This is a genomic window from Chryseobacterium sp. BGARF1, assembly GCF_001677955.1.
Taxonomy (GTDB): domain Bacteria; phylum Bacteroidota; class Bacteroidia; order Flavobacteriales; family Weeksellaceae; genus Chryseobacterium.
On record NZ_LELA01000003.1, the window covers coordinates 1 to 57,671 of the forward strand.

56 protein-coding genes and 1 pseudogene (1 of these 57 running past the window's edge) are annotated in these 57,671 nt (G+C 32.7%); 20 read left to right on the forward strand and 37 right to left on the reverse strand.

Annotated elements, in window-relative coordinates:
* Positions 1-1,355: 1,355 nt before the first annotated feature.
* Both AB671_RS00815 and AB671_RS00820 read left to right on the forward strand, forming a co-directional pair.
* Entirely contained in the window at positions 1,356-2,477 is a 1,122-nt protein-coding gene (locus AB671_RS00815) for a lactonase family protein (RefSeq protein ID WP_185114120.1), read from the forward strand.
* Positions 2,478-2,529: 52 nt separating this feature from the next.
* On the forward strand, positions 2,530-3,156 hold the full coding sequence (locus tag AB671_RS00820; RefSeq protein ID WP_066680719.1) for a hypothetical protein: 627 nt from the start codon (positions 2,530-2,532) through the stop codon (positions 3,154-3,156).
* Between the two features lie 6 nt (positions 3,157-3,162).
* On the opposite strand, the gene AB671_RS00825 is transcribed toward AB671_RS00820, so the two are convergent.
* The 9 genes from AB671_RS00825 to AB671_RS00865 form a co-directional block, all read right to left on the reverse strand.
* On the reverse strand, positions 3,163-3,792 hold the full coding sequence (locus AB671_RS00825) for a peptide deformylase (protein WP_066680723.1): 630 nt from the start codon (positions 3,790-3,792) through the stop codon (positions 3,163-3,165).
* 333 nt (positions 3,793-4,125) lie between these two features.
* Positions 4,126-4,998, reverse strand: a complete 873-nt coding sequence (locus tag AB671_RS00830) for a ChaN family lipoprotein (RefSeq protein WP_066680724.1) — start codon at positions 4,996-4,998, stop codon at positions 4,126-4,128.
* A gap of 370 nt (positions 4,999-5,368) precedes the next feature.
* On the reverse strand, positions 5,369-6,397 hold the full coding sequence (locus AB671_RS00835) for a hemin-degrading factor (RefSeq protein WP_066680725.1): 1,029 nt from the start codon (positions 6,395-6,397) through the stop codon (positions 5,369-5,371).
* A 5-nt stretch (positions 6,398-6,402) separates the two neighbouring features.
* A complete protein-coding gene (locus AB671_RS00840; protein ID WP_066680726.1) occupies positions 6,403-7,053 on the reverse strand; it encodes a class I SAM-dependent methyltransferase in 651 nt (216 codons plus the stop codon).
* A gap of 1 nt (position 7,054) precedes the next feature.
* A complete protein-coding gene (locus tag AB671_RS00845) occupies positions 7,055-7,825 on the reverse strand; it encodes a heme ABC transporter ATP-binding protein (RefSeq protein ID WP_066680728.1) in 771 nt (256 codons plus the stop codon).
* The gene (locus AB671_RS00850; protein WP_082987192.1) at positions 7,825-8,865 is read right to left on the reverse strand and encodes a FecCD family ABC transporter permease; all 1,041 of its coding nucleotides are present in this window, start codon (positions 8,863-8,865) and stop codon (positions 7,825-7,827) included. The genes AB671_RS00845 and AB671_RS00850 overlap by 1 nt, the downstream gene beginning before the upstream one ends.
* Complete coding sequence (locus AB671_RS00855) at positions 8,849-9,727, reverse strand: hemin ABC transporter substrate-binding protein (RefSeq protein WP_066680731.1); 879 nt, start codon at positions 9,725-9,727, stop codon at positions 8,849-8,851. Before AB671_RS00855 ends, AB671_RS00850 begins: the two co-directional genes overlap by 17 nt.
* 24 nt (positions 9,728-9,751) lie before the next feature.
* Positions 9,752-10,837, reverse strand: a complete 1,086-nt coding sequence (locus tag AB671_RS00860; protein ID WP_066680735.1) for an HmuY family protein — start codon at positions 10,835-10,837, stop codon at positions 9,752-9,754.
* Between the two features lie 10 nt (positions 10,838-10,847).
* On the reverse strand, positions 10,848-12,965 hold the full coding sequence (locus AB671_RS00865) for a TonB-dependent receptor plug domain-containing protein (protein WP_066764701.1): 2,118 nt from the start codon (positions 12,963-12,965) through the stop codon (positions 10,848-10,850).
* Positions 12,966-13,221: 256 nt separating this feature from the next.
* On the opposite strand from AB671_RS00865, the gene AB671_RS00870 reads away from it, so the two are divergent.
* A complete protein-coding gene (locus tag AB671_RS00870; protein ID WP_066678049.1) occupies positions 13,222-14,517 on the forward strand; it encodes a T9SS type A sorting domain-containing protein in 1,296 nt (431 codons plus the stop codon).
* Between the two features lie 198 nt (positions 14,518-14,715).
* Positions 14,716-15,990 (forward strand): T9SS type A sorting domain-containing protein, encoded by a 1,275-nt coding sequence (locus tag AB671_RS00875; RefSeq protein ID WP_066678048.1) that lies wholly within the window; start codon positions 14,716-14,718, stop codon positions 15,988-15,990.
* A 243-nt stretch (positions 15,991-16,233) separates the two neighbouring features.
* Here the strand turns inward: AB671_RS00875 and AB671_RS00880 are convergent, their stop codons facing one another.
* The 6 genes from AB671_RS00880 to AB671_RS00905 form a co-directional block, all read right to left on the reverse strand.
* Complete coding sequence (locus tag AB671_RS00880; protein WP_066678047.1) at positions 16,234-16,524, reverse strand: putative quinol monooxygenase; 291 nt, start codon at positions 16,522-16,524, stop codon at positions 16,234-16,236.
* An 83-nt stretch (positions 16,525-16,607) separates the two neighbouring features.
* Positions 16,608-17,492, reverse strand: a complete 885-nt coding sequence (locus tag AB671_RS00885; RefSeq protein WP_066678045.1) for a sulfite exporter TauE/SafE family protein — start codon at positions 17,490-17,492, stop codon at positions 16,608-16,610.
* Between the two features lie 27 nt (positions 17,493-17,519).
* The gene (locus AB671_RS00890) at positions 17,520-18,761 is read right to left on the reverse strand and encodes a sulfate adenylyltransferase subunit 1 (protein WP_066678043.1); all 1,242 of its coding nucleotides are present in this window, start codon (positions 18,759-18,761) and stop codon (positions 17,520-17,522) included.
* A 136-nt stretch (positions 18,762-18,897) separates the two neighbouring features.
* Positions 18,898-19,806, reverse strand: a complete 909-nt coding sequence (gene cysD / locus AB671_RS00895; RefSeq protein WP_066678041.1) for a sulfate adenylyltransferase subunit CysD — start codon at positions 19,804-19,806, stop codon at positions 18,898-18,900.
* Positions 19,807-19,831: 25 nt separating this feature from the next.
* Positions 19,832-20,524: a phosphoadenylyl-sulfate reductase gene (locus tag AB671_RS00900; protein WP_066678036.1), complete on the reverse strand. Its 693-nt coding sequence runs from the start codon at positions 20,522-20,524 to the stop codon at positions 19,832-19,834.
* Between the two features lie 86 nt (positions 20,525-20,610).
* Positions 20,611-21,018 (reverse strand): RrF2 family transcriptional regulator, encoded by a 408-nt coding sequence (locus tag AB671_RS00905; protein WP_066678035.1) that lies wholly within the window; start codon positions 21,016-21,018, stop codon positions 20,611-20,613.
* 162 nt (positions 21,019-21,180) lie between these two features.
* Between AB671_RS00905 and AB671_RS00910 the strand changes: the two genes are divergently transcribed.
* The 7 genes from AB671_RS00910 (at position 21,181) to AB671_RS00940 (ending at position 26,192) form a co-directional block, all read left to right on the forward strand.
* Positions 21,181-21,609: a DUF4268 domain-containing protein gene (locus AB671_RS00910; protein ID WP_066678034.1), complete on the forward strand. Its 429-nt coding sequence runs from the start codon at positions 21,181-21,183 to the stop codon at positions 21,607-21,609.
* A gap of 44 nt (positions 21,610-21,653) precedes the next feature.
* Positions 21,654-21,917 carry a hypothetical protein gene (locus AB671_RS00915; RefSeq protein ID WP_228390930.1) on the forward strand — a complete coding sequence of 88 codons (264 nt, stop codon included), beginning with the start codon at positions 21,654-21,656 and terminating at the stop codon, positions 21,915-21,917.
* A gap of 486 nt (positions 21,918-22,403) precedes the next feature.
* The gene (locus AB671_RS00920; RefSeq protein ID WP_066678029.1) at positions 22,404-23,222 is read left to right on the forward strand and encodes a DUF2314 domain-containing protein; all 819 of its coding nucleotides are present in this window, start codon (positions 22,404-22,406) and stop codon (positions 23,220-23,222) included.
* 23 nt (positions 23,223-23,245) lie between these two features.
* Positions 23,246-23,998: a YwqG family protein gene (locus AB671_RS00925; RefSeq protein ID WP_066678027.1), complete on the forward strand. Its 753-nt coding sequence runs from the start codon at positions 23,246-23,248 to the stop codon at positions 23,996-23,998.
* A gap of 167 nt (positions 23,999-24,165) precedes the next feature.
* Positions 24,166-25,077, forward strand: coding sequence for a hypothetical protein (locus tag AB671_RS00930; RefSeq protein WP_066764703.1), 912 nt, complete (start codon positions 24,166-24,168; stop codon positions 25,075-25,077).
* Positions 25,064-25,702, forward strand: coding sequence for an ATP-binding cassette domain-containing protein (locus tag AB671_RS00935; RefSeq protein ID WP_066679545.1), 639 nt, complete (start codon positions 25,064-25,066; stop codon positions 25,700-25,702). Before AB671_RS00930 ends, AB671_RS00935 begins: the two co-directional genes overlap by 14 nt.
* Before the next feature lie 19 nt (positions 25,703-25,721).
* Positions 25,722-26,192: a ClbS/DfsB family four-helix bundle protein gene (locus tag AB671_RS00940; RefSeq protein WP_066679544.1), complete on the forward strand. Its 471-nt coding sequence runs from the start codon at positions 25,722-25,724 to the stop codon at positions 26,190-26,192.
* A gap of 279 nt (positions 26,193-26,471) precedes the next feature.
* Here AB671_RS00940 and AB671_RS00945 read toward each other — a convergent pair whose 3' ends face one another.
* Entirely contained in the window at positions 26,472-27,146 is a 675-nt protein-coding gene (locus tag AB671_RS00945) for a YceI family protein (protein ID WP_066679543.1), read from the reverse strand.
* Positions 27,147-27,479: 333 nt separating this feature from the next.
* On the opposite strand from AB671_RS00945, the gene AB671_RS00950 reads away from it, so the two are divergent.
* The 4 genes from AB671_RS00950 (at position 27,480) to AB671_RS00970 (ending at position 29,854) form a co-directional block, all read left to right on the forward strand.
* The gene (locus AB671_RS00950; protein ID WP_066679542.1) at positions 27,480-28,139 is read left to right on the forward strand and encodes a TlpA family protein disulfide reductase; all 660 of its coding nucleotides are present in this window, start codon (positions 27,480-27,482) and stop codon (positions 28,137-28,139) included.
* A gap of 446 nt (positions 28,140-28,585) precedes the next feature.
* Positions 28,586-29,113, forward strand: a complete 528-nt coding sequence (locus AB671_RS00960) for an RDD family protein (RefSeq protein WP_066679540.1) — start codon at positions 28,586-28,588, stop codon at positions 29,111-29,113.
* Between the two features lie 225 nt (positions 29,114-29,338).
* Positions 29,339-29,578, forward strand: a complete 240-nt coding sequence (locus AB671_RS00965) for a hypothetical protein (RefSeq protein WP_066679539.1) — start codon at positions 29,339-29,341, stop codon at positions 29,576-29,578.
* A gap of 3 nt (positions 29,579-29,581) precedes the next feature.
* Positions 29,582-29,854 (forward strand): type II toxin-antitoxin system RelE/ParE family toxin, encoded by a 273-nt coding sequence (locus AB671_RS00970; protein WP_066679538.1) that lies wholly within the window; start codon positions 29,582-29,584, stop codon positions 29,852-29,854.
* Positions 29,855-29,949: 95 nt separating this feature from the next.
* On the opposite strand, the gene gldG is transcribed toward AB671_RS00970, so the two are convergent.
* The 10 genes from gldG to priA form a co-directional block, all read right to left on the reverse strand.
* The gene (gene gldG / locus AB671_RS00975; RefSeq protein WP_066679537.1) at positions 29,950-31,617 is read right to left on the reverse strand and encodes a gliding motility-associated ABC transporter substrate-binding protein GldG; all 1,668 of its coding nucleotides are present in this window, start codon (positions 31,615-31,617) and stop codon (positions 29,950-29,952) included.
* Between the two features lie 4 nt (positions 31,618-31,621).
* The gene (locus AB671_RS00980) at positions 31,622-32,350 is read right to left on the reverse strand and encodes an ABC transporter permease subunit (protein WP_066679536.1); all 729 of its coding nucleotides are present in this window, start codon (positions 32,348-32,350) and stop codon (positions 31,622-31,624) included.
* Between the two features lie 89 nt (positions 32,351-32,439).
* Positions 32,440-32,988, reverse strand: a complete 549-nt coding sequence (locus AB671_RS00985) for a CopD family protein (RefSeq protein WP_066679535.1) — start codon at positions 32,986-32,988, stop codon at positions 32,440-32,442.
* 14 nt (positions 32,989-33,002) lie between these two features.
* Positions 33,003-33,461: a hypothetical protein gene (locus tag AB671_RS00990; RefSeq protein WP_066679534.1), complete on the reverse strand. Its 459-nt coding sequence runs from the start codon at positions 33,459-33,461 to the stop codon at positions 33,003-33,005.
* A 110-nt stretch (positions 33,462-33,571) separates the two neighbouring features.
* The gene (locus AB671_RS00995; RefSeq protein ID WP_082987195.1) at positions 33,572-34,012 is read right to left on the reverse strand and encodes a hypothetical protein; all 441 of its coding nucleotides are present in this window, start codon (positions 34,010-34,012) and stop codon (positions 33,572-33,574) included.
* Between the two features lie 69 nt (positions 34,013-34,081).
* Positions 34,082-35,278, reverse strand: coding sequence for a glycine C-acetyltransferase (gene kbl / locus AB671_RS01000; RefSeq protein ID WP_066679533.1), 1,197 nt, complete (start codon positions 35,276-35,278; stop codon positions 34,082-34,084).
* 171 nt (positions 35,279-35,449) lie between these two features.
* Positions 35,450-35,857, reverse strand: a complete 408-nt coding sequence (locus AB671_RS01005) for a hypothetical protein (protein WP_066679532.1) — start codon at positions 35,855-35,857, stop codon at positions 35,450-35,452.
* Between the two features lie 62 nt (positions 35,858-35,919).
* Complete coding sequence (locus AB671_RS01010) at positions 35,920-37,842, reverse strand: M1 family aminopeptidase (RefSeq protein ID WP_066679531.1); 1,923 nt, start codon at positions 37,840-37,842, stop codon at positions 35,920-35,922.
* 79 nt (positions 37,843-37,921) lie between these two features.
* A complete protein-coding gene (dacB, locus tag AB671_RS01015) occupies positions 37,922-39,388 on the reverse strand; it encodes a D-alanyl-D-alanine carboxypeptidase/D-alanyl-D-alanine-endopeptidase (protein WP_082987196.1) in 1,467 nt (488 codons plus the stop codon).
* A 159-nt stretch (positions 39,389-39,547) separates the two neighbouring features.
* Positions 39,548-41,995, reverse strand: coding sequence for a primosomal protein N' (gene priA / locus AB671_RS01020; protein WP_066679530.1), 2,448 nt, complete (start codon positions 41,993-41,995; stop codon positions 39,548-39,550).
* A gap of 96 nt (positions 41,996-42,091) precedes the next feature.
* Here priA and AB671_RS01025 point away from each other — a divergent pair, with 96 nt between their 5' ends.
* Positions 42,092-42,565: a hypothetical protein gene (locus AB671_RS01025; RefSeq protein ID WP_066679529.1), complete on the forward strand. Its 474-nt coding sequence runs from the start codon at positions 42,092-42,094 to the stop codon at positions 42,563-42,565.
* Here AB671_RS01025 and AB671_RS01030 read toward each other — a convergent pair.
* A complete protein-coding gene (locus tag AB671_RS01030; protein WP_066679528.1) occupies positions 42,562-43,470 on the reverse strand; it encodes an AEC family transporter in 909 nt (302 codons plus the stop codon). The genes AB671_RS01025 and AB671_RS01030 overlap by 4 nt on opposite strands.
* A gap of 150 nt (positions 43,471-43,620) precedes the next feature.
* Here AB671_RS01030 and lptB point away from each other — a divergent pair.
* The 4 genes and pseudogenes from lptB to AB671_RS01050 all read left to right on the forward strand — a co-directional run.
* Positions 43,621-44,346, forward strand: a pseudogene (gene lptB, locus AB671_RS01035) (LPS export ABC transporter ATP-binding protein); the annotation flags it as partial.
* A 348-nt stretch (positions 44,347-44,694) separates the two neighbouring features.
* Positions 44,695-46,350, forward strand: coding sequence for a DKNYY domain-containing protein (locus tag AB671_RS01040; RefSeq protein WP_066679527.1), 1,656 nt, complete (start codon positions 44,695-44,697; stop codon positions 46,348-46,350).
* A gap of 140 nt (positions 46,351-46,490) precedes the next feature.
* Positions 46,491-48,215 (forward strand): ABC transporter ATP-binding protein, encoded by a 1,725-nt coding sequence (locus AB671_RS01045; protein ID WP_082987198.1) that lies wholly within the window; start codon positions 46,491-46,493, stop codon positions 48,213-48,215.
* A gap of 200 nt (positions 48,216-48,415) precedes the next feature.
* Positions 48,416-49,369, forward strand: a complete 954-nt coding sequence (locus tag AB671_RS01050; RefSeq protein WP_066679526.1) for a helix-turn-helix transcriptional regulator — start codon at positions 48,416-48,418, stop codon at positions 49,367-49,369.
* 123 nt (positions 49,370-49,492) lie between these two features.
* Here AB671_RS01050 and AB671_RS01055 read toward each other — a convergent pair whose 3' ends face one another.
* The 10 genes from AB671_RS01055 to AB671_RS01100 all read right to left on the reverse strand — a co-directional run.
* A complete protein-coding gene (locus AB671_RS01055) occupies positions 49,493-49,984 on the reverse strand; it encodes a DinB family protein (protein WP_066679525.1) in 492 nt (163 codons plus the stop codon).
* A 222-nt stretch (positions 49,985-50,206) separates the two neighbouring features.
* Entirely contained in the window at positions 50,207-52,693 is a 2,487-nt protein-coding gene (locus AB671_RS01060) for a beta-mannosidase (RefSeq protein ID WP_066679524.1), read from the reverse strand.
* Complete coding sequence (locus tag AB671_RS01065; protein WP_066679523.1) at positions 52,694-53,071, reverse strand: GxxExxY protein; 378 nt, start codon at positions 53,069-53,071, stop codon at positions 52,694-52,696.
* 200 nt (positions 53,072-53,271) lie between these two features.
* A complete protein-coding gene (locus AB671_RS01070; RefSeq protein WP_066679522.1) occupies positions 53,272-53,934 on the reverse strand; it encodes a copper homeostasis protein CutC in 663 nt (220 codons plus the stop codon).
* A gap of 18 nt (positions 53,935-53,952) precedes the next feature.
* Positions 53,953-54,495: a hypothetical protein gene (locus AB671_RS01075; protein ID WP_066679521.1), complete on the reverse strand. Its 543-nt coding sequence runs from the start codon at positions 54,493-54,495 to the stop codon at positions 53,953-53,955.
* A gap of 111 nt (positions 54,496-54,606) precedes the next feature.
* Positions 54,607-55,599: an isoaspartyl peptidase/L-asparaginase family protein gene (locus AB671_RS01080; protein ID WP_185114101.1), complete on the reverse strand. Its 993-nt coding sequence runs from the start codon at positions 55,597-55,599 to the stop codon at positions 54,607-54,609.
* A gap of 82 nt (positions 55,600-55,681) precedes the next feature.
* The gene (locus AB671_RS01085; protein ID WP_066679519.1) at positions 55,682-56,164 is read right to left on the reverse strand and encodes a DUF6691 family protein; all 483 of its coding nucleotides are present in this window, start codon (positions 56,162-56,164) and stop codon (positions 55,682-55,684) included.
* A 14-nt stretch (positions 56,165-56,178) separates the two neighbouring features.
* The gene (locus AB671_RS01090) at positions 56,179-56,742 is read right to left on the reverse strand and encodes a YeeE/YedE family protein (RefSeq protein ID WP_066679518.1); all 564 of its coding nucleotides are present in this window, start codon (positions 56,740-56,742) and stop codon (positions 56,179-56,181) included.
* Positions 56,743-56,750: 8 nt separating this feature from the next.
* The gene (locus AB671_RS01095; protein WP_066679517.1) at positions 56,751-57,371 is read right to left on the reverse strand and encodes a class I SAM-dependent methyltransferase; all 621 of its coding nucleotides are present in this window, start codon (positions 57,369-57,371) and stop codon (positions 56,751-56,753) included.
* A 52-nt stretch (positions 57,372-57,423) separates the two neighbouring features.
* Positions 57,424-57,671: the final stretch of an MBL fold metallo-hydrolase gene (locus tag AB671_RS01100; protein WP_066679516.1), read on the reverse strand. It continues 1,174 nt past the right edge of the window; 248 of the gene's 1,422 nt are visible here — the last part of the coding sequence; the start codon falls outside the window, past its right edge; it ends in the stop codon at positions 57,424-57,426.

Below are 57,671 nucleotides of genomic sequence, written 5' to 3' on the forward strand. Positions count from 1 at the left end.
TTTATAACCTTTTTCTTAATTTTGACTACGTCGAATCTTCGATTTCTAAATTAAAATAAACTTTGTTTATTCTTGTTTTAACATTAAGAATTTCAGTTAATTAATCTAAATGCAAATAAGAAATCAATGAATTGATTTTTATTAAGTCCTTTAAGCTAAAAGGTCTTAATTCCTTAATGTTAAAAATAAACTTAATTTTTAAACAGACTCTAAGAGTTTATCTAAAATTGATATAAAATCTGCTCAAAATATGAGCAGATTTTTTTGTTTAAAATAATTGACAAAAAACTAACAATAAACACATTGCTCAAACAGAAAACACAGAAATATCATTATCAATTTGGGAAGGTCTTCCCTCAAACTGGTTTGCACTCTCCCAACTTGGGAAACATTCCTCGCAAAAAATTTTGCATTATCCCAAGTTGGGAAAGTCTCCCTCGAAATAAGTTTGCCTCATCCCAAATTGGGAAACCTTGCCTCTAAAGTGGTTTGCTAAAATTGCAGATTAAAAGCATAGAAATTCAGTATTAAATTTAGAAGACTTAATTAAGTAGTTGATAGGTTTTAGTTGACGGTTGATCGTTTGAAATTCAAAAAATTTAAAAAACTAATAACCTGAGTTCGATTGTTACAAAAGATTAAATCATTGATAATTAAACTTTTATATTTCAATCAATATGGTCTGGCTTTAGCTCGATGTAAATGTGAAGACCACAATTGGCTTTAGCCAAAGCTTATTGTAAATTTCGGCTAAAGCCAATTAAGTTTACGATTATTTAAAATGGGCTAAAGCCCATTCCTATTGATATTTAGTGTTAATTTAATAATCGAACTCAGATTAATAACGAGTTATTAAATAGTTTCAATACCTTATTTTGGTTCGAGTTTTAAAGGATATGTATTATATTTGAAAATAAAAATTGATTACATAGCAAAAAGCTTAAAATGTCTTTTTACCAAAAGGAATCAAATGAAATAATTAAAAAAGGAATATTCAAAAGTTGACAAAGTGTAGTATTTTCATTTATTGTTTGTTTTACTAAGTACTAATAATGGTTAAATCATACATTTTGTAACGTAATATGATTGCAGCCCGACCTGAGTGGAAATCCTTTTTTGTTGCTGGAAAAATGTAGGCAAAAAAGATTGACTCCGTCGAACCACTCCGTTAGGTTTGGGAACGGAGGGCGGAATAGCTGCCCAAAATACATTGTTAATTGTTTTAACATACTTAACTTTTGAATAACTTATTTCTTCATAAAATATTTTCGTCGATTTTGTGGTTAAAAAACGACATATACTAAAAAGTAAAACCAATTTTTGTACTCTTTACCTAACACAGTCAACTCTATATTTTGAAAAAACTTTTCGTCTTAACCTTTACTTTTTGTACTTGGACCTGTTTCTTTTCTCAAAACACGTATGCTTTTTTCGGCTCTTTCAATTGGGATAAAAATACGGAAGGAATTTATGTTTATCAATTAGATACCATTAGCGGAAATTTGTCAAAAGTTACATCTGTTACCGGTATTTTAAATCCTTCTTTTCTAACGGTTTCGCCTAATGGAAAATATATTTTCGCATGTACTGAAAGTAAAACCGAAAACGGGGGAAGTGTAAGTAGTTTTGAGTTTAAACCCCAAAATAAAACGCTAACTTTTATCAACAGTCAAAAAAGTGGTGGCGAAAATCCAGTTTATCTTACCGCTCATAAGAATGGAAAATGGCTCGTGAATGGAAACTACACCGAGGGAAGTGTTTCCGTTTATCCTATTTCAGAAGGTGGAAAAATTGAACCTTATGTTCAAAATTTTCAGTTTTCGGAAGGAAGTATAGATGCTGGCAGGCAAAAACGTTCGCATATTCATTCTACTGTTTTTTCTCCAAACTTTGATTATATCTTTTGTCCTGATTTGGGAGCAGATAAGATCAGGGCTTATCAATTTAAAAATGAAAAGGCGGAACCTTTACAAGATGCTGAAATTTCTTTTACAAAAACAACTTTAGGAAGCGGACCAAGGCATTTTACATTTCATCCGAATGGAATATTTGCATATTGTATCGAAGAAATGGGAGGAGCAGTAAGTGCATATTCTTACGAAAACGGGAAACTGAATAATCTACAACGAATCAATACCCATTCGGAAAAATATAAAGATAACTTTGAGAGCTCTGATGTTCATATTTCACCCGATGGAAAATTTTTGTATGCCTCAAATCGAGGAAAGGAAAATAACATTGCCATCTTTTCAATTCAAAATAACGGTACATTAAAAACTGTCGGTTATCGATCTACAAAAGGAAAACATCCGAGAATATTCAACATTGACCCCAGCGGAAAGTTCTTAATTGCAACCAATACCGGAACCAGCAATGTGGTTGTGTTTAAAATAAATGCAGAAACAGGTTTATTAAAAAAGGTTGGAAAAAAGATTAAAATAAAAAATGTTTCTTGCGTTGAATTGAGAAGTTATTAATTCCTTTGATAAAAGAATTATTTCATTATTTTTGATTTCTAAAATATCCATCATGAAGTACCTTTTAAGTGTAAGCTTACTTTTGTCTGTATTTTTCTGTTACGGACAAAACTATCCATTTGCTACAGAATTTGTAACCGGTAAAGTAGTCCTTAAAGACTTATCTGAGCTTGATGGGCAGATAAAATGGTTTCCCACTCAAAATGATAAATTACATTTCAGATTAGATGAAAAAGCAAAACCCGCAAAATATACTCCCAATGATATTACAAGCTTCTCTGCAGAAGGTTTAAAGTTTGTTCCGCTACATAATTTTAAAGCTTACGCAGATAATTATGCATTAGTAGGAACCCCTACAAAAATCACAGAGACCTTTGGAGAAGTGGTCTCAGAAGGAAAATTCAATATCTATTTCACATCGATCAGAGGGTATAATGCAATTGCTAGGACACTAGAAGATTACCCCAATTTTGTATTTCAGGATGCTAATGATGCTGACAAAAAACTCTATGCTTATCCGTACAGAATCAGAATGAAAGAAAAGAAATACGAAAAAGCAAAAGAAGACCTTTATATTCTTTTTAAAGATCATCCAGAAATTGTTGACAAAATAAGAGCTTTCAAAAAAGAAAACGATTTTTTAGAGATCATTAAAATGATTGAAGATATCAACAAATAAAGCAGTTTATCTTCTTACAGAATCACTTTTCTTAAAAGCATCTACTTTCAGGTAAGAATCATTCTCTTCTTTTTTCTTTTTATCTGAAATTAAAATTCCAAAAAGATGATCAATTTCGTGCTGGAAAATAACTGCCGTAAAACCTTCAACCATTTCTGAGAATTTCTGGCCTTTTAAGTCAACATATTCCAGTTGAATGACTTTACTTCTGTAAAACTGATCATGAAAATCGGGAATTGATAAGTCTCCTTCCGGACCGAGATTTTGTAACTCTGACCTCCAGGTAATCACCGGATTGATGAAATATTCCAAAGGTTCACCGGCTTTGTCAAAACGCTGTACCCAAATTATTTTTCTATTGATTCCAACTTGCGGAGCGGCAATTCCTACTCCACCGTCAGTTGAAAGAAGTGACTTCTCCATTCTTTTAACCAAAGTTGCCGTGTTTTTGTCAAGCGGATCAATCTCAGTAGAAAGCTTCAGTAAAGTTTTATGTTGATGAGCATCGGTAGTCTGATAGATAGGTAAGGCTAAATTAATATCACCCTGATTGATTAATGAAATTTCATTGGATGTCAATTTCTGAGCATTGATAAAACCGATGAACAGGATGAAAAGTAAAGAGATTTTTTTCATTTTTTAAAATGTTAAACAAAGATAGAAATGTTTTTAGGTTTAGGCTAAAGCCAATGGAAATATTTGCATTAAAAAAACGGACTAAAGCCCGTTTCTATTGATATATTTCGTTTAATTTTTCTCACGCAGATTGAGCAAATTCCGCAGATAAAAAGATCTGTGACGATCTGTTTGATTCGTGGGATAGTGTCTTTTTAACACATTAGTCACTTTAGAATTTAATTTTAAAATGTATAAAAGAACACATTAGTTTTGAAAATCAAAGATTTTCTTTGGACACCAACTTGATTCTTTTACTTTTTCACTTTGCTCTTTTTATTTGTTTCTTTAAATCTAATAAGTCTTGGTCATATCCGCCGGAATAATCAGATTAAAATCTGTCGGAATGTATTCTTTTTCAGGAATTTTTAATTCATCATCTTCAGATTCAAAAACAGAGATTACTGCCATTTTCAGATTTGGGTTTTTCTGTTTGATGTACCAGTAAATTCCGCCAAATTCTTTACTATGGAAGTTTCCGTTGTAATGAATAAATGTTTTTCCTGGCTGCAGATTATTTAGAATAGATTCCGCCATCGTTGCATCTTTCGTTGCCTGAGCAGAAATAAAATTCATCACCTTCGTACCTTCTGCATGGTCGCCCATCATTTTTTTCATTTCAGGATAACCGGGAGTGTCTAAAGTAACATTGATCGGCAATTGTGCAATGTAAGACTTTTCTTTTTCACTCAGTTTATTTAAAGACTCCAAGCCTTCTTTTGCCGTCTGAGACGCATATTTTCTTGGAATATTGGTCGCAATAAAGTTTAGATTTTTATCTTTTGCAAAATCAACCAAAGGTTTGTAATCAGTCGTATAATTATTCCACAAACGAACAGAGTCTTTCAGGTTTTTAGCTTCAATTTTACCCGCAAGATACTTATTAAGCTGTGGCTGATTGTCTCTTTCAAACATTTCGGCACCCAATGTGATCTGCTTATTTTTTTTGTCGTAAAGCCCTTCTGTAACTTTTAACTGAAGCCAGTGCACGATCGAATTATTGTGAAGTTCCCCAAAGAAAACAACATCATAATCAGCAAGCTGTTTGACCATTTTTTCAGCTTTAATGGCTTTTCCTTTTTTATTATAAAACTGATACGATTTAAAATTCTGCGCTTTAGAAACAGAAAATCCTAAAACTAATAGGACGATAAAAATATTTTTCATTTTATTAAGTTTTTAAACAAGAATATTACAAATTTATATTGACTGTATTCCAAATGTAGGTTTGTTGGTTTTTCGCAAAGACGCAAAGTTTTCACCTTTATTTTGTTTTTAAGGCGCAAGAAAATCAAAGATTTTCAGCAAGTGATTTATTAATCGAATTATGCAAATATGCAGTTTTAAATTTTATCGAAGATAAAATCCTTGCGACTTAAAAAGTAAATTTAAAAAATTCTTGCGTCTTTGCGTTTTCCAACATTATATCTAAATTTAGAATCAGTGTTATTTGTGATAGACATTTTTGTTTAAGTTCAACAAAAAAGACCGTTTTGAATCTTCAAACAAAACGGTCTTCATCCAATCATCTAATTATTTATTTTTCAAGATCTGCTACCAAATCTTTCCATTCTTGTAATTCAGGGATTCCCGGCTTTCTTTTTCCAAAGAATTGTACGATAAAGTCACCTTCGCTGTTGAATACTTCGATTGCCGTAACTTCACCATCTTCAGTTGGTTTTTTCACGATCCAAGCTTCAGCGATCTTTGTAACATCTAAATGTAAATTGAAATCAGGATCCATTACATTAAACCATTGTTGGTGCCACATTGTTTTTTTCACTTCTCCGGTGTGAATCTGAATAATTCCTCTGTTCCCCACGAAAACCATGATAGGAAGTCTCTTTTCAGAAGCATCTTCCAAAACGTTTACCACTTTTGAAGGATCAATTTTTTTAGCATAACCTTCCGGAGCTAATCTCAAAGCCTGAGTTCTTGAAACCCCGAATTTTCTGGTCATCATAAAGAAATCGTGAGTATCTTTCAATTCTGTCCAAGCTTTTTTGAAACCTTCAGCATCAATTTCTGAATCTGCTTTTTCAGGAGCTTTTGGGGCAACTGCTTCAAATTCGAAAACTTCATTTTGGTTTTCAGCTTTAAACTGAGCAACGATAGGATCGAAAGCTTCAACATTGCTGTCTTTCGTTAAATAAATCTTGTGAAGTGCTAAACCATCTTTTCCAAAGAACTGAAGACTTTTTTTGTCACCTTCTACCACAGCGAAAGCAAATTTCCAGTGATTCTGGAAAATCCTCAAATCGATATCTTCACCTACGAAAAGCTGTGCATGCGGACTGCTGAAATCACCGTTTAAATACGTTCCTTTTCTTTCGTGAACACATTCGTCATTTCTTGTTAGAGCCATTACTTTTCCTAATTTTTCAACTTCTGTTAAGATGTTTGCAAATTCAGGTTTTAGAACGGTTACTTCTTCTCCTACGTTAGTTAATAATAATTCTGCTTCGCTTACACCCAATTCTGCAGCGGCATTTCTTATTCTCATATGTGGATTTTCTGCTTTCAGAGCTTCCCATTTTTCTTTCAGATTGTTAACTATTGTATTCATTTTATTTATTTTTTTATGGTTAAAACTGTGTAATTTCTTTTGATCAATTCGTCTCCGGTTTTGCTTTTTATTTCTTCCTCTTTTTCAGAAATTTTCATTCTTTTAAAAAGACTTTTAGAAACCGTTTCTTCCATTTCATCCGAATTGTAAAGAGTAAAATCGAATTGAGTGAAAGGTAGAGTTTCCATGAAATCTCTCTGTCCGAAAGTAAGAACAAATGTTCCGTTCTTTTTTAAAACTCTGTAGATCTCGTTTAAATACTCTAACGGATCTTCCCAGAAGTAAACTGTGTTTACAGTGAATATTTTATCGAAAGTCTTATCTTCAAAAGGCAGTTTCGTTCCTTCATACAAAACAAATTCTGCCTGATCTTTAAATGTTTCATTTAATCTTTTAGCTTCAAGATGCATCGTTTCGGAAATATCAATTCCGGTGTATTTTATGTTTTGAGCTAAACTTAAAAGACTTTTTACGTGAGCTGCATTTCCGTGACCAATTTCAAGAATGTGCTCGTCATCTTCAATTAAAAGAGTTTTGATGCTTTCCAATGTCATTCCGATGTTGGTTTCATTCATCATTTCTCCAATCTGAATACCTTTTTCGCCTTGCGGATTGGCAAGGTTTTGTGCTAATATTTTTAAATCTTTTTGTTCCATATTATCCGAAAATAATCATTGGGTTTTTAGTAATCGGATGATCGCAAATAGTACATGGAAAATTGTAAGCCTCACTGATATTTTCAGCCGTAAAAACTTCTTCCGGTGTACCGTATGCTGCAACCTGTCCTGATTTCATCAATAAAATTTTATCTGCGTACTGAGCGGCCAAATTTAAATCATGCAACACGACCACCGCAGAATTTTCATGCTTTGTGAAATTTTTAATGATTTCTAAAGCTTTATACTGATGTTTTATATCTAAATTATTCAGAGGTTCATCCAAAAAAACCAATTTTTGAGTGATCTCATTATCCAATTGAGCTAAAACTCTTGATAAATGTACCCTTTGTTTTTCTCCGCCCGACAAAGTATTGTATTCTCTGTCTTTCAAATGATAAACATCGGTTTCATACATCATTTTGTTCATCGCTTCATGATCTTCCTTTTTGGGTTGAGCATCGAAATACGGGTAACGTCCCATCATTACGACATCTTTTACTTCCAAAGGAATATCGTTGGAGTTGTGCTGAGAAAATTTAGCTTTATGTTTTGAAAGTTCGGCAACTTTCCAGTCTCTGATGTTTTTATCTTTAAATAAGATCTGGTGATTGGTTTTCACTTCATTTGCCAAAACACTCAGTAGACTTGATTTCCCTGCTCCGTTTGGACCAACGATCGCTAAAAATTCGCCAAAGTCTAAAGAAACATCCACATCATTTAGAATATGAAATTCTTTATGTTTATAACTTATTTGCTGAGCTTTTATCATTATACTGACTTTTTAAATTTCAACAAAATAGCAATGAAAATAGGTGCTCCCATCATTGCCGTTAAAATTCCGATGGGTAATTCTGATGGTTCTACTACACTCCTGCTCACTGTATCTGCTGTAAGTAATAAAACACTACCGAAAATGGCAGATAATGGCAAGATAAAACTGTAATTAGATTTAAATAAAAGCCTTAAAATATAAGGTACAATTAATCCTACAAAACCAATTGTTCCGGAAAAAGCTACACAACTTCCCACCATTAATGAAACGATGATAACGATTTGTTTTTTTAATCTTTCTACATTAATTCCTAAATGCTGTGCATCTTTTTCGCCTAACATCATCGCATTTAAAGCTTTTCCTTTAGGTAAAAGAATAGTGTAAGAAATAATTAAGATCACCGCTAAAATAATATTCTTCGTCCATGTTGCTGCGGCTAAACTTCCCATATTCCAGAAGGTTAGATCTCGCAATTGCTCATCTTTTGAAATATAGATCAGAAACCCTGTAATAGAAAAACCGATCGCAGAAATGGCAACGCCCGATAAAAGCATCATGACCACATTGGTCTTCCCTCCGCTTGTAGAGATCTTGTAAACCAGCAACATGGCAAGAAGAGAACCAATAAAAGCCGCAATCCCGACAAGGGAAAATTGTACTGCCTCAGGAAGATATTCTCTGAAATGCCCTCCTAAAACAATTGTAATTGCCGCCATTAATGTAGCTCCTGCTGTCAATCCTATTAAATCTCCTGTTGCTAAAGGATTTCTGAATAACCCCTGCAAACTGGTTCCTGAAACCGAAAGCATACTTCCGATAATGATCGCCATCACTATTCTGGATGCTCTCACATCCCAAACAATATATTTATCACTTAAAGACAAGTCAGACTCACCTACAATTACTTTCCATAAAACTTCAAACGCAGATCTATCACCGAAATCATAAACCCCTGTATTCAAAGACCATACTGCTATAAAAATGAGCAGTATGGTACTTAATATCATGTAAAAGTATAATTTACTTTGTGCTTTCAACTAAAAGTTTATTTAATGAAACTGCAGCCTCGCCCAGTCTAGGACCGAAACCTGAAACTAAACCACCATCCATTGCGATAATTTTTTTGTTTTTACCCGCATTGGTTTGAGAAACACCCGGCATTTTTAAAGCACCCTCGTTTCCACCTGAACTCTGTAATCCGCTTGAGAAGAAGAACAATACATCCGGATTTGCTTTTACCACCGCTTCCGGAGTTAAAGGTTTGAAATCTTCAAAGTCATTAACTGCATTTTCTCCTCCTGCTAAATTAATTAAGGCCGCCATTGGGGTATTTTTACCAGCAACCATCATCATATTTCCTCTTGCGTAGATGAATAATACCTTTGGTTTTTTAGCGATAGGCTGAATTTGTTTTAAATCGGCATCAATTTTATCATTTAATTTCTGATAATCTGTATTACCCACCGCTTTTGCAACGTCAGCAATTAATTTTTTGGTTCCTTCAACGGTATATTCCTGCTTAAAAGTTTCAGTTTTGATTCCTGAAGCTTTTATTTTACCCATCAATTCTGGGTTGATATCTTTATCTGAGCCTAAGATCAATGTGGGCGAAACTGCCATAATAGGTTCGATGGTGATTGACCTTACGTGCCCCAAATTTTCAGCAGTCGTTTTTAAAGATTCTGGATATGTGCTTGTAACATCTGTTGCAACGATCTCTTTTTCGTGACCTAAAGCGGCAACGATCTCAGTAATTCCTCCGTTTAAAGTTACAATTTTATTATTTGATCTTGGAGTTTCTGCAACAAGTTCATTTCCGTTTTCTGTAGGCTTTTGTACTTCTTTCTGACAAGAATAGACTGCCATAAGAACAGAAGCGGCAAGGATGAATTTTTTCATTTTTATCTGATTTATTTTCTAAAATTATAAAGGTTTATACTCGAATTGAGGATGACCTCTTTCACCTTTCTCATCTGTCATATTTTTAAATCTTAGTTTAAAATAATATCCTTCTGCATCTTTTATTACATAGAAAACATTACTTTTTACCTGAGATCCGGAAGGTCCTGCTTCTCTCCAGTTACCTCCAATCACTCGTTGATCGTTATATACGAATTTAGACTGATCAATATCTGACAATTTAAAATTATTATATGCTTCAGTTCCTGTTACAGTCCCTGCTGCATTCACTTCATAAGCTCCTGCACCACCCATATTATTAATGGTAATAAAATCAGCATAGACGTAAGTTCCCATTCCCTCAATAACATTAGTAAAGACTGTAAAACCAATATCCCAATTTTTCTTTTCGGGCTGAATAACTACATCATTATTATTAACCAAGCTTACGAAACTGTAATTATATGCTGAGTTTTTAGTAACATTTAATTCTTTGATATTCGTAGTTTCATCAAGTGGTGCATATCTCACTTTATAACCGTTACCTTGTCTTAAAACCTGTATCTTCATCCATCCTCTTGATTCTGAGCCTGTATTAACAGAACCAGCAGCTACATTCCCTGTAAAAACTTTTACCCCCATATTAACAAGATAGATCCCATTCTCCGAGGCATTCGCTTTTACTTCTTCAATCGCAGTATATCCTGAAGGTATATTACCTTTTACATCATCAATGTATTTTATATTGGCAGCGCTATATGGACCGACTACAACCTGACTTGTTAAAGTTGCTACACTTGCCGCTGTCACTTGTTTGATATCTGTTGCGTTAGGAACTTTAGCTGCAGCCATCGCTACTGATGAATTCAAAATTATTTTAAACTCATTACCTGAATAAAAAGCGAGATCCCAGTCTCCTCTTTTTGTAGAAACCATAGAGTTCGTCCCGAAGTCAAACCAAACTTGATTAGGTTGAGTAGCACCACCAACTTTGGCATCTACAGTAAATCCGTCAGTTTTTGGCACTACAATTGGATCATCATTATCGTTAATACACGACTGTGTAATAAATGTTCCTCCAATTAAAAGATAAAACAATATTTTTTTCATTTTTAAAATTTTAGAAATTATAGCCAATTCTTACAAAATAGCTTCGGCCGTAGAAAAGATTAGAACTTGAATCGGCAGCATCGTGAACATTTCCAGAAATAGTAGTATCTCTAACCGATGATACATCGAAAATATTTTTCACACCAGCGCTTACCTCAAAATGATCTTTAAAGAATGGCTGAGTAACCGTAAAATTCATCATGCTAAAATCGTTTCGCTCACCAATGATATATTGAGAAGACGTAAGGTCTGACATCAAAGTAGGTATTTGAGTTTTCCCAGTATATTTATAGAATAAAGATAATGTAGTATTTGTTTTAGGAACAATATAATTAGCGGCAACATTCGCCTCAAAAGTGTAGAAGAAATCATCAGGTGAAAAAAGTCCGTCCTGATTCAAAACTCTTGAAATTCCATAATACGCAGCATTTGTTGATAAACTAAACTGACCTTTTTGAGCTCTGAAATTGGCTTCAAACAAATAGCTTTCAAAACGATCAATATTAATATATTTAAATTTTAAAGGATTACTGCTAACCTGCGCCATTTCAATCCTGTCTTTTACTTTCAGATAAGTAGCACTGGCTCCTATTCCCAGGTTCCACCCTGAATCTGTGGCTATTTTTTTATCAGCATTTAAAGAAACTGTCATTCCTTTTTCCGGACTCAAATCTGGATTCCCCTGAATATCATGATTACTATCTACCTGGTAGGTATATAATTCATCAAAATTTGGAAATCTGTTGGCACTCCCTACAACAAGACGAACATTATCATTATCTGTTACTTTTGCTCTGGCTGTTAATGAATAATTATGCTGTGTATCGAATTTATCACTTAAAGCTAAACGGTAACCTGGACGAATTGAAAGCCAATTAGCTGCATCCCATTCGACTGACATGAAATTAGCATAATTAAAAATTTTTCTTTTTACATCATTTATTCCCCCAAAATTACCTGCTATATTACCTGCAAACCCGGTTGTGTGATCCAACTCATATCCAATTTGAAAATCAATTTTATCATTATCAAGAAAATTACTAAAAACTCCTCTTGAATACAGTACATCAGATTTATTATAAGACTGATATTCATTTAAATTACCTCTTACCTGCCTATTTGGAATATCATAGACAAAATCTCTGTATTTTCTGTCCTGAGTTTGATATGAAAAATCTCCTGTATAATTAATTGCTCCAAGTTTTGCTTGTACATTTAGCTGATGAACGTATCGTGTAGTTTTATAATCTCTATCAGTAGAGATAAATGTTCTGTTACCTTCCCCTAAATACAGTTCTTTAACGATTGGATTGTAATAATTAAGTTTCTCATTTAAAAATCCAAATTTGTAAAAGATGGATGTTTTATTCTTCGAATAACGTATAACCCCGTCAACATTTAAAATATCTTTCGGCTGCCAAGCATAACCTCTTTTGTCATCTTGCTCGAAATACTTATACCCCTCATAATTACCTTTGAAACCTTGAAAATCATTGTGGTTTATATTAGCTCCTACATACCAATTATCACTGATATTATAACCAATATTCAAATTTTGAATGTGTCTTCCTTCTCCATTTTTATACCAATCATACTCTTTACCTACCGTTTCTTCTTGTAGAAATGCATTTAATGTTAATTTTTTATGACTGTTTTTTTTAGTAATAATATTGATAACACCTGCAACAGCATTACTTCCATAATCTACTCCCATTGAGCCTCTTACAACTTCAATTCTTTCAACATTGTTTACATTCAATTTTGTAAGATCAATATTATTTCCTAAGCCAACATCCCCTACAACAGGTATATTATCTATGAGAATTTTTGTGTATTCACCACCAAGTCCCATCAGGTTTGCTGTGGAATTTCCTGAATTTCGGTCTGATGTAATGAGAATATTTAAGCTTTGATTAAGAACTTCCGCAACATTTGTGGCCGCCATATTCTTAATTTGTTCCGCATTAATAACCTCAACCTTATATATAGATTTATTAATAGATTGCTGAGTATATTGCCCGGTGATAACAACTTCTTCTATTTTTTTCTGATTTAGAGAATCTTTTTCCTGTGCATTTATCCAACAAATAGTAGACAACATCACAATTGAAAGTACCTTCTTCTTCATAAACTCAAAATTTTCGACAAATATAGCGCTTTATTTAGAACAAGTAAAAATAATTAAAACTTTATGAAGTGATATTTTTAATATTCAATAATGATAAATGAATTTTGAAAATGATAACTTATTTTTAAATAAAAATGCTAAGTGTTTAATATTAATGGATTTGTAAAAATAAAAACAAGATAAAAATCATTGTTTTATTTAGAATAATTAAAAACTAATTCTTAATTTTGCATCATATTCAAAAATAATAGAAAAAATGAAATTAAAATTACTTTTTACAGGATTAGTTTTTTCAGCTTTCGCAGCAAACGCTCAGGTAGCGACCTTAAATGAGAATTTCAACAGTTTTAATACAGGAAATACAACTTTCCCTCAAGGTGGTTGGTCTGCGGTACTTCCTCCAATGAATACTCCACCAAGTCCACCGCCACCAATGATGATTGTTTATGCAGAAGCAAGTGATGCCAGCAATAGATATGTTTCATCTTATTCGGGAGGTAATAAAGATACTCCGCAGTATTTAGTTTCACCACAGATCGTTGCTCCTACAGGAGACAAGACACTTTCATTCAAAGCAAGAAGAAGTTCACAGAATGTTGCTGCAGTAATTGTTCAAGTTGGTTTGGCATCAAGCCCTACAGATATGACAACTTTCGTTGCGGTAGGAGCGCCAGTTACACTTTCTGAAAATACTTATCAGACGATCACAAGAGTGATCCCAAGCTCATCTTCATCTTATATTGTTTTTAAAACGGTAAATGAAGTAGCCCTTACACAGCATACTGCAACAGATTTTGATGATATAGTTTATGACACAACTCCGGTCGGTACGATCAACGAAAACTTTAACTCTTTTGTAGCAGCTACTACTACTGGTCTACCGCAGAATGGGTGGAATAAAGTTATAGCAAACTCAGCGATCAATGTATATGTGGCACCTAATAATGGAAGTAATACCGCTCAATTTTATGCAGCAAATTCGCCAGGAACACCTTCATATTTAGTTGCTCCAAAAATTATTGCACCAAACGGAACTAAAAAACTTCAATTCACGGTTGGTGCATCATCTAATTCTGGTGGTAGCTCTACCATTGAAGCAGGTATGGTATCAAACCTAACTGATATGACAACATTTACTTCTTTAGGTACACCAACAACTATTGCTGTGGGTTCTTCTCCACAAACATTTACTCTAGATGTACCAACTTCTACGAAACAATATATCGTATGGAAATTTACGGGAGCAGCAGCACATTCTGCAGCTTATGTAGATGACGTTACTTATGATGTACTTGCTTCTTTGGGAACATCAGATGTAAAAACGAATACAAATGCTTTTAAATTTGTTATTAATGCAAATAATGAAATTCAGTTTGTAGGTAGATCAAATGTAAGATCTGTAAAAGTTTATTCTGCATCAGGAAATTTGGTTGCACAAGGAGCTGCCAACAACAATAGATTTGATGTTTCTTCTTTAGCTACTGGAGTTTATGTCTTCACTTCTGAAGATGATAACAAAACAGTTTCTCATTCAAAATTTATTAAGAAATAATTGATCTTCAAATATATTCTAAAAAAGTTGATTACAATTTGTAGTCAACTTTTTTTTATTAATAATATGAATGACAATCGATTATCAATAAATTTCATCTAAAAAAAGCTAAAACATGATATTTATCTTGTTTTTATTTAGAATTATTAAAAATAATTATATAGTTTTGTAGAACAATTCTAAATAAGGAATAAGGTTATGAAAACAAAACTATTATTGGGGTCTCTTTTTGCACTAACAGTTCAGCAAACTATCTTGGCACAAGTTGACGCAAACGGATATACTACAGTAAATATGTCTATGGGTGCAAGTTATCAAAATCGTGTATTTTTTGATTTAAGCACAAATAATACAGTTACACAACCTGCCAATACATGGGATGTTGCTTTTTACAGAAATGCTACTTACGGATACGGAACAAGAATAAATGATGCACTTAACATAAAAGTATATGAAGCTTCTAATAATCTTTCCAACTGGGATAATATCAATATAGCAAATCTTTCTTCATGGGGAGCGCCATTATATAACCCTGATCAAACAACTGCATTAGAAGACGGAGCTTTTGAACAAGGCTCTGCGCCTACAGGATGGGGACAGTATAACGGAGGCAATCATCACGTTGAGGGAAAAATTATTTTTGTGATTCAATATCCTGATAATTCTTACATCAAATTTGCGATTGAAGATTATTATGGAGGTTATACCTTTAAATATTCTAAATGGAATGCGACTACTTCTACATGGGGAACTACCGAAACAAGAACGTTAGCAAATGGTACTGATGATGCTTATTTCAATTATTTTTCTTTTACAACGGGCGCAAAGGTAGAAAATATAGAACCTCCAAAAGCTAATTGGGATTTGATGTTCACAAGATACTATACTTTTTATATGAACTATATGATGTACCAAATGTCTGGAGTTCTTCAAAGTCCGACGGTGAGCATTGCGAAAGTGCAACCGGAAACTCAGGCAACAGCTACAGCTACAATTCCGGTTTCAACAGCATTTTCTAATAATATTACAACAATAGGCCATTCTTGGAAACCAACTTCTGGTTTTTATAATGATGTAGTGTATTATATTAAGCAAGGTTCAGAGTACTACAGAATGTATTTTATTTCTAATGAAGGAACTGCTACTGGAAATATGTATTTCAAATACAAAAATATTACCTCAACTTTAGGGATTACAGAAGTTAGCAAAAAAGCAAGTTTTGGGATCTATCCAAACCCAACTACAGCTGATAAAAAAGTGACTGTTTTATTTGATGTTAAAGAAAAAGCAAACAATAAAGGAAGCGTTGAAGTGTACGACCTTACAGGAAAAAGAGTTTACAATGCTGAACTAAGCAACCAAACTGGTTTCTACAAACAAGACCTTAACTTATCTCATCTTCCATCCGGAAATTATTTAGTTAAAATTTCTTTTGGAGGTAAAACAGAGACAAAAAAACTTATTGTAAAATAAGAAGAGTGAATCGTGAATCCACTTTGCTGTCAAAGGTGAATTTTAAAATTGACAATTGACATATTCACTGCGAAGCAAATTCACATATTAGCATTCACTTTTAAAAATATACTTTCTATTTTTTCTAATAAAAAGGCAGTTTCAAAATGATGAAACTGCCTTTTGACTTTTCTAGCATCTAGCATCTAGCATCTAGCATCTAGCATCTAGCATCTAGCATCTAGCATCTAGCATCTAGCAAAATTAATAGATCTTAAAACCTTTATACACCTGTGCTGTTTCTTCCAGTATTTTAGATGCATTTTTCCTGAAATCCAATAGGTGATCCGCCCCGTTATGAAGATTGTGGTGCTCTACACTTTCCCATAGCTCGATCAAGAAGAAAGTACCTTTATTGTCTTTATCTTCAATTAGGTCATATTGCAGACATCCATCTTCTTTTCTGGTCTCTCTTACCAAGGTCTGAAACAGTTCTACAGCATCCATCAAATTATTTTCTTTAAATTTAAAAAGAGCAACGATATGTAAATTCATGTATTATTTTTAGGCTGTAAATGTAAATTATTTTTGATTTGAATTGAATTCAAATTCTGCTAAATTTTTCACAAAAAAACAATCTAAAAAACAGATTTATAAATCGTAATCGAGCTCATTACAATCACCAAAGTTCCGATGATGATAAACATATTTTTTACAGGAAGTTTTGCGGTGAGCATTGCAGAAAATGGTGCGGTAATAATTCCACCGATCAGAAGTCCTAAAATAATATTCCAGTGCTGAATTCCTAAAGTTAAAAAGAAAGTAACTGCCGCGGTAACGGTTAAAATAAATTTTGCCACAGTAGAACTTCCCACTGCAAATCTTGGAGTAAAAGAATTTTTAATTAAAGTTCCGGTCACCAAAGGTCCCCATCCTCCACCAGCAAAAGAATCGATGAAACCACCGATAACTCCCAATCTGGTAAGGTTTGTTTTTTTCTTTAAAGCTTTATTCTGTTTAGGTTTAAAAGCATTTGATAAAATCTGAATTCCAAGATACAAAGTGTAAAAAGAGATCACCGTTTTTGTAATTTTCGAATAATATTCCCCCAAATAGGTCAGCGAAACGGCTCCGATAATTGCTCCGATAATTGCAGGAATAGCCAGTTTTTTTACCAGACTTTTGCTTACATTTTTTAGTTTAATATGACTGATACTTCCGGCCGCTGTTGTAAAACTTTCTGCAGAATGAATACTTGCACTTACTGCATGCGGAGGAATTCCCAGAAATAAAAGTGTTGTGGTACAAATCACACCATACCCCATTCCCATTGATCCGGCGACAACTTCAGCAAAAACTCCTACCAAAAGCATCCAGTAAAAAATGTAATTGTCTTTGGCAAGAATAATTTCAAGTTCATCTAAATATCCTAAACTGTACAGTGACAGAAATGTGATTGCCAAAACTGCAACCGTAATAAAAAGTACATTGAGCCTGAACTGAATTTTTTGTGAAATTACCATATCATCAATTGGTTTTAAATCAAAAACTTATAAAATCATCACCGCTCCAACGGTAGAATTACTTGTCTCGTCAATGAGAATAGCGTTTCCGGTAGATTTGCTGTCTTCAAAACTGTCAAAAACCAAAGGCGAAGCTATTTTCAATCTTACTTTTACCACTTCATTTAGTTTTACACTTTCAGTAATTGGAGTTTGTTCTAAAGTATTCACATCAATTTTATATTCGATTTCTTTGATAATCGCTTTCAAAGTTTTGCTTTTATGCTGAATGAAATATTTATTTCCTTCATTCAGTTCTTTTTTGTCGAGCCAGCAAACTACAGCTTCCAACTCATTTTCAACTTTCGGCTGTTGATTGGTTTTCACTAAAAGATCACCACGACTGATGTCGATATCATCTTCAATATGAATTACGGCAGGTTGGTTAGTAAATACAAGATCAACTTCTTTTCCTCCGGTTTCAATTTTTGAGATTTTGGTTTGAATATTTTGTGGAAGCACCGTAATGTCATCTCCTTTCTTATAAATTCCCGAAATCACCTCACCTGCATAACCTCTGTAATCATGCAGTTCATCAGTTTGCGGACGAATAACATACTGCACCTGAAATCTCGGATTTTCATTTTCTTTGTTTTCGTTAATTTCTACACTTTCTAAGAAATCTAAAAGCGTAGAACCTTGATACCAATCCGTTTTCTCAGATTTTGAAACAATATTATCGCCGTTAAAAGCCGAAATAGGAAAATAATTGACGTTTTCAAGCTTCAGTTTTTTGGCAACCAATTCGTATTGAGCTTTAATATCATTGAAAACCTCTTCAGAATAATCTACCAAATCCATTTTATTAATTGCAACCACCACATTTTTCATTTTTAATAATGAAGCGATAATGGAATGTCTTCTGGTTTGCTCAATTACCCCTTGTCTTGCATCAATTAAGATCACGATCAATTGAGAGTTTGAAGCTCCCGTGATCATATTTCTGGTGTACTGAATATGTCCCGGTGCATCGGCAATAATGAATTTCCTTTTTGGGGTCGAAAAATATCGATACGCTACATCAATGGTGATTCCTTGTTCTCTTTCAGCTCTCAAACCGTCTGTAAGAATTGCAAGGTCTACTCCATTTTCGTTTTTATTTTTTGATTGTTTTTCCAGCGCTTCAAGCTGGTCGATCAATATATTTTTGCTGTCGTAGAGAAGTCTTCCGATCAGCGTACTTTTGCCGTCGTCTACACTTCCCGCTGTTATAAATCTTAATATGTCCACGTTTATTTTATTAGTAATGAGTAATTGGTAATGGGTAATTTTTTACACCGTTCATTTTTTGAATATCTTAATGATAAGCATAGAGTAAAATATGCAGTTTTTTGGCATTGCTTATTATTCATTGCTCATTACCTATCTAAAAGTATCCTCCTTTTTTTCTGTCTTCCATTGCGGCTTCCGTTACTTTATCATCAATTCGGGTCTCACCACGCTCTGAAATTCTAGAAGCAGTAATTTCATTCACAACCTGATCTAAAGTTTCAGCCGAACTTTCAACTGCAGCAGTGCAGGTCATATCTCCAACGGTTCTATAACGTACTTTTTTATTTTGAATCTTGTCATTTTCGTCAATTTGAATAAAATCTGAAACCGCAATTAATTGTCCGTCATACTCAATCACATCACGATTGTGCGCAAAATAAATCGATGGAAGCTGAATATTTTCTTTTTTGATATAATTCCAGACATCAAGTTCCGTCCAGTTTGAGATCGGGAAAACTCTTACATTTTCACCTTTGTTAATTCTTCCGTTATAGATATTCCATAATTCAGGACGCTGTAATTTTGGGTCCCATTGTCCGAATTCATCACGAACAGAGAAAAATCTCTCTTTAGCTCTGGCTTTTTCTTCGTCACGTCTTGCTCCGCCAATACAGGCATCAAACTGAAACTCTTCAATCGTATCTAATAAAGTATGGGTCTGTAACCAGTTTCTGGAAGCAAATTTTCCTTTTGGTTCGGTTAATTTTTTAGCTTTAATTGTGTCTTCTACTTTTCGTACAATTAATTCGGCACCAAGACTTTCAGCAAAATAATCCCTGAACTGCAAAGCTTCCGGAAAATTGTGTCCCGTATCGATATGTACAAAAGGAAAAGGAATTTTCATCGGAGCAAATGCTTTTTTCGCCAAATGAACCAATGTAATTGAATCTTTTCCGCCACTGAAAAGCAAAGCAGGTTTTTCAAACTGAGCCGCAATTTCACGCATGATGTAAATGCTTTCGGCTTCCAATTGTTCGAGATAATTTAGTTTGTAGTCACTCATTATTATTTGAAAGATTAAATTAAAATTAATGTGAATGCAGACCGCATTCTTTTTGTGAAGTTTCCCACCACCATCTTCCGGCTCTTGGGTTTTCACCTTCCTCAATGGCTCTTGTGCAAGGTTGGCAACCTACACTGATGAAACCTTTTTTGTGTAAAGACAATTCCTGAACTTTATTTTGTTCTAAATAATCCAGAACATCTTGATAATTCCAGTTTATCAATGGATTGTATTTGTATAGTTTTCTGTCTTCATCCCACTCCAGGATCGGCATATTTTCACGGTTTTCAGATTGCTCAGAACGTAAACCGGTAATCCATACTTTAGCATTGTCCAAAGCACGGTTCAAGGGCTTTACTTTGCGTATGAAACAACATTCTTTCCTGTTTTCAACAGAATGATAAAAAGCATTGACACCTTTTTCAATCAAATATTTTTCAACATCTGAAGCTTCGGGGAAGTAAACTTCAGTTTTCTTTTGATAGCGCGAATTATTTTTTGAAAGTAAATCGTAATGCTCATAGAAAAGTCTTCCTGTATCTAAGGTGAAAACTTTTATCGGTAAATTATTTTTGAAAATAGCATCTGTAATGACCTGGTCTTCCTGACCAAGTGAGGTTGAGAAAACAACCCCTTCTGAAAACTTAGAGGAGATAAACTGTAATCCTTCCTCCAAATTAAGCTGCTGCAAAGTATTGATATCCTTTTTTGAAAACATAATTTTCTGTTTGATACCAGCAAATATCGAACAAAAATACTATCCTACCAAATAAGTAGACTTATAAAATTGAAATTATGATTTAATTAATCTATTAAATCAAAAAGTGTTTTTTCTTCTAAAATTTTAAGTGAAGCATCTCTCACTTCGATTAAAACATCGTGCAAACTACAATGATCTTCGTTACAATCTGCACATTTTTCGTAAAAATTAAGGCTCACACAAGGAAGCATAGCAATAGGACCATTCACCAGACGAATGATTTTTGCCAATGTTACATTTTGGGGATTTTCTTTAAAAAAATAGCCGCCACCTTTTCCTTTTTTACTGTCGAGGATGTCTGCTTTTTTAAGTTCAAGTAAGATATTTTCAAGAAATTTAAGCGGAATTTTCTTGTTTTCTGCAATTTCAGAAATAAGAACAGGGCCTTCATTTCTCTTTTCTACAAGATATGAAAGCGCCTTAAAAGCATATTGAGATTTTTTTGACAGCATTACAGCAAAAATAAGAAAAAGTTTGGATATTGAGGTTGGAAGTTTGATGATGGAAGCTGGAGGTTTAAAAATATTGAATTAATGACAAATTGTAGGTACCTTAATGTCACTAACTTCATACTTTCAGCATCCCTCTTCCAGCAAAAAACTTATCTTTGTCTCATGTTCAGTAAAGAAGAAGCACAGCAATTAAAAAAAGAATTTTGGACGGCTTTCGGAAAATCATTTCCGAGAAAATGGCTTTTGTATAATACCAAAATCAAGGATTTTTCATTTAAATTTTATGCAGATAAGAAGAAAGCAGAAGTTTCTTTGGATATCGAAATGAAGGATGAGGTTTTCAGAGATGCGTATTACAATAAAATATGGTCATTAGAAGATATTCTGAAAGATTTTGTGGGTGATTTTCATAAAGAAGAGTTTTATACTTTAGAAAACGGAAAAGTTATCAGCAGAATTTGGGTTGAAAAAGAAGGAATTTCTGTTTTCAACAAAAATACATGGCAAGAAGCTTTTGAGTTTTTTGTTGAAAAAATGGATGGCTTTGAAAGGTTTTATTATGAGTATGAGGACTTTATAAAGGATGTTTAGTCATGAAAATAAGATACTGCTGGAGATGTAAAATGGATGTTCCCATGTTAGATTCCGAGGAGGGTAAAATTGCATCAAAGTTATTAACAGAAGGCTTTCAGGAAGCAGTAAAACAAAGAAAAGCTCCCGATTTTAGAAAACTGTTAGATTATTATAAAGAGATAACAGGTTATGAAGAAACAAATCACAATGCCATTATGCATCATTTTATAGATATGTATGGTCCCGATTGTGAAAATTGTGGAAAGCCATACAGAACTGAAACAGCTGCATTTTGTCCCAAATGTGGAAATAGAAGAAAAGTTTAAACAAAACTTTAGTATATTAAAAATACAAAAACACAGTCATGAAAAAAATTATTTTATTCTTAATTGTATTGGTATTTCCTTTAGCACCTGCTCAAAATGGGTTTAATAAAAAAATAAAGGCTCTCTTTATATCATACAAACTTTGGAAAATCTGAATCTGAATCTGAATCACAATACAACATACTAATGTAAAGAATCTCAACAAAAGAAAAAAGTCTGCAGACTTACCTCCGTTATATTTTGGATATTTTTTTACGGAAATGAACTTCCAAAAGATTATGAATACAATTCTGAAAATCTTCTAAAAGATTTAGAAAATTTATAATTGTTAAAATTCTTTAAACATAAATTAATTTAAACTCCCATTTAAATATTTTCCGTACTTTAGTTTCACCAAATTTCTAAATATCTATTTATTCATCATGCTTTTCATAAGAATAGATTTTGATATTTATTTAGTTAAGATTACAAAATATTTAAAATATAATGGAAAATAACTCGTTTATTTTTACAGACGGAAGAGACCCCAAAATGATCGATGCGTACAAAAAAGCGCAGGAAACCTTTAAATATTTCTGGAGAGAGCTGTCTTGGGAATATCGAAGAATCATTCCAGCATTAAATCTTGCCTGTGTAAAAGCTTCTTTCTCTGAAATAGATCCTGATGGAGAAAAGATCGTAGAACATATGTGGATGAACGACATCAATTTTGATGGCGACACGGTAAGCGGCTATCTCATCAATGAACCCAACGATTTGACCACAATACAACCCGGAGATCATTTTGAGATTCCTTTAAACGAGATCAGCGACTGGCTTTTTGCCATCACCCCAACTCAAAAAAAAGCAAAAGGTTTTTCAAAATTATTTTCTTCAACTTCAGAGCCTATACCAAAAGCTTACGGTGGATTTACCATTCAAAAAATGCGTGCAGATATGTCGGATGCTGAAAGAAGAGAACACGATGAGGCGTGGCAGCTCAATTTTGGAAATTATAATGAAGTGGAAGTGGTAAATGAACAAAAAGAAAAGCCTGAAAACCTCATCGAACATCCGATGAGCAAAAATATGAAACAAGATTTTGTGAAATTTCTTGAAGAATATCCAAACGAATTAACCCATATTGATGAAAACGGATTTACTATTCTTCATCGAGAAACAATTGCCGGAAATTTAAGTTCTGTAGAAGTTCTGCTCGAAGCCGGAGCTGATAAAAATTTAAAAACAAATAAAGGAAAAACTGCTTTAGATTACGCAAAACAGCTCAATTGGGAGCATTTAATTCCTGCTTTCGAACAAAACTAATAACTTCTCAAACCAATAATAAAATGATACCTAAGTTTCTTAATGAGTTTAAAACTCAACTTGAAAAATATAAACTTGAAACGATAAAAGTTTCTGCCTCTCCTCTTGAAAATGAAGAATCTCTTCAAATTTTTGAAAGTAAATTTTTAGGAAAACCATATTTACCGAAAAGTATGGAATATCCAAAAAATAAAGAAAATAAGCCGATGGCTCTTTGGGCACAAATCAATTTTGCAGAAGTTCCGCTTCTCGAAGGCTATCCCAATGAGGGAATATTGCAATTTTTCGTATCTCCCGAATGGTTTGATATGGATGATTATAAGGTTATTTTTCATGATACGATTACTGAAGAATTTCAAACAGATTTTTCTTTTTTAACAGAAGACATATATGAAGAATCACCAATTTATCGTGAACATAAACTTGATTTCAGTAAAGAAATTGAATATGGAAGTTCTGCAGATCTCCGATTTGACATGAATTTTAATGATCAAGATTTTTGGAATTTTCAAGAAACCCTTACCGATAATGAAAAGGAAGAAGTGAACGAAATCATCGATGGAACCGGTCATAAAATAGGAGGTTATGCTTATTTTACCCAAGCAGATGTAAGAGATTACAACAAAAATCTTAAACAAGATTTATTGCTATTACAAATTGATACCGATGATGAAATTATGTTTGGAGATTCGGGTGTTGCCAATTTCTTTATTAATCCTGAAGACTTAAAAAACAAACAGTTTGAAAAAGCCTGGTTCAATTGGGATTGTTGCTAAAAAAACAAATTCTAAAAGAGAAACTTTCGGGTTTCTCTTTTTTATTGAGATACTAAATTTTCCTTATTTGGTGATATTTAAAATCGATTTTTATATCTTTGAAAGCTTATAAAATGGTTTGGTTTAATTTAAATTATTCAAACTGTTTCAATGCTAAAATCATTTCATTGCATAAAATTTATCAACATTTTCAGTTTAGATTTAATCAGAGTTTTAGGATTTTTAATTTCAATCCCAAAGTCAGTTTACCTGTTATTTTGGTTTTTGGCGCATTGATGATTGTTGAGTTACCGGAAACTGTTTTTTATCCACTCCTCTATTTTTCAATGGTATTGGTTTTTCATATCAACAGAAAAGATATTCCTTTTTTGAAAAAAACATTTATCAGTAATTGGAGATTGATTGTTTTTCTGGAATCTGCGTTTATTTACACGCTTTTTTTGATGGCAAACATCAATTATAAGATTGAAAAATTTGGTTTGCTGGCGTTTTTAGCGATTATTTCATTATGCTTTTTACAGCCCAGATTTAAACCTTTTCCTACTCTGCAATGGAATTTCATTTCTAATGATTTGTTTGAATGGAAAAGCTATTTGCGAAAAAACACATGGATGTTTATTGTGACCTACATCATCCTAGTTGCTTCAGCCTATCATCACGCAAGCTTAATTTTAGGTGGAGTGTTTCTTTTAGATTTCCTATCCCATATTTATGAGAATAACGAAAACAAAGAAATGCTTGAGGTCTATTTTAAAAAGATGAGTTTTAAAGATAAAATATATAAAAATTTCCGTTTTTTCAATGCGCTCCTTTTGCCTACTTACATTTTATTTTTAATCTTAAATTTTAATGAAAGCTTATATCTTTTATATTATATTTTCTTTATGAATTGTTATTTCTTATTAATTATTACAAGAAAATATAGACTTTATCACCATCACGAAAAAGCCAATTACTTCAGCATAGCAGTGTTTATAGAATATTTCGTGTACAGTATGTTGATTATTCCTGCGTTGATTATGATTCGTTTAAATATAAAAGAAGCAGAACAAAACATTAGAAATTATGTTGGAAATTAAAAACCTTGCGGTTGCTTTTAAAGATAAAAATGTTCTTCAGGGTTTAAATTTAAACATTGAAGAAGGTCTTATTGTAGGTATATTAGGAAAAAATGGAGCAGGAAAAACAACACTGTTTGAATCGCTGTATCAAAGTCAGAAATACAGTGGTGAAATTTTATGGCAAAACAGGAAACTCCTTCGTGAAGACATTTCTTACCTTGAAACGGAAAACTACTTCTATCCCTATATTTCAGGAAAAGAATATTTATCTTATTTTTCGAAAGATAAACTTCCAAAAACAATTGAACTCGCTGAAAAATTTCAGCTTCCATTAGATAAATATGTGCAATATTATTCAAGCGGAATGAAAAAGAAACTGGCATTGATTGGAATGTTGATGCTCGATAAACCCATCAATATTTTAGATGAGCCATTTAACGGAGTCGATTTTGAAGGCGTTCATCTATTGTATGATATCATCTACGAGCTAAAACAAAGCAATAAAATAGTGATGATTAGTTCGCATATTATTGAAACGCTATTTCGTACTTGCGACCGAATTGTAACTTTAGAAAACGGATTAATCAGTAATATTTTTGAAAAATCTGATTTTGAAAAACTGAATCATTTTAAATTTGTCTAAATATTAATAATTTTAACAAATGGCAATTCCGTCTAACAAAGAAGAATTAATCAATTCGATTCCTGAAGACTTGAGCGATGTAAAAACTTTGGAAGGTCATTCAAAAGGAACCGTAATGTCGGTAAAAAACCTTCTTTCTTATCTGATTGGTTGGGGAGAATTGGTTTTAAAATGGAGTTCAAAAAAAGAAGTAAACGAAATTGTAGATCTTCCTGAGACCGGATTTAAATGGAATGAACTCGGAAAACTCGCACAGAAATTTTATCTGGATTACGAAAATGAAGATTTCAGTGAATTGAAATTAAAACTTGATTTTACTTTAGAAAAAATTTTAGTTCTCATCAATTCAAAATCGAATGACCAACTTTACGGAATTAGTTGGTATGAAAAATATACTTTGGGAAGAATGATTCAGTTGAATACTTCTTCGCCTTATGCAAATGCGAGATTAAGGTTGAGGAAATGGAAAAAAGAACAAGGCTTTAAATAATTCTCTCGCAGATCTTGAGAATTTAGCAGATTTAAAGATATCAGTAAATTTCAAAAATCAAATAAATTTATAAATCCTCAGTAAATTAAACAGTCACTTCGAGTGAAATTCTGAAAGAATTTTGTATCGAGAACTTTTTAATTCTTAACCAAAATTCTCGATATATTTTTCCTTCTCTTCGATACGGAAAAACACTCGAATTGACGGCAGAATTTCATTAATTAAAACAAAAAAGACATCTGCATTGCTACAGATGTCTTCATATTTTGGTGTTCTTTATTATTTTTGAGCAGCTTTTACATCGATACCGATTTCGATATCTTTGCTAATCATCCATTCTGCAGGATCAGTTTCGTCAGTTCCGAATTTGATTCCCCAGTCAGCACGGTTTACCGTAAACTGAGCTTTTAAAGAAGCAGATTTGTCTACGATTTCTACTTTTGCAGGGAAAGTAACGTTCATTGTTTTACCTAATAAAGTAAGGTTTCCACTTACCGTTTTGTTAGCACCTTCTACAGCGTTTTGAGCACCTGCAGCAAGATCTTCAACTTTAGTAATCTTGAAATCAGCAGTTGGATGTTTTTCTACGTCGAAGAAGTCAGCATTTTTTAAGTGACCTTCAAGATCTGTATATTTTTTGTCTTTTTCAGTTACAGAAGCAGGATCGACTTTGATCGACTTCATATCGATTACAAATTCACCAGATGTCAATTGATTATCAGCAACAGATAATTCTCCTGTAGAAATTGCTAAAGTTCCCCAACGTGGAGCAAAACCTCCTTTGTGGAAAGCTTTCCAGTTTACTTTAGATGCTGCTGCATCAACAGTGAAAACATCACCTTGCTTTTCAGCTACTGCCTGTTCCTGACCTGCAGTTGCAGCTTCTTTTTTATCACCACACGATGCAAGAAGTAACCCTAAACTCGCCAAAGCGATTACGCCAATTTTCTTCATTTTTTTTAATGTATTTAATATTAATATTGTTTGTTGTTTGTTGTTTGTTGTTTTAATAAAACCTCAAAACTTTTATTTTATTGTTTTGACTCTGCAAACCTCCGAAAAATTAAAGGCTTAATGATTAACATAGGATAAGAAAAGACTAAAATTATAAAAAACTTTTCGAAATTAGTGTTTAATAATCATTAAATCCTTGAAATTATTTTGAAATCCTCTATTTACTTGATTTTATCGAGACATCCAACGACGTAATTTTTCTTTATTGAGTGATTTTTAATTATGATTTGTTTTATATTTGTTAAAAGACAATTAATAACTAAAAACTTTTTAATGAAAATATTACAAATCATTTTTCTTTTAACTTTAAGTTTAAACATTTTTGCACAAAAAAACTATTATCGAATAAATGGTGCAAAACCTTCTAATGAAAATACATATTTAAAAGCTAAAGAAAATACCGCTAAAAATGGAAATCTAGAAGAGCTTTTACTCAGAACTATAGAAAAGAAGGATTCAACGATTCACTTTGTGAGACTTATGGCTATTCCAAATGATTTTGACCCTTATGCAGACACAAAAAAATACATCGGAACAAGATTTCAGATTGAAAAATTTGTGAATGAAAAGCAGAAAAATTTTGACAAAAACTTTCTTAACGGAAAACCTACATTTATTAATTTTTGGTTTACAAGATGTCCGCCTTGCATCGAAGAAATTCCTTTATTAAACAAACTAAAAGAACAATATAAAGGAAAAGCTAATTTCATCACGATTTCATTCAATGATAAAAAAACGATTGATGATTTTATAAAGCAACAGCCTTTTAATTTCCAGCATATAACCGATTCTAAAAAACAAATTGATGAGCTAAAAATTTCAGCGTTTCCTACGAGCCTTATTTTAGATAAAAAAGGAATTATAAAATTTGTTTTTGGAGAAGTTACTTATGACATTCAAGATATTGAAGTAATTTTTGATGGATTATTGTAAAATTTACCGTTAATAATATTGATGCAAATAAAATATAACATTAAGTTTTTTACGACTATATCAAATACATTATTCGTTTCTGCTTTACTATTACCCAAAATAGTTCCACAATCATATCGATTTGGAGAACTACACAATCTTTGGGCGTTTTCTGTAATGACAGTTTTTGCTTTTCATGGAATAGCAGCTTTTTTAACAATTTTAAATATTGCCTTTATAATTCCAAAAATTAATGAGAATAGAAAGAAATATTATATTCTCATTCTTTGTAATGCTCCAGTTACAGTATTTTGGGGTTGGCTTGCGATAACGATTTTATTTTTCACTTAATTATAATAAAATTCAATTTATGATTTGGGAACCAATCACATTTGAAAAATTATCTTTAGAAATTTCAAAGGGAGAAAAAGAAATGAGCTCAGAAAACTTTTTTAAATAATATAAAAATGGAACAAGTAAAATATGATACTATTTACAGAAGATTTCTCGCGAAAATTATTGACTATATTCTATTATTAACTGTTGGTTATATCTTAACGGTCTTTCTTCCACCGACAACGTATTCTTTTGATATTGATAATACAAAAATTCCACAAAACACCGATTCGGTATTAAATTTCTGGACAAGTTATGGTGATTTAGTACTGTCAATAATCTTAATAATTTATTTTGTTGCTTTTCACTTTTTCGGTGGACAGACCCCTGGAAAAATGATAACTGGTGTAAAAGTTTGGGATATGAGTGAAAACAAAAAAATAACCTTCAAGCAATCATTTTTGAGAAGTCTTCCTGATATTTCCTTTGCTTTAATCACTTTTCTATTTAGCTATGAATACCTTCCATTGGTATTAATCTGTCTTTGGAATATTGCAAACTTAATACAGGTATTTCCTGATAAAAAGCACAGAACAATAAATGATTTAATTGCAAAATCTATCGTTTTAAAAACATCAGATAATACTATTAAAAATTAAATTTTTATCATCTTTAAAACAAAAAATAGAAACCTAACAGTTTCTATTTTTTTATATCAATTCTATCCGAATTTCTTTTTTCTTAGCCAGAAATAACTTTCCTAAAAGTATTTTCCAACGAAAAAAAACATTCAAATCTTCCAAGATAGCTGCTAAAGGACGGTAGTAATTTCTTTTAAAATATTCTATCTGTAAATTTGTATCTTTGATTAAAATATCAAAAAGATGGACTTACAAACCCGAAAATTAAATTTGATAACCTATCTTGCCCAGCTTCAAGACGAAAGTTTCTTTGAGAAAATAGAGAATTATATTCTAACTAAGTTTGAAAAAGAAGATCATTCTGAGTTTGTACCATTTAATGCTGAAGCTTTAGTCGAGCGTATAGAAAAATCTGAAGAGGATTTTAAGAATGGAAACTTTATGACTCAGGAAGATTTAGAAAACCAATCTGCAAATTGGTAAACCATGAAAATTGTCTGGACGAATTTTGCAATTAAAAATTTAAAAAGTATTTTCGATTATTATGTTACAAAAGCAAATCGAAAAGTTGCTCATAAAATAAGAAAACAAATCCTTGATTCTACAAAACAATTAATAAAAAATCCTGAATCGGGGCAGTTGGAATTATATCTTGAAAAATTAAATCTAGATCATCGATATATCCTAATTAAAAATCACAAAATAATCTACCGAATTATTCATAATCAAATCGTAATCAACGACATTTTTGATGTATGACAAAATCCAATCAAAATGAATGATGAAGGTCGTAATAAGTGATAATAATAAAAACAAAAAAGAGAAACCTCACAGTTTCTCTTTTTTATATCATTCTATCCGAATCTCTTTTTTCTTAACCAGAAGAATAATCCTCCTAAAAGTCCGATTATTGCTAAAGGTAATAGTAAATTCAGGTATTGCCAGTTTGTTCTTTCATCCGTGATTCTTTTGCGGTCTAGAAGCCTTTCTTCGATGTTTCTGTTTCTCAATTCCATCAGATTGCTATCGTCAAGAAGATAATCTAAAGCATTTCTTAAGAACTGTTCGTTACCAAACTGTTCCTCTGTCAACATATCAACTCCCAAAGGTAAGGCCTCTCCTTTAATGACCTTATTTCTACCAACATCTCCGTCAGCAATGACAATCATTTTATTTTCAGGACTTGAGGTTTTAAATTCCGGATAAGACTTTCTTTCAATTCTCGAAGCATAAGCAGAATTAAACTTCCCTTCCAAAGCAACAGCGAAAATCTTTGGCGTGCTTGGTTTTTCCATTTGTCCGAGACTGTCTACACTTGCGATTTCTTTCAGCTCAACATAATTTGGAACCTGCTTCAATAAAGTTCTTTCACTTGACTCAAATAAAACACTTGTTTTAAATTTTCTTCCACCTAAAGTATCAATTGATGTAGGAAATTCCAGTTTTACAGGATTGATATTTTTAGTGATTGGATGATCATGCTCTGCAATTCCCAAAGGAAAATAGGGCCACGGTAGGCTTGTATATTGCGCATTTCCTCCTACTTCACCGGTAACCAATTTTAAAAGAGCATATTTTTTTACATCTTTTACCAAAGCGGTATTGATTCTTAAACCATAGTTAAAAAAGAAATCGGTCATGTTGATATCAACTGGGAAAGGCATTACTTTTTTAGATCTCGTTAAAGTATCCATTTCAGCATTTACGGCATCAATCATCCAAAGCGTTTTTCCGCCATTCATGATGTATTGATCCAAAATTACTTTTTCGCCATCTGTAAAAGCTTTTCTTGGTTTTGCAATCACCAAAGCGCTCATTTGTTTCAATAAAGGAACGTCTGCCTGAGTAATTTCAACATTATTTTTAGGAACAATCGGGCCTGCATCATAACTTTCTGTTGCTAATCTCATAAAGCTTTCAAATTCTGTTGGGCTCAATTCATCCTGATTAACCAAAATTCCGACTTTCTTTCTCTTATTCGTCGCAACAGCTTTAATATTTGAAACTAAATTATATTCTAAATTCTCAATAGATTTTCTTAATTGATCATCAGCATTAATATTCGACTGCTGTACAACCAAAGGAATAGAAATTCCTCCACCATTATATTTTACGACCGCATAAGGAAATAAATAGATTTGGGTAACTTTTCCATCTTTAAAATCCGGAAGAACCGAAGGCTGCATTCCCATTGCCATCAAAGTATCCTGAGACATTTTCGTTTTCATGGGATCGATAAATTTAAAATCAATTTTCGGATTGATCTTTCTGAATTCTTCAAGCATGAATTTAGTTTCACTCTGAAGCTGTTTAAAGCTTGCCGGGAAATCTCCTTCCAGGTAAACATCAACTGTCAAAGGTTTTTTAACCGATTCTAAAACTTTGATGGTACTCTCTGAAAGCGTGTATCTTTTTTCTTTTGTTAAATCTAATCTGATGCCTGAAAATGCAAGGATCAATGCTACTGCAAAAGTTCCAATCAATAAAATGACAAACGGAGATTTTAGGTTGATCTTCTTCATGTTTTTACTTCTTTTTATTGATAAAATGATTAGACAATGTTAAGGTAAGACCAATGATAAACACAAAATAGGCAACATCTTTAAAATCAATAAGACCTCTTGTGAAACCTAAGAAATGTTGATAAAAACCTACATTCTGTAAAATAAAATCTGCTCCGCCTAACAATTTATAACTTGCTAACTGCTCGATTCCGAAATACATGATGAAACACATGAAAACTCCCAACAAATAAGCCATGATTTGGTTTTGAGAAAGTGATGAAGCCAAAATTCCGACTCCCGAAAAAGCAGCGATTAAAATAATTAAACCGAAATAGCTTCCGAAAGTCATTCCCATATCGATGTTTCCTTCAGGAACTCCCAAAACATAAATCGTATAAAAATAAATTACCGAAGGGATTAGACATAAAATTCCGACCACCCAAACGGAAAGAAATTTCCCTGCAACCAGATCTGAAACTTTCAGAGGTTGTGAGAATAGCCAGTTTAAAGTTCCTGTTTGCTGTTCTTCCGCAAAAGTTTTCATCGACAATGCCGGAATAATAAACATCAGTAACCAAGGTACCAACACGAAATAGCTCTGTAGAGACGCTATTCCGATGTCGAAAATATTAGAGTCATTTTCGAAGAAAAACAGAAACAAAGTCATTATCAGACTGAATGCCGCAATGATGATCCACGCGCTCCAGTTGCCAAAATAACTCCAAAGTTCTTTTTTTAAAATTGCAAACATGTTTTATTTTAGGTTTTAGGTTATAGGAACTAGGTTTCAGGTAAGTGATATTAAATTAACTCACAATTGACCATTCACTATTAACGTTATTAATTTTTACTTTTTTTATTCACCAGCTTCACCGTCATCATGATTAAAAATACCAGAACGAAAAATCCGGTAATTAATTGCCACCAATATTCAATGACCTGAGATTTTAAAATAACGGTAAAAACGACCAAAAATAAAATAAATGTGGCAATTTCGTTGGCCTGCCTTAGTTTTAAATTAGCTGTTTCTAAAGTATTGCCATTAAGTTTTACCAATTTTTTTACTTTTTTCCAACACCAGTAATGGTAAATCGCCAATCCGATGAGGAACGTTAGTTTTAAATGAAACCACGGCATTTTCATTAATCCCGAATTCAAAAAAATCATCACCAAACCGCAGACAGCCATTATAACTCCGGCAGGAACGGTAATAATGTTCCATAATCTTCGAGCCATAAAGGTATATTGCTCTCTCAGAATCGTCTTTTTTTCGTCAGAAAAAGCATCGGTATCTTTATAGTACACGAAAATCCTTACGAGATAAAAAATTCCCGCAAAATAACTGACCATAAAAATAATGTGTAACGCCTTTATTATTGTATAAAGCATTTTAAATCAATAAATTATTTTATATGAGTAATATTACAATCTCTATCGAAGTTTTTCAAATAGTCGAAGAATAAACTCTTTTTCTTTTTTAATCGAAAATAACCTGAATAGATAATTAATCCTAAGACAGCTAAATAAATTGGCATTAAATAATAATTTCCATCGTAACTTTTAATTATAAAAACTAATATAAAACTTAAGAAAATTAAATAATGTAGTATTTCATAATATTCAAATCCAACAGATAGCTCAAAGCTTTCCTCATTATCTCTATTCAAAATAAAATTTCCTTTGAAGGTTGGAGAATCTCTTCCTCCCATCAATTTTATTTTAAATCCATTTTCACTTACTTTTCCCGTAAAGCTTTTACCAAAATAATTGGAGAAATATTGAAATATATCTTTTTCAATATTTTCTAAAACCTCACGTTTTGGCTTAGAAAATTCTAATATATATCTTGATTTAAAAAACATTTAAGCGAAAATTAAGCGCAAATATAATGATTTTGTTACTCAACTTAAACTAAAAAGCATTATCAATATTATGTCTAAAAATTTATTAAAGATTTATGGTTTAGAAAGGCTTATTTATTAGAAGAAAGACTGTCGATTTTTTTACCATCGGCGTATTTTTTTATGTATTTCAGTTTTCCGTTTTCATCGTAAAACTTCCAGTCTCCAAAGTAATACCAGTGGCGTTCGTTTTCTGAAATATCAAGTTTGCTTTGTCCGCGTTCCATAATATTTCCGTTTCGATGATAAACGAACATTTTAATTTTTTTTCTTCCTATTTTTTCTTTTTGATAAAGCTGGTTCTCTAAAGTCGTTTTCCAGACTCCTACTTTTTCGCCTTTCTTATATTTTCCAACTGTAATTAATGTTCCTTCTTCAGTAGGATATTTTTCTATCCATTTTCCGTGTCGTTTCTGAACTTTATCAGAGATCTTAATGTATTGATTCGTTTTAGTTTGGCACGAAACGAAAACAAAAACTGACAGCAGGGTTAGTAAGATATTTTTAAGCATAAAAAAACAGAATTTCCGTAAATATAGAAATTCTGTTTTTATTCTACAATTGTAGAATGGTTTATTTTTTTAAGAAATTACTCCTAATTCTTTTCCTACTTTTTCAAAAGCAGCAATTGCTTTATCTAAATGCTCTCTTGTATGAGCAGCAGAAAGCTGTACTCTGATTCTCGCTTTTTCTTTTGGAACAACCGGATAGAAGAAACCAATTACATAAATTCCTTCATCCATCAGTTTTTCTGCCATTTTCTGAGCCAATTTAGCATCATATAACATTACAGGAACAATCGCAGCATCTCCATCAGGAATATCAAAACCTTTTGCTTTCATTTCCGTTCTGAAATATTCCGCATTTTCCATAACGGTATCACGAAGTGAAGTGTCATCAGAAATCATTTCTAAAACTTTCAAAGCTGCACCCACAATTCCTGGGGCCAATGAGTTTGAGAATAAATAAGGTCTAGAACGCTGTCTCAACATATCGATAATCTCTTTTTTACCGGAAGTAAATCCGCCCAAAGCACCACCTAAAGCTTTTCCTAAAGTAGAAGTAATGATATCTACTCTACCCATTACTTCGTTAGCTTCGTGAGTTCCACGACCTGTTTTTCCGATGAAACCTGTTGCGTGAGAATCATCAACCATTACCAAAGCATCATATTTATCGGCTAAATCGCAAACTCCTTTCAGGTCTGCAACAATTCCGTCCATTGAGAAAACTCCGTCTGTAACGATGATTTTAAATCTGTGATTTTTTTCGGAAGCAGCAATCAACTGAGCTTCCAAATCTGCCATATTATTATTTTTATAACGGTATCTTGCTGCTTTACAGAGACGAACTCCATCAATAATTGAAGCGTGATTCAATTCATCTGAAATAATTGCATCTTCATCTGTAAATAAAGGTTCGAAAACTCCACCATTTGCATCAAAACAAGCTGCATAAAGAATAGTGTCTTCAAGACCTAAAAATTCTGCAATTTTTTCTTCCAACTGCTTGTGAATATCCTGAGTTCCGCAGATAAAACGTACCGAAGACATTCCGTAACCGTGAGAACCAATCATATCTTGTGAAGCCTTCATTACTTCAGGATGGTTTGATAATCCTAAATAATTGTTGGCACAAAAGTTCAAAAGCTTCTTTCCATTCGCTTCAATTTCTGCACTTTGCTGAGAAGTGATGATTCTTTCTTTTTTAAAAAGACCGTCATTTTCGATGTTTTTCAGCTCGTTCTGTAGATTTTCAAGATATTTTCCAGAGATCATTATATTTAAATTTTAGTTGCGCTAATTTAATAAAAAGGCATTAAACAAAATACGTTTCGGCCTCTTTATTGTTTTTTTCGGTTATTAATCATTTAAAAGCTATAGTCAAAAGCAAGAAACAAAAAAAGCTTTCACGAATGAAAGCTTTAAAAATACAAAAACGATTTGCAATTATTTTTTTACTTCAATTTTTTTATAAACAATTCCTTGTAAAGATTTTACACGATCAGTACATTCATCTGAAATATGTGTCATCACCAAATTTTCACCGATCACATCACATTTGTATTTACCTTTTGCTCCTACATTACAAGGTGTTCCACCAGAATTTTTCACAATATTGATATCACCATTACTCAATGTATAATTCATTGTTTCGATTACTTTATTATCGAGCAGTACATCAATTTTATCTTTAGAGAATTTTAAATCAATCTCTGCTTCGTGAGGAATTTTTGCCAATCCTCTCCATTGTGTGTCTAGTAAAGGATTGTCTGATTTTTTAGATTCACATGAAGTGAGATTAAACATTAAAAATGTCAATAAAAGAAAATTGAAAAAGAATAAATTTGTTTTCATAAGTATTAATTATTTTGTTTGTAAACAAATATACATTGAAAATCAATACAATAATTTATTTTTTATTCTTTTACAAATTTTAAGTTTGAATTTAATATTTTAATAAAATAAACCCCTTTCTGCAGCAGAGATACACCTATTTTTTTATCTGTTTTGCCTTTTTTCACCAACCTTCCGTCTGCTGTAAAAATATCATAATCTGTTTCTTTTTTTAATCCCGAAACAAATAATTCATCTTTTACAGGGTTTGGATAAATACTGAATTCTTCAGTTTTAAGATCTGTCGTACTCAAACTACTATCTTGAGAAACTGTTGAGTTTCTCTCCAACATCTGATATTCATAATTAAACTGTACACTGGCAATTGGAAATGTGACAGCCTCTGTAAAATATTGATTATTTGAGGTATTATTTAAAGTAAAAAAAGCAGTCTGCCCTCCAGTTCCGGTCACTTTTATCGGTAATGGCATTTCAAAAAAGCTAACAGACGCATGACTTTGTGTCTGTGATGCTTTAAAAGTCACCTGATTTCCCACCTGCTTCCATCTGATATCATAGGTAGGATAACCTTGTCCGTAAATCCAGTCATTAAAAAATTCTGTAAAATCTTTTCCGGTTGAAGTTAGTAAAGAAGCATTCAAATCGGCTGTTCTTGCATAGCTATAAGCCAGATTCGGTCTTGCATGATAGTCTTTCAATGCTTGATAAAACACTGTATCTCCCAAAACCCATTTCATCATTCTTACCACATAACCACCTTTCGAATACGATAATCTTCCACTGAAAATTGAGTTGATATTTCCTAAATTAGCATCTGCCACATATACACTTCCGCCTGTAATGCTTGTAATATAGTTTTTTTCGCCTAAAAGATAATTAAGGAAATCAGCATTATTCATAATCAGTTTTTCGTAAGCAAGATGTTCTCCAAAAGTAGCAAAACCTTCATTCAGCCATATGTCATTCCACGCACCACAAGTTACTTTATCACCAAACCATTGATGCGCCAATTCGTGTGCGATTAATTGTTTGCTCCAGCCACCCATTGAAGACATCGTTTGATGTTCCATACCACCTCCTGCTTCAAATTCCATGTGACCATACTTTTCATTACGGAAAGGATAAGCTCCGAAATAGGTTTCAAAAGTATTCATTACCGTTTTGGTCCATTCTATATTTGCCATACTTGTTACATTCGTATTGGTAGACGGATAAACATAATTCACAAAAGGAAAAGGCGGATTTCCCATTGTATCATTTAATTTCACAAAATTTGTAATCGAAAGGGCGATAAGATAAGCGGCCGTCGGATATTGTGTTCTCCAAAAAGTACGTTTTTGTCCGTTCCCTAAAGTTGTTTCAGACATCAACTTACCATTAGCTGCAACATTATATTGAGCTGGAGTCGTTATTTTCAAATCAAATCTTTCAATTTTATCATTTAAACTTTGCTTTGTAGGAAACCAATCTTGTGCACCATACGGTTCATTTAATGTAGAAAGAATGGGTGTTCCTCCTTGAGAGCCATTAAAAAATGCATTGTTTGTTGTATCAGGAGCTCCACTGTAATTAATTGTAAGAGAATCTAAAACATTTGCAGCCAAAGAAGCTGTAAAGTTTATTTTTAGTTCTTTAGTTGATAATTGCTGAAAAGTAAGATTTTGACCATGATAATTTACCTGAGAAACCGTAAGATTATTATTCAAATCAAAATAAATCGTATTCAACGCTTGTGAAGGCTTAAAATGTGATGTTACCGACCCTGAAATATTATAAACTGAAGGATTAATAGACACATCCATTCTTTGGTACTGCAAATCGTAGTTTAATGTGTTGGGATTGGTATTTCCTGCAGCCATTTTAGCCGCATAAGACTTCATTTCCTTATTTAATAAACCTTTTTTTTCTACGTTCTCATTTTGGTTTTGTGCCGATAAAGTATGAATAGCAAAAATGCTAAAACATAAAAGGCAAAGTTTTTTCATAGTAAAATAATTAGGGAATAAAGATAAAAAAAACCTTTCAATCAATGATTAAAAGGTTTTAGTATGAAATTAATAATTTTTATAAGTCTAAAGCCGGTTTAAGAATCGTTTCCATTTTACTTTTTACCTGACCGACCGATCCTGCATAATTATTGACCATTAAAGAGAAGACTAATGTTCTTCCTGAATTGGTTTTTAAATATCCTGCCAACGTTTTCACTTTATTTAAAGTTCCTGTTTTAGCAAAAACCTGTCCGTTTCCTTCCCCTACAAACATTCCTTTAAGTGTTCCAGACTGTCCTCCAATTGGTAAAGAATTAAAATATGTTTTGTAGAATTTTTCATCCATTAAAGAACTAAGATATTTCACCTGCGAGATTGGAGTTACTTTATTACTTCTAGACAACCCACTTCCGTCCATATAATTCAAACCTTCAACATCAAATGCAATATCTTTTAAGTGATTATTAACCACTATTCTACCCGACTCTGAAGTTTGATCACCCACCTGGAAGTAACCAACGGTTTTTAATAATGCCTCTGCTAAAGAGTTATCACTTCTTTGATTCGTATAATAAATAATATCACCCAAAGTCGGAGATTTATAAGCCGAAATCATCTTTCTAACTTCTGGAGAAGCATCGGTCATTTTAGGAGTTACTTTTCCTGTAACTGCTACTCCGCTTTTCACCAAGCTTGCTTTAAATGAATTGGCAAGGAAGGCTGGAGCATCAGGTAATTTCGTCGTTAAAGTTCCATTTCCGTCATACTTTTCAGCATAAACCATCTTATTTACGTAAGGCGAAACATAAAAAAACTTCTTATCTGCCGCAGGATTCATTGATTTCTTTACAATAAGCTTCTCATTTGCAGGGTTGATCTCTTTGGTAGTACCTACAGGAAGATAGTAGTTATTGTTTTCTAGCCAAACAACATTTTCCGGAAGTGCCGAAATGTTACCTTTGAAAAGCGCTGTTTGAATTACAATATCACCATTTACCTTTTTAATACCTTCACGAGCCATTCCTCCAGCAAAATCTGAAACGATGTCTTTGTAAGACCAAGCTCCTGCTTTATTGGTTCCCAAAGATGGGTCGCCACTTCCTACAATGTAAAGATTACCGTTTAAAGTTCCATTCTCGTCGATTTCTCCCGAATATTCCAGCTGTGTCATCCAACGGTAGTTTTCACCCAACATGCTCATTGCAGTTTCGGTAGTCAACAGCTTCGTTGTAGAAGCGGGAACAAGAGGAGTATTTTCGTTGTACGAAGAAATTATTTTCTTCGTTTTTGGGTCGTAGACCACAAATCCCCAAGTTGCGTTTTTCAACACAGGGTCGGTCATCATTGTGTTTACACTGATGTCTACAAGTTCTTTTGGCGACAAAATAGCTTTTTCCACAGCCGCAATTGGCGAAGGGAGATTTACACCTGCTTTATTATCGTAATTCTGAGAGTAAAGGACTGTAGAAACGGTCGATTGTGCAAATAAAAAACCAGCAGCCAAGACCGTAACACCTGAAATATATTTTCTGAAATTTACCATCTAATTTTTCTTTTGTATATATTTTGGATTGAATAAAAAACGATTAGTTAAATCGAATCATAATATCCAAACATATAGTCAACGTTCAAATGTAGAAATTATTATGGTATGGTAGTTCTGTGGACTATAATAAAAGGCTATAAAATATGTTAAAGTTTGTTAAAAATCAACAAAAACATCTTTTTTAATGCTTTGATAAGCAGTGATTTCATCAAATTCTTTTAAACTTAACAAAACTAAACTTTTGAATTTCTCATAGTTTTTACCGCGTGGAAGTTTAAGCAAAACCTGAAACTGATACAAATTATTAAGTCTCGCAATTTGCGCCCTTTCAGGACCTAAAATACAGTCTTCAGGAAGATATTTTCTTAAAATTGACCCTAAAAACTGAGAAGCACGATCCACTTTTTCATCTCTTCGATGTTTAAGCTCAATCATAATTAGCTTTGTGAAAGGCGGATAATTAAATTTCTGACGTTCGGTAAGGAAATATTTATAGATCTTAGAAATATTATTCATTTTAATCAACTGAAAAACAGAATGATCCGGATTAAAGGTTTGAATTAAAACTCGGCCTTTCCCTGAAACCCTTCCCGCTCTTCCGGAAACCTGCGTGATTAGTTGATATGCTCTTTCTTCAGCTCTAAAATCCTGTACATAGAGCATAGAATCAGCTTTTGGAATTGCTACCAACTCGATATGATCAAAATCTAAACCTTTAGAAATCATCTGAGTTCCAACAACAATATCAGTTTCTCTGTCCTCGATTTTTTCGTATAATTTTTCGTAGGCAAACTTCTTTCTCATAGAGTCAACATCCATTCTGTCGACTTCATTATCAGGAAAAATTTTTGAAATTTCTTCATGAATCTGCTCTACCCCTACTCCTTTTTCATTAAGGTTTTCAGAATAGCATTTCGGGCAGGTTTTCGGCTTAGAAGCTCTCTGTCCGCAATAATGGCATTTCATTTCGTGAGCAGCTTTGTGATAAGTCATCACAACATCACAATTCGAGCAGTAATTCACATATCCGCAAGATTCACATTCCAAAACACTGGCATAACCACGTCGGTTGTGAAGAATCATCGTTTGATTTTTTTCTTCTAAAGTCTTTTTAATTTCATCAATCAGTTTTAAAGAAAAATTTCCGGAAACTTTTTTAGAATCCTGAGCTTCTTTAAAATTAATCAGTTCAAAATCAGGAAGTTTTACATTGCCGAATCTTTCATTCAGAAAAATATATTTCATCTTCTCTTTTCGGGCTAAATAATAGCTTTCAACAGAAGGTGTTGCTGAGCCTAAAATCACATTAGCTCCATAAAAATTAGCCAAAACCAAAGCCGAATCTTTTGCATTGAAAAACGGTGAAACTTCTCTCGCTTTGTACCCCGAATCGTGCTCTTCATCTACAACAATCAATCCTAAATTCTGGTAGGGTAAGAACAGTGAATTTCTTGTCGCAATAAGGACTTTAACATCATTATTTTTTATTCTTCTCCAAATTTCCACCTTTTCAAAATCGGTCAGTTTCTGATGATAAAAGCCAAGCTGTCTGCCATATTTTTTTTCTAATCGCTGAGTGATTTGCTTTGTTAAAGAAATTTCAGGAAGTAAAAACAATACATTTTTACCTTGCGAAATACATTCTTCGATTTTCTCTAAATAAATATGCGTTTTTCCTGATGAAGTTACCCCATGAAGCAACACATTTCTCCCTTCTTCAAACGCTTCATCCACTTCATTTTTTGCAGCTTTCTGTACTTCCGTTAGTTCCTCAACCTCTTCAATTTCGCCTTCATAGCTTTCAATTCGATCTTTCTGCATGTAATATTCTTCAACCAAATTTTTATCTGCCAAAGATTTAAAATGCGAACTTGCAAAATAACCATCTTCAAACAATTCTGATTTTTTAATATGCAAATCAGGATTTTCAGTCTGTTTTTCTAAAATATGCAGAAAAAGATCTTTCTGTTTCTGAGCTCTTTTTAAACTTAAAAGAATTTCAGTAAGATTCTGGTTTTCTAAAACCTCATCTTTGATTTTAACGTAGGCAACTTCCTTGGCCTTATATTTTTCAGCAATCTTTTCGTCGATCTCAATATATTGTAAATCGATCAGCGAGTTGATGGTTTTAATAATGTCTTTTTTCGGAATAAATGCTTCAATATCCGTTAAATTGATCAGCTGACGAACTTCCAATGCCTGAATAAGGTACATTTCATTGACGTCTAAATTTTCAAACTCAACGGTAATATTGGGTTTTAATTTTAAATAGGTTTCACTTTCCAGTTTTAAAGAAGACGGAAAAGCAAACCTGTAAATTTCTCCCAAATTGCAGAGATAATAATCTGAAAGCCATTTCCAAAATTTAATCTGTTGTGATGGCAGAATCGGCTGTTCATCTAAAATACTGATGACTTCCTTTGCCACAAACTGAGTAGGCTCTTCGTCATGAAATTCAAAAACAATTCCGGTATAGATTTTTTTCCCACCAAAAGGAACCAAAACTCTCATTCCGAGTTGAATTGTTGATTGTATTTCTTCGGGTACTTTGTACGTAAAAGTTCCTTTCAGATTAAGCGGTAAAATAATTTGAGCGTATTGCAAGGGAATAATTAAAGTGTAAAATTAGATTTTTATTCAGAGAAGTGCAATTTTTTATACTTTTATAGTCCAATCAGATTCAATTAAACTAAAACTATCATGAAAAAATTCTTATCTCTATTCATTTTATTATTTATAATCACGATAAATGCACAAGAAAGAGTTTTAATAAAGAAATCAGAAATAACCATTCCTATTGGTAAAAAAATTATTTTAAAACCTGAATTTAAAAAAAATAAAATTATAAACTTCGAGCTGGTTTCCGAAGAAAACATTACTGAGAAAAAAGATATGTTTGATATGCTCAAAAATTTCAAAAGAGATGAGACTAAGGATAATAGTATTGAGTTTACCTTTTCTGAATCTGAAATGATGGGAAATTCTATTTTCACCCTTTTAAATATTCAAAAAACAGGTAAGACGATGAATTTCAAAGCAAAAATTAAACTAAAAGGCACAACCATTTATCAATCAACCTCTATTATGCCAAGCTCAAGTAATGCCGCTTCTGTAGAGCAGTGGAGAGACAATATAGATTCTATTTTTTTGTATGATTTTGAATTAATAAATTAGAAAATCAATTCAATAATCTGATACCAAATTGCCGAAGTAATAAATCCAACAAGGATACTGAATCCGATAATCAAATTCGTCAGCTTTGTATTAAGTTTAAATTGTTCGGCAATAATACTTGCCGTAACTACAGTCGGCATTGCAGCTTCAAAGACAGAAATTTTCGCAACATTACCTTTAATTCCGAGTAATAAAGCTAAACCTAAAATCATTATCGGAGCTAAAATTAATTTATAAAACATAGAAGCTGAAATCTGTGGCAACAATTTTTTCCAACCATTAAATTTCAACTGCAATCCAACAGAAAACAAAACTAGCGGACTTACAGTCGCAGCCAATTTATCAAAAAGTGGCTCTGCAAAAGTAAAATCGATGAATTGAGATAAAATCAATGCGGCAATACAACCGATCAACGGCGGAAAAGTAACCAATCTTTTCAGAATAAAAATGGCACTCACTTTTCCGGATTTGCTTCCACCTTTTACCGCAGCGATAATTCCTAATGTGGAAAGTGCAAAAAACATCGTCTGGTCACAGATTATCGCAATACTTAAAAGACTTTCACCATAGAAAGCAGAGATTAAAGGAAATCCAATGAATGAAGTGTTGCTGTAACCACTTGCTAATTCCAACGTACTTCTTGATCTTCTGGAATATCCTTTTTGTCTGCTGTAAAACATCATAAAAAAGAAACATCCAATCGCAATTACAAAAGTTGAAAGTATTGGAAAAAGCATTTCTGCAGACCATTGAACCTTTGGTAAATATTTAAAAGAAACTGCAGGAAGTGCTAAATAAAGAATCCAAGTATTGATGCCTTTGTGTGCGTCGGGATGAATAGATTTTGTTTGTTTGAAAATCATTCCTGCCAAAATACAGACCGCGATTAAAACAAAATTTACCATACTTTTTTAAACTTTACTTCTTTTACTTTTGTCTTCATACAAAAGTAACAAAAAATCAAGACTGGAAACTTCTGTTAAACTCTGCTAAAATTAAAATGCAGTTATTCATAAAATAAATTTCTAATTCAAAAAAACTTTATCTTTGCGACTATGATTTTACGAGGAGAAAACTTAATCAAAGAATACGGTCCCAAAAAAGTTGTAAAAGGCGTTTCTGTACAGGTTCAACAGGGGGAGATTGTAGGTTTATTGGGTCCGAATGGAGCCGGAAAAACCACTTCATTTTACATGATCGTAGGTTTGGTAAAGCCTACTTCAGGAAAAATTTTCCTCGACAAACAGGAAATTACCTCAGACGCGATGTATCGCCGTGCTCAAAAAGGTATAGGTTATCTTGCGCAGGAAGCATCAATTTTCAGAAAACTTTCTGTAGAAGATAATATTCTTGGCGTTTTGCAGCTTACTAAACTTTCAAAAAGAGAACAGCAAATAAAATGCGATGAACTGATTGAGGAGTTTTCTCTACAACACGTTCGTAAAAACAGAGGAGATCTTCTTTCCGGAGGGGAAAGACGTAGAACTGAGATTGCAAGATGTTTGGCGACAGACCCGAGTTTTATTCTTTTGGATGAGCCTTTTGCGGGAGTTGACCCGATTGCCGTGGAAGATATTCAGAAAATTGTAAGAAGTTTGACTGACAAAAACATCGGAATTTTGATTACCGATCACAACGTACAGCAGACTTTGGCAATTACCAACAAAACATATATTATGTTTGAAGGAAAGATTCTGAAAGAAGGTCTTCCTGAAGATTTGGCAAACGATCCGCAAGTAAGAGAAGCTTATTTAGGAGAAAACTTCGTTTACCAAAGTATTTTCGACAAACCAAGTAAGAAAAGTTACGCTTACAATATCTGGGCAGGAAATTTTGATTCTAAATCTCAGATGCAAGCTTTCGTCAATGAAAACTTTGCTCAGTTTGATGACCTTCGATTGATGCATGGTTTTGAAGACATCAGTTTTGCATCTTTGGGAAATTCAGAAATTGAACATATTTTCAATGATATAGTTGATAAAAACGCTAACAATTCTTTTGTTTTCCAGAAAAAAGAGATCAATTCAAATTATTCTTTGGAACAGGCGGAAGCGGATTCTAAAGCAGCAAGTCAATCTGAATTGCATTACTTGACAACCTATGTTTTTGAGGGGTAAAACTTAAAAGGAATGAAAAAATATTTATTTTCTATATTTTTATTTCTTTCAATAACCTGTTATGCGCAAAAAATAGATTATGTAAAAAAACCAGAGTTAGATTCTTCTTTGGTGATAGGAGATCGTCTTAATTTTCACACACCTCTATATCTTGTAGATGATGATAAAATCATATACCAAAAAGACAGAAGAACTATAAAACTAATTGCAAGTGGTGGAAAATCACTTGTAAAACCAGAAAATGGCCAGGCTGATTTTTTTGCTTTAAATAAAGATGGAGTTTTTATTGATGGAAATTTCGTAAAAACAGACACCCTTGGTTTTGAAAACCTAGGAAGAACTCTGGATGGTGGTTTTTTCTGGAAAACCCATAAAGCGGTCTATAAAAATCTTACAGTAATTAATAATCTTGATGCATCTGAATTCCAACGCATCAGAAATCCCAAAGGATTTTCTTACATAACATTCTTCAAAGACAAATATTACATTTATTACTACGATAAAATAATCAAAGGTATTGATCCTGACAGTGCTGTTTTTACAGATTCAGATTTATGCTATGATAAAAATTCCATTTATATAAAAGGAGAGAGACAGTTTTTTAATAGTGAACCGTTGCAATACGTTAACAATTACTTTTCAAAAACAAAAGATCACATTATTTCTCAAAATAAAATTGATTCCCGAATAGATAAAGATTCGTTTATCTCATTGTCTAACTTTTATTCGAGAGATAAAGATCATGTTTATTCAGAATATGAAACAATGCCAATTCATGCAGCAGATTTTGTCAATCTAAAAACATGGAAAGGTACCAACTCAGCTTATATTACAGACGGGAAAAGATTGTTCTTCAAAAACATTGATATTACTGAAAATAATCTGGATATTTCCAGCTTTGGAACAATTGAAAATTCTGATTTCTGTTATGATAAAAACGGAGTCTATTCGTGGCGGTTCGATCATAAAATCAATAAATTGGTTTTTTATAAATTTCCTTTTAAATATTCTGATCCCGTAAGCAGTAAAAACATCATGATAAGTGAGAAGAACAACATGTATGTTTTTTACAAAAATCAGGCATACAACTTATCTGACGGGCTTTTCGAAAATTTGACTGCAGAACAAATAGAAAATGCGAAAACTCAAAGACAGCATCTTATCAATATCAACGGTTCTGTTAAGCTCAAAACTTTCTATAATTATTCCTTATCTAAAGTAGACGATAAAATTTATTGGGAGAATAAAGAAACTTTTGCTGATGCAAAAACCTTTGAAAGAGTTAAAGATGCTCCTGAATATTACAAAGACAAAAATTATGTTTATCATTTTTCAAGTAAAAGCGGACTGAACGCAATCAAAGGGATTGATGCTAATTCTGCAGTTGGCTATTATTCTTTTCAAGGCTTTGATCTTTTTCTGTCTGATAAAGATTACATCTACTTTAAAAATTATAGGATTTTAAGAAATAAAAATTTAAAACTGCTTTCAGTATTTGAAGGTTCCTGGCCGCAATGCGGTGTCGACAATTCTGGTTCCTCAACTTATTATCTGTTTAAAAATTCTGAAGGTTATTGGCTTGCATTAGTTTCCAAAACCGTTAAAATTAAAAAAATATCGGGAAAAGATCCTTTTCTGAAAAAATATCTCGGAATTAAAGTGGAATAATAATCGTAAATTGTTTATCTCATATATGACAAACGTATTATTTTAGTTAAATAATTTCCATGGCAAAACCTTTTAACAGAACAGTGACTTTATTTGGAATTTATAAACAACTCATTCCATTTATAAAACCTTACCGACCGATGATCTACGGAACCTTGTTCCTTACTTTTCTCGGCGCTTTGGCAGCTCAGGTGAATCCTTTAGTTTTAAAATATACCGTGGATGAAGTGACAAAACTGACGCGTCTTCCACATCCTATGAGTGAAGGAGTTCATATTCTGATTATTATTTCGATCATTTTATTGGGAAAAGAATTGTTGAATATTTTCATCAATTTCGGGCAGAAATTTTATGGTGAAAAAATCAGAATTAATGTAAGTTCGGTTTTAGCTCAATCAGCCATCGACAAGATCCTTACGTATAGAGTTGCTTATTTTAATGATGAAAATCACGAATCCGGAAAACTTCAAATCAGGATCGATCGTGGAATTGAAAGCCTTACAAGACTCGTTCAGAATTTCTTTATTGATATGCTTCCTTTATTTTCAAATGCATTTATCGCCTTGATCATTATGTATTTGCAAAACGTTTATGTAGGATTAGTTTCAACGATCATTGTTCCTATTTATTTTTATATCAGTTCGTTACAGGCGAAAAAATTGGGCGGAGTAAGACGAACTTTAAGGAATCAGCGTGAACAGAAAACTTCAGGACTTTTAAATTTGATCAATTCGATTATGGTGATCAAAAGTTTTGTCCGCGAAAAATTTGAAGGCAAAAAACAGTACGATCTTCAGATGCAATTGATGGACAGTCAAATGTTTACCCGAAAAACCAATTTTATTTACGATGGTTTAAAAACTTTTATCGAGCAGTTTGGGGTTGTTTTAATTATTCTTCTGACGGTTTATTTGGTTTTAGATCAACAAATGACAATTGGTGCGATCATGCTTCACATCATGCTTTTCAATAATGTTTCTTCGCCCATCAGACAGCTTCACAGAATTTATGATGATATGAATGATGCGATGATTTATGCCGAAGGTTATTTTGATATTTTAAATGCAGACAATGAAGTCGAACCGAACGGAACTTTTGTGGAAAATAAGATCACAGGAAACTTTGAATTAAGAAATGTTAATTTCACCTATCCCAACGGAACAAAAGCACTCAACGATGTTTCAATGACTATTGAAAATGGAAAAACTACCGCATTAGTCGGATTAAGTGGAGCCGGAAAATCAACCATCATCAATCTTCTCTGCAAGTTTTATCTTCCTGATTCGGGAGAAATTATTTTAGATAAAGTTGATTTAACGAATTATAACAATACTTTTTTACGGGATGATCTGGGATTGGTTTTGCAGAAGAACCATATTTTTCAAGGAAGTATTGAAGACAACATTCGTTACGGAAATATGAATGCAAGTTTTGAAAAAATTGAAGAAGCGGCTAAAAAAGCCTATCTCCATGAGCAGATTTTAGATCTTCCGGAAAAATATAAACACGATGCAACTCAGCTTTCTGGCGGACAACAGCAAAGAATCGCGATTGCCAGATTATTTTTAAAAAATCCACCGATTATTTTTCTTGACGAGCCGACTGCAAGTTTAGATGCAATTGCCACCGAACAGATTAAAAATTCTTTGGATGCCATTAAAGCAGGAAGAACCGTTGTGATTATTTCACACTCCCTTTCACAGATTTTAGATTCAGATAAAATTTATGTTATGAAAAAAGGTCATGTCGTAGAAAGTGGAACTCACGATGAATTGGTACAAATGAACGGAACTTACAGAGAAATTTTTGATGCTTCTGCAAGAAGTTTGAATTTAGATAAATTGGTGAATACGTTTAAGAATTAAATAATACGAAAGAGTTTAAACGCAAAGATTTAATAAATCACATTACTATTTAAGGAGCAAAGATGGCGACAAGTCGCTGAATAAGCTTGAAAATATTTTCACGCTTAAAATCAATTTATTGATTACTCTTAGCTCCTTAAAATATTACACAATAAAATAAAATCTTTGCGTTAAAAAAAATCAACATTAAATTTGTATCAATGAACGATCATTACCTAAAAAAGCTTGACCGAGTAACCGCAATTCTCACGCAACTGCAATCAAAACCGATTGTAAGAGCACAGGATTTGGCAAAAAAATTTGATGTCAGTATAAGAACGATTTATCGTGACGTAAAAACTTTAGAAAACGCCGGAATTCCCATTATTGGGGAAGCAGGAAATGGCTATTCTCTGATGGATGGTTATAAACTTCCACCGGTTATGTTTACTAAACAGGAGGTTTTAAGTTTCATTACTGCTGAAAAGTTAATGCAGAAGTTTTCACATGAAAGTTTGGGAAACCATTATCAAACAGCGATGGAAAAGCTGCGTTCTGTTTTAAAACATTCAGATAAAAATTTAATTCAGAATATTGAAAATCAGATCGATATTTACAATTACAATCCAAAAACGGAGGATACAATAAAAAATATTATCCCAACAATTCTGGAAAGTATTGCCGAAAAACATCAGATCTTGATAGGATATAAAACCGTTGATGATAAAATTTCCACAAGAACCATAGAAGTGGTAGGTGTTTTCTTCGAGTTTCATTATTGGTATATCATTGCTTACTGCACGTTGAGAAATGATTACAGGCAGTTTAGAATAGACCGTATTTTAAGCATTGTAAAAACTCAAAATCCTTATTTGCAGGAATACGGTCAAATTAATGATTACAGAAAAACTCCGAACGGAAATAAAACCATCGTCAAACTTTTAGTTGACAAAAAAATTACAGGGCATCTGAATAATTCAAAAATTTATTACGGACTAATCGAAGAGAAAGAAACCGAAAAAGGAGTTGAGATGACGTTTGAAACAGAGTGGATCAAAGAAGGATTTCCACGTTGGCTGATCACATTTTTTGATTACGCTGAAATTATTGAGCCTGAGTCTTTAAAAATGACAATGAAAGAATTGATTCAAAAACTTTCGAAAAATTTTGATTGAAAAATAGTTTAATTTGTATCATTAAAATGAAAATCTCCCGCAGATTTCACAGATGTTCACAGATGTTACTGCTTAATTTGCAAAATTTACGAGAGGAGTTTTAAATAAGAGCATCAATGATGCTTAGAATCTTTCCCAAAAGAAAGGCGGCTCAATACCTAAAGCTCTTAAATAAGTATACCCTTGACCACGGTGATGCACTTCATTATCAATAAAATATAGAATATTTTGGTAAACCGGAAATTCATACTCACCAAATAAATTAAACGTTTCCTGAAATCTTTCTTCAGAAATCTGATTGAAATATTGGTTAATCACTTCTGTTTCAGAATCCCATTTTGCAAGAATCTCTTCTTTTGTTTTTGGTTTAAATGCTTCTTCAGAAAATTTTTCTTCCTGATGATCTACAATTCCTTTCAAACCTGGACCTGCAATGCTGATTAATTCTACTGCCAGCTTTGCGAAAGGTCTCATTCCGCCAATTGAAAATTCAAATAATTCTTTTTCAGGAAATGCATCAATCACCCTTCTTGTAAGGTTTCTGTGACCTTGCCAATGTTCTAGCATTTGTGCTGAAGAAATAAACTGTTGGGTTGCAATTGCTGTAGTTGTCATAATTTTTTATTTTAAGTTGTTAATCTTAAGACAAAGGTAATCGCAGTTTATGACAACAGTTTGTCAGTAGGATTTTCGATGTTTAAAAAAAGTTTTAAACTTTCAAAATAAATAAATATTTTTCACGTTAGCTTGATATCCGATACACAAATGTTTTAACTGTAAATATGTAGAGGTAGATAAATTTGAATTAGGCCGGTTTTTTTAAATCGGTCTTTTTGTTTACTCATTCATTGTATCCCACAAAGTCATTACCTCAACGCTTTTTAATGGTTTTGAAAGGGTAATTTTTTTGGAAGTTTTTGGAAGCAAATCGAAAAAATTATCACTAAAATGAGTATCGCCCATCAAATAAACATCTTTCGCAAACACATCAGTTGAAATTTCGATTTCTGTTGCAGAGATTTTTTTGATTTTGATATTGGGTTTTGTAAGCTTTAAATCTTTTGGTTTTGAAAAGAAGTGATTGCTTTGGGCAATAACTTTTTTGGTTTTATCCTTTAAGATTAATTTTAAAAAGACTTCATTTTTATTGTAATATTTAATTAAGTTTTTAATTTCTATATGATTAAACTTCACAATTCCATCGAGTATTTTTCCATCCTGAACAGTAGTTAAATCATTTAAAATTTTTCCATTAAAATCAACAACCTGGATTTCTACTTTTACATCTTCAAACTTTTTTAATTCATCGTTAATCCCATAAAAATCCAGAAACTCCTCTTTTTCTTCGGTTAAAATTACCTGATTTTCAAAGCTTCTTTTAACCTGATAATGCAAAGCTTTCCAGTTTCCTAAATAATCAATCGATGACCAGGAAATTACAGGCCAACAATCGTTTAATTGCCAATACAAAGTTCCCATATTGTAAGGTTTTGCACGACGATGCGCTTCAATGGCAATCTGCATTCCGCGAGCCTGAAGCAGCTGAGAAATGTAATTATATTTCACAAAATCTTTCGGAACTGCATAATCACGTTCCATGTATTTCTGAATAATTTCAAATCCTCTTGCATTTTTTTCGTGCGCTTTAATCGTTGGATTTTCTAAACTGAAATCAGGATTTCCTGAAAACATTGATTTAACAGTTTCCAAACTCGGCATTCCCTGAAAACCATATTCTGAAGCAAATCTTGGAACTTTTTCGTTATAAATTTCAAACGGAAACTCACCCCACCAAACGCCCCAATAATGAGAGTCACCTTCGGTTAAGCTTTCTTTGTGCCCCCAACCAATGGAAGGTGAACTTTCCCAATAAATTGATTTATCTTTTGTTGCAAACTCATTAATCGCATTCGGGATTACTTCATGAAAAACCTTTTTGTAATCTTTCCAAACCTGCAATGAATCTTCTTTTGAATATTTGAATTGCTTCTGATATCCCCAATTGACAATGGCTTCATCAATTTCGTTATTTCCGCACCACAAAGCAATCGACGGATGATTTTGAAGTCGATTGACCTGATCCTTAACTTCCTCTTTGACGTTATTTAAAAAATCTTCATCTGACGGATAAAAACTTCCGGCAAACATAAAATCCTGCCAAACAAGAATACCGTTTTCGTCGCAGGCTTTGTAAAATTCGTCATCTTCATAAATTCCACCACCCCAAACACGAATCATATTCATATTCGCATCTTTACAGTCTTTGATGAGTTTTTTATATTTTTCTTTGGTAATTCTCTGTGTAAAACTGTCAGATGGAATCCAGTTCGTTCCCTTTGCGTACATCGGGTTTGCATTAACTTTAAAATAGAAAGATTTTCCTTTTTCGTCCTTTTCCTGAATTAATTCTACAGTTCTTAGTCCAATTCTTTCTTCTTTACTATCAATAGTCTCTGAATTTTTCTTTAATGAAAATTTAAGCGCATAAATTATCGCTTTTCCCCATCCGTTCGGTTGCCATAGATGTGGGTTTTCAATTTTAAACGGAACTGATATTTTGTTCAAGCCCTTTCTTAAGGCAATATCATGATTTTCTTTATCAGTTGCAAAAACATATTTCCCTTCTTTTTCTGCATAAATTTCTGCGTAAATATTTAAATCAGCTCTCTGTTTTGTTAAAGCTTTCTGTTCTATTTTTATATTTTCAATTTTTGCCTGATTCCAGAAATTCAATTTTACGTCCTTCCAAATTCCTGCGGTAACCAATCTTGGTCCCCAATCCCAACCAAACTGATACTGCGCTTTTCTCACAAAACTTCGCGGTGATTCCGGCATTGTAAACGGAACTTTTTTCGCAAATTCTTTTCCAATATTTACTGAAGATTTAAATTTTACTTGTAAAATATTATTTCCAACTTTCAAATCATTTTTTACCGGAATTTTCCACGTTCTGAACATGTTATCGGTTTTCTTTAGCAGTTTTCCATTTAAATAAATTTCAGAAAACGTATCTAATCCATGAAAAACCAATTCTGTATTCTGATTCTCTAATTCTTTAGCTGAAATTTTAAAAACCGTCTGATAATCCCAATCTTCATTTTCAACCCACTGTACTTTTTTCTCGTTTTCGTCTTTGTAAGGGTCGGGAATAAGTTTATTATTCATCAAATCCAAATGAACCGTCCCCGGCACGGAAGCCGTGAGCCATTTATTTTCTTTGGAGTTTTTGAACTGCCATTTTTCAGAAGATAAATTTCGTTCTGAAAATTGTGCGTTGACTAATATTTGAATGAGAAGTAAAGCAAGAAGTATTGTTTTGTTCATCTACAGTTTATTTACAATTCTATGGATCCCGTCTTTGATAAGCGGCGTATTAAAATTAATGAGAAGACCTAGTTTTATATTAGTCAGTTTTAAATAAGTTGTAATTTGTGAATAAAAAACAGGATGTAATTCTAGCACAGATTTAATCTCAATAATTACCTTATCATTAATAATCAAATCAACCTTATATGCATTTTCAATGTTCATTTCTTTATAAGCAACCGAGAGATAAATTTGTTGTTTAATTTCTAATCCTATTTTCTCCAACTCATAAACTAAAGCTTGTTCATAAGCACTTTCCATTAATCCTGCCCCAAGATTTCTATGAACCTCTAAAGCTGCACCTATAATTTTATATGATAATTCATTTTCTGTCATTTGTTGTGTTTTATTTTTTTAACGCAAAGTTTAATACAATAAATGCATACACTATAAGTGGGCAAAGAGTAATCAATAAATTGATTTGATTAAGCATACGTGTCTCCAAGCTTAATCAGCGACTTTGTCGCAACCTTTGCTCGCTTAGATAATACGATTCTAAAAAATCTTTGCGTTAATGTTTTTTTATACTCTAATTATTAGATATTAAACTTCAGTTTTTTAATCTCTTCCGCATTAGCAAAGGTTTCATAAGGCAAAACTGCTGAAGAATGAAAATATTGACCATGAGTTACATTTTTCAATTCTGAAATATTATGGGAACGAACACCGCCACCAATTAAGATTTTGATGTCATCAGAATAATCTTCAACCAGTTTTTTTAAATTTTCTTTTCCTTCCATTGAAGAATTTTCTCCTCCGGAAGTAAGAATTTCTTTAAAACCTAGTTGAATCAATTTTTCAGTCGATTCAAAAATATTTTTGGTTCGGTCTATTGCTCTGTGAAAAACACAAGGTTTTCCGTTAGCCAAATCAATCAGTATTTTATTTTTTTCGATGTCTATTTCCTGATTTTCATCTAAGATTCCGAAAACAAAACCATCTGCTTTGGCTTTAGAAAATTCAATAATGCTTTTCTGCATTTGCCTGAATTCTGAATCGGTATATAAAAAACCTCCTCCTACAGGGCGAATCATTACGTGAATAGGTTTAGAATATTTATCTTTTAAATATCTCAATTCTTCAAGGTCGGGAGTAATTCCTCCTGAATTGATGTCTGCACAAAATTCAATTCTGTCGGCAACAGAATTTAAAGCAATTTCGGCAGAAGTGATATCGAATGTTGCGATTTCTAAGAACATATATTTTATTCTAATTTTTTAATTAACTTTTTCTAAAACATTTCCAATAAAGAATTTGTTCTTGATTTTAGCGACCTTAATAATGCGTTTAAAAATCTCTTTAGATTCTATATCTTGCAACTCTACATAAAAACTGTAATCATTTTCAAGACTTGCATTTAAATCGCATTTTTTCACTTCAATCTTCGTCCAATCTTGTGCTGAAATAAGAAAACCTGTATTTAAAGCAACATTTTCGGTATTGAACTTATTCTTCCATTTTTTCTGGAATTCTTTCAATGTAAGACTTCCATCAACATCCAAATCAACATTTGTTGCATCTATTTTGAAATTATAATAATCTTTGGTCGTTATATTCTGCATGATATTTTCCTGATTAGAAATATCTGCATTAAAATAACTTTCTATACTTTTTACTAACCAGGCTTTTGCTTCAGCAGCATCTTTGGAATTATTTTCTACTACAGATTCTTTAGGGAGATTATTAATTTTAATTTCTTCCTTTTTAGTCTCACTGCAACTTATTATTAAAAGTAAACTAATAATAAATATATTTTTCATATTTCGTTTTTAAGTTTTGGCTAAAGCCAAATGGATAATCTATTATACTTAAAACGGGTTAAAACCCGTTTTTATTGATTGATAAACGCTTTAGGTTTAAGATTTAACTTTTTATTTTAAAGCAAACTGCGGTTTTTCAAGACGGTTTCCTTTTTGGTCGTAAACCGCAAAATTAAATCCGTCTTGAATGCAATAAGAACCATATTCCCCTTTTTTGTTGATCGCAATAAAACCAACTTGAATATCTTTCAGGTTTTTATTTCTTTTTTTTGTGATGGTTAAAATTCTTTCGACCGCTTCTTTACATGCCTGTTGCGGATTTCTACCTTGTCTCATCAATTCTACTACGAGATGAGTTCCTACTGTTCTGATAACTTCTTCACCATGACCTGTTGCAGTTGCCGCACCCACTTCGTTATCAACAAATAAACCAGCACCAATAATTGGGGAATCTCCTACTCTGCCGTGCATTTTAAACGCCATTCCGCTTGTTGTACAGGCTCCCGAAAGATTTCCTTGAGCATCGAGTGCAATCATTCCAATCGTATCGTGATTTTCAATGTTGACAATAGGTTGATATTTGCTGTCTTTCAGCCATTCTTTCCATTCTTTTTCGGATTCAGCTGTGAGAATATTTTCTTTTTTAAAACCTTGAGAAACGGCAAACTGTAGTGCTCCATCACCTACCAACATGACGTGTGGTGTTTTTTCCATTACGGCTCTTGCAACAGAAATTGGATTTTTGATATTTTCAAGACAAGCAACCGAACCGATGTTGTAATTTTCATCCATAATACACGCATCGAGCGTAACTCTTCCGTCTCTGTCGGGTCGACCGCCGTAACCAACACTTCTTTCGTTGGGATCATTTTCTACCAAACGTACCCCTTTTTCAACTGCATCCAAAGCTCTTCCGCCTTTTCCAAGGATCGTCCATGCTTCTTCGTTGGCTTTTAAACCAAAATTCCATGTGGAAAGTACAATCGGTTTATTAATTATTTTGTTGTTCTCTGATGAGTCTTTAGCAATCAAATCCAATGGATTTAACAATAATGCTGAAGAAATAAGCGCTGATCTTTTAAGGAATTTCCTTCTGCTGTCCATGATAAGGTTTAAGATTTTCCTAAATTACTAAAATTTTGCATCAGTAAAAAAATCATTACAAAAAAGAGTGTGCAGAATACAATTAATGGGGTAACTTCTCTTTGAAATATCCGTAAATCCAAGTTCCAAAGATGGCGCTCAACAAAGTGATCATTACTACTAAAGCTCCAGTTCCTATTTGTGCGAATAAAGGACCGGGACATGCTCCGGTAATTGCCCAACCAAATCCGAAAATCAACCCGCCATAGATTTGACCTTTGTTGAATTTTTTGGGAGCTATGCTAATAGGTTCTCCATGAATGGTTTTTATATTAAATCTTTTAATCAACCATATAGAAATCATTCCTGTAAGAATAGCAGTTCCGATGACGCCATACATATGAAATGATTGTAAACGAAACATTTCCTGGATTCTGAACCAGCTTATGATTTCGGCTTTTACAAAAACAATTCCAAATAAAATACCTACTACAAGATATTTAAGATTGTAATACCATGGATGCTTAGGATTACTTTCGTTAACACAAATAGTATCTTGATGACGTATGTCTTTTTCTTTTGTCATTTTTAAAATAAAATTTAAAGTGAAAGAATGATTGGCAAAATTACATTTGCCATTAAAAAACCTCCTGCCATAAAGCAAATTGTTGCTACCAAAGAAGGCCATTGAAGATTAGAAATTCCCATTATTGAATGTCCGCTTGTACAGCCTCCTGCATATCGGGTTCCAAAACCTACCAAAAATCCGCCGACAACAATTAGGAGAAAACCTTTTAGCGTTAATAAGCTTTTAAAATTCATCAGTTGTGTCGGTACAAGATTACTGTAATCTGTAATTCCGTAGGTTGCTAATTCTGCTTTAAGTTTTGGATTTACCAAAATATCTCCCAGATTTATCATAAAATATGAAGCAATCATTCCTCCAAATAAAATTCCTAAAACAAAGAATAAATTCCACGATTCTTTTTTCCAGTCGTACTTAAAAAAGTCTACGTTTGCAGGAATACACGCTGCACAAATATGTCTTAAAGACGAACTGATTCCGAATGATTTATTTCCCAAAATCAACAGCATCGGAACAGTAAGACCAATAAGCGGGCCTGCAATGTACCAAGGCCAGGGTTCTTTTATAATTTCTAACATTTTTTTATTTATTTCTTTTTAAACTGACAAAAAATAAAATTCTGAACAGTATTAAATGGGGTAATATGATTTTCTGTGAAAGACTTCACAAGCTCAAAGTCTTGTGAGAATATGTTTTTCAGACGCTCTTCATTATATTGTAAAATCGGCAAACCACTGCATTTTTGCGGACCATCTACAGAAAATGTTCCTATAATCAGCGTATCGGAAACCGCATTTCTTACAATCTCAACATATTTTTTAATTTCGTCTTGTGTTGTCAGAAAATGAAAAGCAGCTCTATCGTGCCAAATATCATATTCTGTGCTGGTTTTAAATTCTGTGATGTCTGTTACAATCCAGTCTACATTTTCAGCCTGAACTTCTAATCTGGTCTTTGCTTTTTCTAATGCTTTTGCAGAAATATCTAAAACGGAAATATTTTCAAATCCTTTTTCAAGTAAAAAATCTACCAAATTACTATCGCCGCCACCAATATCTATAATTTTTGAAGATTTGCCTTTTGATACTTCTTCAATAAGATCTAAAGAGGTTTGGGGAATTTTTTGTGTCCAACTTACTTCATTCGGATTCTTGGTTTCATATACATTTTGCCAATGATCTTTATAATTTTGCTTTTCAGAATTCATTATTATTTCGCATTATTTTTATGATTAATATATCTTTCAGCTAAGTCATATTTCAGCCAATATAAGGAAAAACCTTAGTTTGACACACAAAATTACTTTTAGAAACTTCAGTATTTGCTATGGCAGAAAAACCACCTTCAATTTCTGTAAAATTCCTGTATCCTCTTGCTTGCAGAATACTTGCCGCCATCGTACTTCGATAACCACCTGCACAATGAAGATAGAAATGTTTTTCTGAATCTAATTCAGTAATCCAGTCATTGATATACGCTAAAGGCATATTGTAGGCATCATTCACAT

Bases quoted from the DNA above. Each gene is read 5' to 3' on its own strand.
- AB671_RS00820 (WP_066680719.1), top strand. From the start codon at position 2,530: ATGAAGTACCTTTTAAGTGTAAGCTTACTTTTGTCTGTATTTTTCTGT.
- AB671_RS00825 (WP_066680723.1), bottom strand. From the start codon at position 3,792: ATGAAAAAAATCTCTTTACTTTTCATCCTGTTCATCGGTTTTATCAAT.
- AB671_RS00830 (WP_066680724.1), bottom strand. From the start codon at position 4,998: ATGAAAAATATTTTTATCGTCCTATTAGTTTTAGGATTTTCTGTTTCT.
- AB671_RS00835 (WP_066680725.1), bottom strand. From the start codon at position 6,397: ATGAATACAATAGTTAACAATCTGAAAGAAAAATGGGAAGCTCTGAAA.
- AB671_RS00840 (WP_066680726.1), bottom strand. From the start codon at position 7,053: ATGGAACAAAAAGATTTAAAAATATTAGCACAAAACCTTGCCAATCCG.
- AB671_RS00845 (WP_066680728.1), bottom strand. From the start codon at position 7,825: ATGATAAAAGCTCAGCAAATAAGTTATAAACATAAAGAATTTCATATT.
- AB671_RS00855 (WP_066680731.1), bottom strand. From the start codon at position 9,727: ATGAAAAAATTCATCCTTGCCGCTTCTGTTCTTATGGCAGTCTATTCT.
- AB671_RS00860 (WP_066680735.1), bottom strand. From the start codon at position 10,837: ATGAAAAAAATATTGTTTTATCTTTTAATTGGAGGAACATTTATTACA.
- AB671_RS00865 (WP_066764701.1), bottom strand. From the start codon at position 12,965: ATGAAGAAGAAGGTACTTTCAATTGTGATGTTGTCTACTATTTGTTGG.
- AB671_RS00870 (WP_066678049.1), top strand. From the start codon at position 13,222: ATGAAATTAAAATTACTTTTTACAGGATTAGTTTTTTCAGCTTTCGCA.
- AB671_RS00875 (WP_066678048.1), top strand. From the start codon at position 14,716: ATGAAAACAAAACTATTATTGGGGTCTCTTTTTGCACTAACAGTTCAG.
- AB671_RS00880 (WP_066678047.1), bottom strand. From the start codon at position 16,524: ATGAATTTACATATCGTTGCTCTTTTTAAATTTAAAGAAAATAATTTG.
- AB671_RS00885 (WP_066678045.1), bottom strand. From the start codon at position 17,492: ATGGTAATTTCACAAAAAATTCAGTTCAGGCTCAATGTACTTTTTATT.
- cysD (WP_066678041.1), bottom strand. From the start codon at position 19,806: ATGAGTGACTACAAACTAAATTATCTCGAACAATTGGAAGCCGAAAGC.
- AB671_RS00900 (WP_066678036.1), bottom strand. From the start codon at position 20,524: ATGTTTTCAAAAAAGGATATCAATACTTTGCAGCAGCTTAATTTGGAG.
- AB671_RS00905 (WP_066678035.1), bottom strand. From the start codon at position 21,018: ATGCTGTCAAAAAAATCTCAATATGCTTTTAAGGCGCTTTCATATCTT.
- AB671_RS00910 (WP_066678034.1), top strand. From the start codon at position 21,181: ATGTTCAGTAAAGAAGAAGCACAGCAATTAAAAAAAGAATTTTGGACG.
- AB671_RS00915 (WP_228390930.1), top strand. From the start codon at position 21,654: ATGTTAGATTCCGAGGAGGGTAAAATTGCATCAAAGTTATTAACAGAA.
- AB671_RS00920 (WP_066678029.1), top strand. From the start codon at position 22,404: ATGGAAAATAACTCGTTTATTTTTACAGACGGAAGAGACCCCAAAATG.
- AB671_RS00925 (WP_066678027.1), top strand. From the start codon at position 23,246: ATGATACCTAAGTTTCTTAATGAGTTTAAAACTCAACTTGAAAAATAT.
- AB671_RS00935 (WP_066679545.1), top strand. From the start codon at position 25,064: ATGTTGGAAATTAAAAACCTTGCGGTTGCTTTTAAAGATAAAAATGTT.
- AB671_RS00940 (WP_066679544.1), top strand. From the start codon at position 25,722: ATGGCAATTCCGTCTAACAAAGAAGAATTAATCAATTCGATTCCTGAA.
- AB671_RS00945 (WP_066679543.1), bottom strand. From the start codon at position 27,146: ATGAAGAAAATTGGCGTAATCGCTTTGGCGAGTTTAGGGTTACTTCTT.
- AB671_RS00950 (WP_066679542.1), top strand. From the start codon at position 27,480: ATGAAAATATTACAAATCATTTTTCTTTTAACTTTAAGTTTAAACATT.
- AB671_RS00960 (WP_066679540.1), top strand. From the start codon at position 28,586: ATGGAACAAGTAAAATATGATACTATTTACAGAAGATTTCTCGCGAAA.
- AB671_RS00965 (WP_066679539.1), top strand. From the start codon at position 29,339: ATGGACTTACAAACCCGAAAATTAAATTTGATAACCTATCTTGCCCAG.
- AB671_RS00970 (WP_066679538.1), top strand. From the start codon at position 29,582: ATGAAAATTGTCTGGACGAATTTTGCAATTAAAAATTTAAAAAGTATT.
- gldG (WP_066679537.1), bottom strand. From the start codon at position 31,617: ATGAAGAAGATCAACCTAAAATCTCCGTTTGTCATTTTATTGATTGGA.
- AB671_RS00980 (WP_066679536.1), bottom strand. From the start codon at position 32,350: ATGTTTGCAATTTTAAAAAAAGAACTTTGGAGTTATTTTGGCAACTGG.
- AB671_RS00985 (WP_066679535.1), bottom strand. From the start codon at position 32,988: ATGCTTTATACAATAATAAAGGCGTTACACATTATTTTTATGGTCAGT.
- AB671_RS00990 (WP_066679534.1), bottom strand. From the start codon at position 33,461: ATGTTTTTTAAATCAAGATATATATTAGAATTTTCTAAGCCAAAACGT.
- AB671_RS00995 (WP_082987195.1), bottom strand. From the start codon at position 34,012: ATGCTTAAAAATATCTTACTAACCCTGCTGTCAGTTTTTGTTTTCGTT.
- kbl (WP_066679533.1), bottom strand. From the start codon at position 35,278: ATGATCTCTGGAAAATATCTTGAAAATCTACAGAACGAGCTGAAAAAC.
- AB671_RS01005 (WP_066679532.1), bottom strand. From the start codon at position 35,857: ATGAAAACAAATTTATTCTTTTTCAATTTTCTTTTATTGACATTTTTA.
- AB671_RS01010 (WP_066679531.1), bottom strand. From the start codon at position 37,842: ATGAAAAAACTTTGCCTTTTATGTTTTAGCATTTTTGCTATTCATACT.
- dacB (WP_082987196.1), bottom strand. From the start codon at position 39,388: ATGGTAAATTTCAGAAAATATATTTCAGGTGTTACGGTCTTGGCTGCT.
- AB671_RS01025 (WP_066679529.1), top strand. From the start codon at position 42,092: ATGAAAAAATTCTTATCTCTATTCATTTTATTATTTATAATCACGATA.
- AB671_RS01030 (WP_066679528.1), bottom strand. From the start codon at position 43,470: ATGGTAAATTTTGTTTTAATCGCGGTCTGTATTTTGGCAGGAATGATT.
- AB671_RS01040 (WP_066679527.1), top strand. From the start codon at position 44,695: ATGAAAAAATATTTATTTTCTATATTTTTATTTCTTTCAATAACCTGT.
- AB671_RS01045 (WP_082987198.1), top strand. From the start codon at position 46,491: ATGATCTACGGAACCTTGTTCCTTACTTTTCTCGGCGCTTTGGCAGCT.
- AB671_RS01050 (WP_066679526.1), top strand. From the start codon at position 48,416: ATGAACGATCATTACCTAAAAAAGCTTGACCGAGTAACCGCAATTCTC.
- AB671_RS01055 (WP_066679525.1), bottom strand. From the start codon at position 49,984: ATGACAACTACAGCAATTGCAACCCAACAGTTTATTTCTTCAGCACAA.
- AB671_RS01060 (WP_066679524.1), bottom strand. From the start codon at position 52,693: ATGAACAAAACAATACTTCTTGCTTTACTTCTCATTCAAATATTAGTC.
- AB671_RS01065 (WP_066679523.1), bottom strand. From the start codon at position 53,071: ATGACAGAAAATGAATTATCATATAAAATTATAGGTGCAGCTTTAGAG.
- AB671_RS01070 (WP_066679522.1), bottom strand. From the start codon at position 53,934: ATGTTCTTAGAAATCGCAACATTCGATATCACTTCTGCCGAAATTGCT.
- AB671_RS01075 (WP_066679521.1), bottom strand. From the start codon at position 54,495: ATGAAAAATATATTTATTATTAGTTTACTTTTAATAATAAGTTGCAGT.
- AB671_RS01080 (WP_185114101.1), bottom strand. From the start codon at position 55,599: ATGGACAGCAGAAGGAAATTCCTTAAAAGATCAGCGCTTATTTCTTCA.
- AB671_RS01085 (WP_066679519.1), bottom strand. From the start codon at position 56,164: ATGACAAAAGAAAAAGACATACGTCATCAAGATACTATTTGTGTTAAC.
- AB671_RS01090 (WP_066679518.1), bottom strand. From the start codon at position 56,742: ATGTTAGAAATTATAAAAGAACCCTGGCCTTGGTACATTGCAGGCCCG.
- AB671_RS01095 (WP_066679517.1), bottom strand. From the start codon at position 57,371: ATGAATTCTGAAAAGCAAAATTATAAAGATCATTGGCAAAATGTATAT.